This window comes from Shewanella gaetbuli (assembly GCF_023284065.1).
GTDB classification, from domain to species: Bacteria; Pseudomonadota; Gammaproteobacteria; order Enterobacterales; family Shewanellaceae; genus Shewanella; species Shewanella gaetbuli.
Map to the genome: position 1 here is coordinate 1 of NZ_JAKIKP010000005.1, position 57,671 is coordinate 57,671.

The following is a 57,671-nucleotide window of genomic DNA, read 5'->3' on the forward strand; positions in this document are numbered from 1 at the left end:
AGACCATAGAGCTGTGGTACCACCTGATCCCATTCCGAACTCAGAAGTGAAACACAGTATCGCCGATGGTAGTGTGGGGTCTCCCCATGTGAGAGTAGGTCATTTCCAGACACCAAATAAGATAAAAAGCCCACAGCTAACGCTGTGGGCTTTTTTGCGTTTGTGGGTTTAATGCTTTTAGTTTGTCATCTTCGAGATCTGTTATCGAGGCTCTGCTGTTGCTTAGTGCAGATTCCGGCCCAAAAGCATTGCCGGAATGACGTATGTTGAGTGTTCTCGCAATGACGTAGGTTGAGTACGTCAGAAAGACTTGGATTGTGCGTTGCTGTGATCATACGGCGGGGCTCTATGCTCCTAATCCGTCATCCTCGAGATCTGTTATCGAGGTTCTGCTGTTACTTAATGCAGATTCCGGCCCAAAAGCGTCGCCGGAATGACGCGCATTAAGTGTTGTCGGAAGGACGAGAGGTGGGCACTGTCGGAATGATGTAATTTGAACGTTGCCAGAATGGCGACGCATGCTCATGCCAGTCAAACTTACTAAATGACTTGGTTAGATAGTTATATTCCCCATTTATTGCATTTTTTAATGATTGCATCTCATCGCTATAACAAATATGTATTATACTGGTTTAAATTGTTTGATTGAGGTCATTATGGAATGCCGTTTGGGTTGTGGAGCTTGTTGTATTGCTCCTTCTATTACTAGCCCGATACCAGGGATGCCCGATGGGAAAGCTGCGGGAGTCCGGTGTGTTCAATTAAGTGATGATAATTTGTGTCTAATTTTTGGTTCAAAATTACGTCCCAAGGTTTGTTCTGAGTTTGAAGCGACGGTAGATGTTTGCGGCAACTCTAATGATGAAGCTTTATGGTTGATCACTGAATTAGAAAATTCTACATGTTAAAGTTTTAGTTCGTTCATATTGAGATGGTTTAGACATGCAATTAACTCGTTATACAGATTATGGCATTCGTATATTAATGTATTTGGCTGTCCAACCTGAGCGTGAATCTTTATTTCGGATAGCAGAAGTCACCGAAGTCTTTTCACTGTCTGCCAATCATGTGGCCAAGATTATTCATCAGATGGGAAAGTTGGGCTATATACAAACCATCAGAGGAAAAAGTGGTGGTTTTAAGCTCGCTAAAAAACCTTCTGAAATCAATGTCGGTTCGTTAGTTAGGCAGTTGGAGCATTCTTTATCCCCTGTTAATTGCGATCAACCTGCTTGTCGTTTTACTCCTGCGTGTAACTTAAAGGGGGTGTTGGCTAAAGCGGTGTCGGCTTATTTAGCGGTATTAGACGAATATACTCTTGCTGATATTGTCAGTAATAAAGCAGAGTTAGTGCGTACGTTGCCAGATTTATCTATCGCAGTGTTTGATGTAGGCTAGTCGGATAGGTCTTGGCTATTTCAACTGAAATCAGCGCTGATGTATGAACGAGATTGATGCCATTTTGTTTCAATCTCGCAAGGTTCTTTCTTAAAAATGATATTGTTTCAGGATAGGGGTGTGCTATAGCAACTAGCGTCCCTTTGCGTTTCGTTTGGTCAATTATCTGCTTAAATTGTTTTTCTAGCGCGTCATACTCCACATTGTTATCTAAGAAAACTTGCCTATATAGTATGGGTACACCAACAAATTTAGCCTGCTTACCTGCTTTGCTGTATTTTGTCGTATAACTGTCGACAAAATATGCTTGCTTGTTTTTCAACTCTTCCATAACCCATTTCATGGGTACATCTAGTTGGGTCAGCAAACTCCCCATGTGATTATTTGCTCCTTGAGCAAAGGGAATGTTGTTAAAGGCCGATTCTATTTCATTTTTTATTTGTTGCTCACTCATGTCATTGGTTAATCCACCAGGGCCTAGAGTATTCCCGCTGAGCGCTTGCATCGGTAGATGCAACATGATTTCGTGACCTTTATTGTAAGCTTCGAAAGCTAGCTTTTTCCCTAAGGGTGTATGAGGCAATACTGAAAGAGTGATGTCTTTGGGTAGCTGCAATACGGCCTCATCTGTTTGACGATATCCAATATCGTCAATAATGATAGCTAAATTAGCTGCAAAGCTAGTTGAACAAAATGTTAGTAGTAAAAGTAAACTGAATATAAAGCGCACAATATTATTTATCTTTAGTTATTATTAAGATTCTCTACCTTCAATCCATGCAATAGCAGAGTCTATATGGTTATCTTTCAATTTATGTGAATCGATTATAGACATATTAGTGTCATCTGTAATAGGAGAAATTGATATTTCTATATCAGGCACAATACCTTTTGTATGAATATTGTTACCTTTAGGTGTTCGATATTCTGCAATAGTAAGTTTTATTGCATTGCCATCATTGAGGATTGGAATAAGGCTTTGCACGGTTCCTTTGCCGAAACTGGTTTCGCCAATAATGGTTGCGCGATTATTTTCTTTTAAGGCCGCAGCTAGTACTTCAGAAGCTGATGCTGACCCCTTGTTGATTAATATCACTAGGGGGAGTTCGTTAAAAATCGCGCTGCTCGATGCATAATAATCTTCATTGGCATCGAAAAAACGACCTGTCGTTGACACTATTTTTCCTTGAGATAAAAACAGGTCGGCAATATTAATGGCTTGCTCAAGTAGCCCTCCTGGATTATTTCTTAAATCCAATATTAATCCTGTTAGGGGCGCTTGCTGCCATTTGTGGGCTTGTCTTAAAATCGCTTCTGTGGCGTTATCTTGAAAATTAGTTAACTTTATATAACCAATACTTTGCTGAATTATCTTGCTGTTGATTGACTCTATGTGGATGACATCTGGTGATAAGGTTAATTCAAATTGCTTGGTATCACCTGCATGTTGTAGCGTTAATTCTATGGGCAAGTTGTTCAGGCTGTGTTTACGAATATCCGTTAATATGGTTTGCAAATTGGTTTCGTCGACTTTGATATTATTAAACTTAACAATTTTGTCGCTTGCGACAATACCTGCCTTTTCTGCGGGGGAGTTTTTAAAGGGGGTGATAATCGTTATTTGGCCATCATCTGTTGCGATTTCAAATCCAAAGCCAAAATACTCACCGCGATTTGAGTTATTAATTGCTTGAAAGTCTTCATGAGTTAAAAAACCAGAGTAGGGGTCAAGCTTTTTAAATATGCCGTCAATGGCTGCTTGAACAAGCTGGTCACGGTCGATCTCGTCGACATAGTAGGTTTCGATAGTATCAATAACATCGGCTAGCAAAGGGTAATCTGCATTGCGATAATGTGAAGCGTTAAAGCTGTTTTCTGTACTGGAAATACTGACAGATAAGGCGACCGTAGCCCCTAAAATAAAACAGCCTAAATACCGTAAAAAGTTAATCATAACAGCCCCTTTGATGCGGGCAGTATGAGTCTATTTTAGCGACAGTATCTCGCTGGATCGACGGCTTGCCCTTTGTGTCTTATCTCAAAGTATAGGCTAGGTTCGCTCTGTCCACCTGAACGTCCGACAAGTGCAATGGACTCACCGTCTTTTACTGTGTCTCCAGCTCGTTTAAATAGCGTCTGTGCATGACCATATAGGCTCATATAACCTTTTCCGTGATCAACCACCATTACCATGCCAAACCCGCGAAGCCAGTCTGCATAAATCACTTTTCCCGCGGCTACCGCTTTAATATTTTGGCCTTCAGGGGCATTGAGTACGGTGCCTTTCCATTTGATCTGGCCTGACCGACTGCTGCCAAACCGTTCGCTGACTCGACCTTTGGTTGGCCATGACAGTTTGCCTTTTTTGTTTGCTAAACCGGTCATACTTGGATTGGATTTTGCCGCAATAACAGCTTGTTCAACAATCCGCTTTAAACTGGCCTCTTCAATTTGTAATTGCTCTAACTGGGCACCTTTATCTGACAATGTGCGTTGAATTTGAGTAAGGGTCATTTGACGCTGTTTTTGTTCATCAGCTAATTGTTTGGCTTGTTGTTGCTGATCAATCACAACGGCATTAAGTTGCTGCTGTTTTTTTAATTGCTCTTGTTGCAGCTGTTCCAGTTTTTCACTGGTTTGTTTGAGCTCGTTAATAGCCTTGATTCTGGCATTATTTAAGTATTGATAATAAACCAGCATTCGCTCAATTGTGGCAGGACTTTGCTGATTCAGCATCATTTTACTGTAATCATGATTACCCGCTAAATAGGCGCTTGATAACTGTTTAGAAAGGGTTTCTTGTTGGCTAGATTGGCGTGAAATTAAGCTGGCATGCTCGGTTTCAAGCTTGGCAAGTTGAGCACTGATATTGCTTAAAGCTATTTTTGAATCATTAACGCGTTGCGCGGCTTTTGCAATGGCTTGCTCATCTTTTTTAAGCAAGGCCATTAGCTTTTCTCGTTGCTTAGACGTGTTTTTTAAATCATTTTGCTGAGCAGTAATTTGCGACTGAATAGACTTCAGCTCAGACTGACGTTTATTGAGATCAACGCTGCTTGCTGCAAAGGAAGTTAATATAAAGCCAGCAATGATGCTGGCTTTCAAAAATACACGAGTTAGCACCGGTAATTAGTTACTCTTTTAAGTCAATGATACTGCGGCCAGTCATTTCAGCTGGAACAGACTCACCCATTAACGTTAACATCGTAGGGGCAATGTCACATAAACGGCCGTTATCTTTGATAGTAGCATCACGACCGACAAAGATGAAAGGAACTAATTCACTTGTGTGTGCTGTATGTGCCTGGCCTGTAGTTGGGTCAGTCATTTGCTCAGCATTACCATGGTCGGCAGTAATAATACATTCACCGCCAACTTTCGCTAAAGCATCAACAACTCGTCCAATACATGCATCAACGGCTTCACACGCTTTCACAGCGGCATCAAATTTACCTGTGTGACCAACCATATCGCCATTAGGGTAATTACAAATAATTACGTCATAATCAGCAGATTCAATTGCACCCACTAATTTGTCAGTTAGTTCCGTTGAGTTCATTTCTGGTTGTAAGTCATAAGTGGCGACTTTAGGCGACTCAATTAAGATGCGTTCTTCACCTTCAAACGGCTCTTCTTTACCACCGTTGAAGAAGAAGGTGACATGAGCGTATTTTTCGGTTTCAGAGATACGTAATTGCTTTTTACCGCTCTTTTGTAGTGTTTCACCTAAGGTGTTAACTAAGTTGTCAGAGGGGAACGCGACGGGTGCGTTAATGTCAGCAGCATATTCAGTTAACTGTACAAAGTTGATTTTTGGTGTTTTATTACGAACAAAACCGTCAAAATCAGCATTAACGAAACTACGAGTAATTTGACGAGCGCGGTCAGCACGGAAATTCATGAAAATTAACGCGTCATTGTCGTTTAAGGTGGCAACCTCGTTTGAAGCATCAGTTACAGCCGATGCCGCTACAAACTCGTCGTTTTCATCACGGCCATATGCCGCTTCTAATGCTTCAACAGCATTGGCATATTTAAACTGGCTTTTACCTTCAGTAATCAGTTCATAAGCTTGTGATACACGATCCCAACGATTATCGCGGTCTAGTGCATAATAACGGCCAATTAATGAGGCAATACGCCCTGTGCCAAGCTCTGCGAATAGGTCGTTGAAGTGCTCTATGCTACCTTTGGCGCTACGAGGAGGTGTATCTCGGCCGTCTAAAAAGGCATGTAAATAAACAGCTTTAGCGCCTTTTTTCACTGCCATACGGCACATAGCTTCTATATGCTCTTCATGACTATGAACGCCACCCGGAGACAATAAGCCCATAATATGAACAGCACCATCAGCTGCAATCGCTTGGTCTACTGCTGCTGAAATTGCTGGGTTTTGGTCAAATTCATTGTCGGCAATGGACTTGCTGATACGAGTGAGTTCTTGGTAAACAATGCGGCCTGAGCCAATATTGATATGGCCTACTTCTGAATTACCCATTTGGCCGTCAGGTAAACCTACGTCTAATCCTGAACCAGATATTAACCCATTTGCATGCGTGGCAGTTAGCTTATCAAGTACCGGGGTGTTGGCATGAAAAATCGCATTGTCTTGTGTATTTTCACGATAACCCCAACCATCAAGGATAAGTAAAGCCAAAGGACGTTTTGCTGTCGTCATGGAAGTACCTTTAAAAGTTGAAAGATGAATTAAAAACTGAAATTGTATGAATATTACTACTTATCGGCGGTTGGAAACAGACCTAGTCGTGATATCTAAGGCTGTGGTGATTAAATTTCATTTATATCACGGTAAATATCGCGTTAAGCGTGATAGACAGGTGAAAACTATCCGCTAAATGGCTATACTCTTGGCCAAATTAATCTTAGCTAAATCCTTTATAGGCAGTAAACATGCAAGAATATATGGAATTTTTTCAAGCTAACCCAATGTTATCGTTAGCATGGGTTGGTTTATTTGTTGCTTTGATTGTGACCATGATTAAAAGCAGCACATCAAAAGTAACCAATGTAAATAATCAACAACTCACCTTTATGATGAATAAAGAAGGCGCCAAAGTCGTTGACGTGCGAGGAAAAGAAGAGTTTAAAAAAGGCCATATTGTAGACGCGATTAATGTGCCATTGTCTGAAATAAAAAATAATCAGAACACAAGTCTTGAAAAGTATAAAAGCAGCCCCATTATATTAGTATGTAATACTGGCATGACATCGGGTCAAGCAGCGCAATTGTTATCTAAACAAGGCTTTGAAAATCTGCACAACCTAACGGGTGGTATGGGTGAATGGAAGTCAGCTAACTTGCCGGTGGTTAAAAGCAAACGATAACCCAATTGGCTTATCAAGCGGTTATGTTGTGTTGTAATATCTTGCAGCACAACCCAAGTTTTGATCCTACTAGCGAAGGGCTTATTCAGTTTAAGCAGTGTGGTCGACAAAAGGGGAAAGCGAAATAAGTTCGTTGCCGCCCAACACAATATTCGCTCCAATTAGAAAGCGAAATACATCATTTTAAAGGTAGGAAATTATGGCTGAAGAAGTAGCAAACAACGAAGCAGGTGCACCTCAATTTAACATTCAACGTGTTTACACAAAAGACGTGTCTTTTGAAACGCCAAACAGCCCAGCTGTTTTCCAAAAAGAATGGAATCCAGAAGTTAAATTAGACTTAGATACCCGTAGCGCTAAGTTATCAGACGACACCTATGAAGTTGTTTTGTCTTTAACCGTAACCGCTAAAAACGGCGAAGAAACTGCATTTTTATGTGAAGTTCAACAAGCGGGTATTTTCTCTATCGCGGGTTTAACTGAGCAGCAATTAGCTCACTCTTTAGGTGCATACTGTCCTAACGTACTATTCCCATATGCGCGTGAAACCGTTTCTAGCTTAGTGTCTCGTGGTACTTTCCCACAACTAAACTTAGCACCAGTAAACTTTGACGCATTGTTTGCTCAATACGTTCAGCAACGCCAAGCTGCAGCAGCAGAAGCGCCAGCTGAAGCAAACGCATAAATTATGAATAACGCAGCCGAAATAACGGTTTTAGGGGCGGGGTCTTATGGCACCGCCCTTGCTATTTCTTTAGCTAGCAATGGCCATAAAACCTTAATTTGGGGCCATGAAGCCGAGCATATGCAAGCGTTAAGTGAGTCTCGTTCAAACGAAGCTTACTTACCCGGTATTGGTTTTCCTGACTGCTTACACATTGAACCTGATTTGGCTAAAGCATTAGCCGCCAGCAAAAATGTATTAGTGGTTGTGCCTAGCCATGTATTTGGTGAAGTATTAAAACAAGCAAAACCTTTATTGCGTGCTGATGCGCGTATTGTGTGGGCAACCAAAGGCTTAGAGCCCGAAACTGGTCGATTATTGCAAGATGTTGCCCGTGAGCAACTAGGCGAACAATATCCGCTTGCAGTATTGTCTGGGCCTACCTTTGCTAAGGAATTAGCAGCAGGGTTACCAACCGCTATTTCGGTAGCCGGCACTTGCCCGCAATTTACTCATGACTTGGTTGAGCTATTGCATAGCCCTAAACGTTTAAGAGTTTATGCTAATGACGACTTTACAGGGCTTCAACTAGGCGGCGCAGTTAAAAACGTTATTGCCATTGGTGCAGGTATGTCTGATGGTATCGGCTTTGGTGCCAATGCCAGAACGGCATTAATTACTCGTGGTTTAGTGGAGTTAACACGGCTAGGTGTTGCGTTAGGCGCAGATGCCAATACCTTTATGGGAATGGCTGGCTTGGGCGATCTTGTTTTAACCTGTACCGACAATCAGTCGCGTAATCGTCGCTTTGGTCTTGCGTTAGGCAAAGGCAGTGATGTTGATACCGCACAAACTGAAATTGGTCAGGTGGTTGAAGGGTATCGCAACACTAAAGAGGTCTATACTCTAGCCCATCGATTAGGTGTTGAAATGCCCATTACCGAGCAAATTTACCAAGTGCTTTATCAAGGTAAGTCCCCCCGCGAGGCTGCTAAAGAATTATTGGGTAGAGACAGAAAGTCAGAAACTATCTAAGGTATTGATGGTTAATTTATTCAGTTAACCATAATTCAACTTCCAAAAGGATGCTAAAATAGCATCCTTTTTTGTATGTTAAAGTTAATCAGCTTTGTGGAGTAAAAAGTGAAACATCATGACGTTATAATTATTGGTGCTGGCGCAGCTGGGTTAATGTGTGCCGCGACCGCAGGCTATAGAGGTCGTGATGTATTAGTGCTCGATAACGCCAAGCAAGCGGGACGAAAAATCCTCATCAGTGGCGGCGGGCGTTGTAACTTTACCAATCAAAAAGTCGAACCCCATCAGTTTATTTGTGGTAATCCGCACTTTGTAAAATCAGCATTAGCCCGTTATCGCTCATCTGATTTTATTGAACTAGTTGAGCGTCATGGCATTGAATACCACGAGCGTGATCATGGCCAGCTATTCTGCAACGACTCAGCCAAAGAGATTGTCACTATGCTGCTGACCGAATGTGAATGGGCAGGGGTAAATATCAAGTTACGCACCGACATTATTAGTGTGACGAAAACCGATAATGGCTTTGTACTAACTACCTCCGCAGGTGAATACAGTTGCGAGTCGTTGGTGGTTGCCACCGGTGGTTTGTCTATGCCTAAACTAGGCGCGACACCTTATGGTTATAAACTGGCGCAACAATTTGGCCTAAACGTATTGCCAACAACCGCAGGATTAGTGCCGTTTACTTGGCATGCCGACCAAAAAGCCCGCTTTGAACCATTATCCGGTATTGCCGTGCCATCAACCATAACTGCCCAAGATGGCACGCAGTTTAGTGAAGCACTTCTATTTACTCACCGAGGCCTATCAGGCCCAGCAGTATTACAAATTTCCAATTATTGGCAACCCGGTCAAGCTATTAATATTAACCTGCTTCCCAATGAAAATGCCTTAGAAAAGTTACAACAAGCATTAGAAAAAAGCCCCAAACAAAGCTTACGAAACACCTTGAGCCAATGGCTACCTAAGCGATTAGTTGAAGCCTTATTTGAAGCCGCTCAACTGGACAAAGCATTGAACCAACTTGGACATGGTGAGCGAGAAACCATTGCCAGTAACCTAAATGCTTGGTCAATAGTGATGAATGGTACTGAAGGTTATCGAACCGCCGAGGTTACATTAGGCGGGATAGATACCAATGAGCTGTCATCAAAAACCATGCAAGCCAATAAAGTAGCAGGGTTGTATTTTATTGGTGAAGTCATGGATGTCAGCGGCTGGCTCGGTGGGTTTAACTTCCAGTGGGCGTGGTCATCGGGTGTTGCCGCAGGCATGGCGGTTTAAGTGCGTGTAATGAATTATGGCGCAACCATACTAGGGCAAGACTCTCAATTTTACCGCTTATTGCAGAATGACGGATTTGGTCTTTTTCCAAAACTTGCTTTGGAAGAGGGTTACTTAAAGCTTTCTAGCTATCTACGCGGAAGACAGGAAGGTGTTACTTGGTAAGTCATCTCGAAAGCTACTAGATAAGTTTTTTGGTAAGTGATATTAATTTTGTCGGGCAGTAAATATTAATAGCAAACAGGATTGAAAGGATTCAATGTGTTAGAAGTTAAAATTGCGTGGGGTTTAAGCGCCGATGGCGTGATGCGCCATATTTCTGAGGTAAAAAATGGAAAAGCCTGTGGGTGTGTATGCCCATCACCAAACTGCTCTAGTCCGCTGATTGCCAATCAAGGGGCAATTAAGACACATTATTTTTCTCATCAAACAAATACAAGTTGCAGTGGTGAATCTGCGCTGCATCTTGCGGCAAAACAGCTTTTAGAAAACCTAGCTTCTGAAAAGGCCGTTCTTCTTTTACCAAAGGTGCATGCTGAGTACTCCAAAGTGGATATGCTTGGAGAAATTGTTGAAGGTTCAAGCGTCGAACATATTCGTTTTGAGCTTAAAGATGCAAAGCAAGAGGTAAGACTGAGTGATTCGTTGATTGCTGATGTGTTGAGCAAATCATCCACAAATGAAGAGCTGGCTATAGAGATTTTTGTTACAAACTCGAAGGATGAGCTTGGTGAAGGTAAGTATCGATATATTCAAGTTAACGCGATAGAAATTGATTTGAGTGGGTTGTCTTGGAATATTAATCGGGATGATTTGAAAGATGCTGTTTTAAAAACTGCTCCTCGCAGATGGCTATATTGTAATAAGATTGCTGAATTATATATCAAATTAAAGCAGGACATCGATAATGAAGTCGATAGGATTAATCAAAGTTACCTAGCTAATTTATATGATATCGCTCAGTTATTTAGCTCAAATACAAACTTACCATCTTTGACTTGGCCTTCATTAGTGGCAAGGCGTCTTCAGATTAATTCAAGTGACTTCATTGAAAGTCGTTCACCAAAAGTAAAATGTTTTAATAAGGTATGGGTTCCATTTGATTATGGCTTCAGTGGGACAGCTATCGTTGGGGATAAAAAGATCGTAAATGTAGATGTTGTACTTTTTGTAAAAGGGAATAATAAAAAAACCATCCCAAAAGGAAAGCCTACTCTGTTCATCGGTTATGATGAACGGAAGACAGCCGATTATAACAAGTTTGATTTGAGGTGGGAAAATGTGGAATTGTGGCAACAAAAGCTTGAGAGAATAGCTGATAATAAAATGGTACAAATGCAAAATGTAGCGTTTGAAAAGGATCAAATGATAGCTACATTTGTACAGCGATTTAGAGCGGCAAATGATAATGTAAAAATGCAAATGATTTGTCAAAAACTAGGACTGAGCCCCCCAAAACAAGAGTCAAAACACAATTATTATTGGAATACTTCTTGGGATGTTTGGAAATCTACTGTTTGGTTCTATAAGATTCATAATAATGAAGGCTATACGATAAGCTCTTGGGGAATCGCTGATGATAGCTGGCTTGAGTCCTTATTCGGTTTTCCGATTGACAATAAGGCAAGTGAGGCGCGAAGAAAAATGGCAGGTTCCTGGCTAAAAAAATTATACCATTTAGGCATTTTAAGAAGAATCAGTTGGAGTGAATACGAAGTAGAAAATAGCAAACTGGAGAATTTCGTTCCTTGGCAATATATAAGAAAGTTGTAGGTTTTAACTCGAACGACATTGTTTAATTGGTTGATTTTAAATCTTTTGTTTGATTTTTGGGCTTGCGTGATGGAGGTGTAATGTATAAAGGAGTGTTAACTAAGTGGGATGACACCAAAGGGTATGGTTTTATTCAGTCAGCTGAGCTTCAAAAAGATACCTTTATCCATATTTCCACACTTAAACACATGAGTCGGCCACCTAAGCAGGGGGATTTCATATATTTTGATGTTGAGTCTCAAGCTGGAAAGATGCGAGCTACCAATGCCAGAATTGAAGGCGTCAGGAGTAAATCAGTTCGAAAATCCTCAAAAAAGTCTCACTCCAACGGTTTCAGTAAGTTGATAAGAATTGCTGCTGTGGTGACTGTTATTATGCTTGCAGCGAGGCATTTCTACTTACAACAAAATCAGATTAATTATGAAGACGCTCCAGTTTCTGATGCATATTCCCCTGCGGCTCAAGATTTTACCTGTGATGGTCGCCAACATTGCAGTCAAATGACTTCCCGTGAAGAGGCTGAATTCTTCATTAGACATTGCCCTAATACCAAAATGGACGGTGATAATGATGGCATTCCTTGTGAGAATGACTCTAGGTTTTAAGTAATGACACTGGCTTACTATTTAGACACATTTCAAAGTTTAAGGCCTGATAGGTCAACGGGCCGCGCACGACCACATAAAGTATGCATGATGTTTGCTGTCATGGATTTAATCGAACAAGGGCATATATCGGATAATAAGATTTTTTATGATGATGTCCTTTGTAGCCGTTTCAGTTGGCATTTCTTAAGGCTTAAACAAGATAATGATGCAGATAGTCCCTTCTTACCGTTTTATCATTTGTGCTCATCTAGTGTCTGGCATTTGCAGATATCGCCTCACAATCAAGTGGCCTTTAAGCAGATAAAGTCTGCTTCCGATGCCAATATTCGTAAGCTGGTGGATTATGCTTACTTAGATGAAGAGTTATTTACGTTATTAAAAAGCCCTTACACCTCATCTATCTTAAGAAATGCTTTATCAGCCAACTTGGACTCACTTGAAGATCAATATGCCCGTTGGGCGAAGTCTTTAGGTAAATCAGATAAAACCATTAAAAACTATGTGGGTGCTCTTAAAAACTCGATTACAAATTGGCTTGATGATGTTGGAGTAAGTAAGCAAAGCTTACTTTCAATAGGGTCCTATATTGAGTACGAGAATATTGTCAGCAAAGCCTATGAGGTAAGGGAGTTTGTTGACAAGGATAAACGAGGTAACGGTATGTATAGCGCTGCTATCAAAAGTTATCGAGCATTCTTGTCGGATATCACTCAGGCTGAGGTTCAGCATGATATAGAAGAAATTATCTTAGATAAGTCTATCTCTGAAACGCAAAAGACCACGATGGTTAATACGCGTCTAGGCCAAGGTAAATTCAGAGAAGAGCTCATTAACTATTGGCGTGGTTGTGCAATTACTGGGTTTCAAAATTACTCATTTTTAATTGCGTCACACATTAAGCCTTGGTCTAAGTCTGAAAACAATGAGCGACTCGATCCATTTAATGGCTTACTACTGCTGGCAAATATAGATAAGGCGTTCGACTTGGGTTACGTCAGTTTTGATGATAAGGGCCGTATTTTGATTTCTGAGCACCTAGAAGAATACGGTGCTTTAGGGCTTAATGCTGATATGAAGATTAACCTAGTATCACAACATCAAGATTACCTAGCTTTTCATCGAGAAATGCAATTTAAACAGTAAATTTGTTAACTTAAAGGGTAGCATTCTGTGTCTGATGAAAAAATAGAGCTTCCAACAGAGGAGCTCAGAACGCCTTTAAATATGGCTGTTGGTGATAGCCGAAACTATCTATTTAACATTACATCTCCCGAGCAGCTATATGATGACATTGCTAGATTCACACTTAATAAAAATGTACCTGAACATATTGTGATTCAATATGATACTGCTCGAAATCTGTACCTATATTCATTTCATGTGTACCGCTTTTATAACGTAGCTCAACAACATCTATTTTCAGCTTTAGAGTTGGCGATTAAAGATGGGATTGGTGAAGATAAACTAAAAAAGTTCGCCAAATCTCGGGGAGCACGATTAGGCTTAAGCATTTGTATGCAGTACCTCAGAGATAAAAAGATCATTTCTAATTCAGATTTTCCTCGATGGCATAATAGAAATCGTGCCGAGGCCGAGGCTGCTTATAGTCATAAAGTTATAGAGCAGATGGTTGAAAAAGGGTTGGATGAGTATATTTGGAATGAGAGCGAAATTGAGCAGTCCACCATTGAATCTCAATGGGATTTGGTAGACGTGATGTGTAGAACTATGCCAAAAATTCGTAATGAATTTGCTCATGGTTCGACGACCTTATTTAAAGATGTCTTGGTCTATTTTGATGACATTTCAATCATCATTAATAAAGTCTATGCCCATCTTAATTAGGTATAGAATACCTTGTTTCATATTTTGCATTTTGACACTTAAACAATTGTTAACTTTAGCGATCAGTATGATTATTCCACCCATTGAGATGACATCTTTTGAGATGCAAATTGTCACACAAATTTTGTGGTTATAGTCTGGGTGTATAAGTCTTTGCACTATTGAGCTTCTAGAGTGGTCAGATAAAGTTTTTTTATGGAGCCAATGCATTTTGAGCGAATAGCTCGATATGCAGGTGAACAATACCTAGAAAAAGTGGAGGTGTTGGACATTGAAGATGTTTATCAATATATGCAGCCAGAATTAATTTCTATGTTAACTTGATGAGCGAGTTAAAAGCAATGAGCTCTAAGGGATGTGTGATTCATATATGGTATATCGATGTGGACGAGGCTACTACCATCCCAACAGCTCAAGTTTACCTCCCAATAAAAGAGCCTAAACAGTTTAAAGAATGTGCTGATAGATATGAGATGCGTTATCGAATTACTGCACTATGAATGGTTAAGGTTTTTTATTAAGGGTTTTCATGAGGAGTTGTCGCTGATATCGGCCACAGAGCACCAACTAGGCTACTTTGGGTTTGATTTAAGCCGCTATTGAAATATAATCATGTTAAAGGGTGAGTTTTATTTTAAATCAAAGGCTTGAGCTTTTTTCTTTAATTTAGTGGGTACACAATAATTTTCATCAAGCTCTAAATATCAGTGGCCAGCATTAACTGGCCACATTGGTTTTAACGCTAAACCCTGTTGTTAAGGCTAAGCTAGCGATTGTCGAATCGCTTTAAATGTCCCTACGATAATAAATATCCCCATGGCGAGTAAGCCGATGAAAATAAATAAAAAACCTAAAGGCATAAACCAGCTTTCGTGTAATTGGCCTTGGGCATCTACATATTGGTAATAAGTACTCTCAATGAATAAAAACAATAAGCCCGTTACCGCAATTAAAAAGCTGAATCCCATTTTTCGATTGAACAATATTGACATACCTACCTCCTCTGTATGTATCCCGAACGCAGCAGACGCTGCAGTTGATATTTGAGCATCCATACTATCCTTGTCTATACCAACAAACACATTAATTGTTGATTAAATGTTCGATAGCCGTTTTTGTAACAATGAGTTCCTTTCTGTCGGTATGAAATTTTTGCAATGTAATCGGTAACTATTGCGGTTTTAAAGTTAATGATAAAACGTCGAGACGGCATCGTTTATGTATTTTGTTAATAAAAACAATGTCTTGAGATTATCCTTCAAAGTTGGCATGTGATTAGCTTATCTGTAAGTGTCTTATAAGGTAGGCGTTTTAGCTGTGGTGTTAATAACGCATTGCCGCGCTTATTTATATGTAAGTCATAACAGGAGGTTAGGATGTTATTTTGGACGTTAATGTTTTTGTGTATTGCTATCGTTGCGGGTTTATTAGGATTTAGTGGTATTGCAGGGGCGGCAGCGGGTATCGCAAAAGTGATCTTTTTTATCTTCGTAGTGCTATTAGTTATATCACTTATTTCAGGTGCCCTAAGAGGCCGAGCGCCTAAAGCATAACGTTATTTAATTGCCAAAGTTAATACTAAGGATAATCAAGGAGAATAGGATGAGAACATTAAAATTATTATTGTCGACAGGTTTTATTATTGCATTAGGTTTGTTTATTACCGGTTGTACGGACGATACAGCGGAAGATGCTGGTGAGAAAATAGATGAAATAGTTACTGATGCGGGTAACGCGGTAGAAGATGCTTGTGAAGAGGTGAAAGAAGGCTTAAATTCTGAAGATCCTGATTGTTAATCGATGACGTTAAATGGCTATTACGAATTGGCGCTATAGCTTTTATTTTGCATCATTTTGACAGGAGAGACTCATGCTGAAGAATATTAATATTAAGTATTATTACACGTTCGCGGCGTTGACAACTGCGGTATTAGCTGCAGTGGTTCACCCTTGGTGGTTAACATTGCTTTTAGCTTGGGTTTCTTTGTCATTAACGTTAGTCAGTGTTGCGTATTGGTTTAATGCGGCGGGTATTTTTCGTAAAAAAACAAATGGCACTATTCCGTGGTATATCAGTTGGAGCTTTGTGCCCTTTTTGTTGGGTTGCCAACTTTACAATGCCTGGGCAAGAAAGCATGACAAAGTACCGGCTATTCAACAAATTGATAATCAGCTTTATTTAGCTTGTCGGTTGTTTCCTCAGGATGTGGATTATTTAAAAGAGCAAAATGTCACTGCTGTGCTAGATGTTACCGCTGAATTTGATGCACTGGACTTAACCCTACTTGATGAAAACATCGATTATTTAAATATTCCTGTGTTAGATCACAGTGTGCCAACGGTTGCTCAGCTTAACCAAGCGGTGAACTGGCTTTATCGCCAACAACGTGAGGGCAAAAGTGTTGTGGTGCATTGCGCTTTAGGGCGTGGACGGTCTGTATTAGTGCTAGCCAGTTATTTAGCCTGTCGTCGACCATCACTGAGCTTAGAAACGATTTTAAAATCCATTAATGATATTAGAAGCACTGCGGGGTTAAATCGCTGGCAGCTGGCTAAATTAGCGAAGTTACATGCTGAAAACAAAGTGCAAATTCATCAAAATGCCTACTTAGTTGCCAACCCTGTATCGGGAGGCGGTAAATGGCAGTGTTGTGAAGAAGAAGTACTTGAAAATTTGTCGCAATATTATGACGTTACTTTGCTGAAAACCACTGAAAAACTCACAGCAACCGAGCTGGCCACTCGTGCAGTTAATCAGGGTGCTGATATGGTGATTGCTTGTGGTGGTGACGGTACGGTAAATGAAGTGGCCTCAGTGCTCACAAATACTCAGGCTGCATTAGGTATTATTCCTATGGGCACCACCAATGCGTTAGCGCATACGTTATTTGGTATTGGCAGCAAGCTAGTGCCGGTATCAACGGCCCTTGATATTTTAACTCGAGGCCAAGTTGTGCCTATTGATACCGCTAAATGCAACGATAATATTGTGTTACTGATGGTTGGTGTAGGGTTTGGGCATAAAATGATAGAGTCTGCCAACCGTGAGCGAAAAAATGAGTCTGGGCAATTCGCTTATTTAAACGGTTTATGGCAAGCCGTTAGTGAGAACAAGCCGCTTAAGTTAAGTTTGCAGGTTAATGGCGAACAAGCGCAAACCATTGAAACAACCAGTGTGGTGATTGCAAATTCAGCACCCTTTACCAGTTTATTAGCCCAAGGTAATGGCGAGCCAGACATTACCGATGGCCAATTAGATATCACTTGGATTGCGGCATCTGAATCGTCACCTGAGCAGTTTTTAAGTCTGGCTGAATTAATGTTTAATGGCATTTTGGGCAAGGAAGAAAATCAAACTCCTTCAGCTGGGGCCATTAATCACTTACAAGCGACTAAGGTGAAGGTGTCGGCACAACAACCATTAAGTTATGTGATTGATGGCGAGCTATTTGAGGCCGATGAGATTAGCGTTGAAGTGTTACCTAAATCTTTGAATGTGCTTGTGCCTGAAGATAGCCCTATATTCGCACAATAATACTGTTAAGTGGTTTTGGGTGGTGAGCAAGCCCTATTGGCCTGCTCACCCCAATTAAGCATCTTACTCACTTTCTCCCGCTTGGTCGTCATACTTACTCAGTTTGTTATATAGTGTTTTTACGCTTATTCCGAGTTGTTTGGCGGTGTCGTTTTTATTACCTTCAAAGTTTTCTAATGCTTGATAAATGGCAATTTTCTCTAATTCATCTAAACGCATACCCTCAGGAATTTGTACATAATCCTCTTGGCTTGGTGTTGAGTCTAGGGTGAAGTGGCTAAAGTGACTGGGCTGAATCACATTGTCTGCCAGAATATATGCGCGTTCAATGGCATGTTTTAGCTCTCTAACATTACCTTGCCAAGGTTGCTGCTGAATAAATTCAATTGCTTCATCGGACAAAGACTTATTCAGCTTTTCTTCTACATTTCGATAAGCTAAAAAGTGCTGTGCTAACCCGCTTATGTCTTTACCTCGGTTGCGTAAAGGGGGCACACCAATGGGGAAATGGGCTAGTCTGAAGTATAAATCTTCTCGTAGTTCGCCGTCTTCAATGGCTTGTGCGGGGTCTCGGTTAGTGGCGGCAATAATTCTAACATCTGCTTTTTTTAATTGATTGCTACCCACTGGGCGATATTCATTATTTTCTAATACCCGCAATAATTTCACCTGATGCTCAATGGGCATTTCTGTCACTTCATCTAAAAACAAGCTGCCGCCTTTAGCTTGCTCAAATACACCGCTGTGATCACGGTGCGCGCCAGTAAAAGCCCCTTTTGTGTGGCCAAATAATTCACTATCAACTAGCTCTGGGCTTAATGCCCCACAGTTAATGGCAATAAAAGGTTCGCTAGCTCTATCACCAGCAAGGTGGATGGTGTTGGCTATCAGCTCTTTGCCGGTGCCGCTTTCACCAATAATTAATACATTGCTTTCAGTGGCAGCGACTTTACGAATGGTGCGATAAAGCTTATGCATGGCGCGAGATGACCCCACAAGCAGGCCATATTGATCTAGGTCGCTTGAGAAGGCTTGCTGTCGTTGTGATGTTTTGTGTTTTAGCTCATTGGCAAAGTCAGCCAAAGTGTCATCAATTAAGGCCATATCAAACGGCTGTCTGAAGTGGTAACCGGCACCAAATGACATCAATTTATCTAAATTGGGGGCAGGTTGACCTTCACTTAAGAAAATAAACTCTATGTCAGACATCAACTCACTTTCGGTTACTGTGGCTAAGTCTGCGGGTGATAAATGGCTCAGCTCGATAATGGCGACATCTACATTGGCGTTTTCAAGTTGAGGTAACCAGTCAAGCTCGATAGAGCTTTCTATTTTATCGAATAGTTTGGCGCTAGGTAGGTTGATGATCTGTTGAGCGGTTTGAAAATGCTGTACATGATAAAACAGTACTGGACGGCCCATGTTGTTGTGCTCCCTACGGATTAGCCAAAAAAGAGTGTACGTGTAACTTTAACATTTTTTAGCGGTAAATTTTCCATTTATTCAATAAAAGTCACTATCACATATTCAGTATTCTATTGAAATATATAAAGTTAAAACTTAATTTAACATGTGTACGAATTATGCATGCCTTTGTTATCTATTTGAAATTTTAGCCAAAGGAGATCTTATGCATAAGTACGAAAATGATATAAAGCAACCCCAAAAATCAGATGTGTGGCTATTACATGAGGCCATTAATGTGTGTGAGGTGGGTAAGCGCTTTTATCAGCAATGTATTACAAAAGTAGAAGATTACCATGTGAAACGAGCTTTTATTCATATGGAAGAAGTACGAACCACTATGTTAAAGCGGTTAGCATTTTTATTTAAACAATATCGCCCCCAAGCGCAAGCTATTGCTGGGCGCGATAACAAGCCGGTGTTGCAGCAACATTATCAACAAGCCGCCAGCGAAATAACTCAAAACCATATGACTACCGCGTTATCTGTACTGGTAAAAACAGAGCAGCAAGCTTTATTTCGCCTAAAGCAAGCCGCTAAAAGCACCAATAATAAGCAACTTGCTGCGCAATTGGCCGAGGGGATTGCTTGGTTACAAATAGGTTGTGACTACCTAAAGCGCCTTAATATGCAATATGCCTCTGCTGGAACACGTTAATGGCTAAACCCTAGTATGAAAAAATTACAACTCGACGGTAAAAACTACTTTATCGACTGTACTCACTTGGGGGGTATTTAAAGCTAAAAACAAACAATTTTCATTTAAAATAATGGCTTATGTTTTTTGGCACGATACCCGCATTAGATAAAGTGAACGTTAATTGAAATAAGATAAATTATGGAGGGTTTTTATGATGAATAAGACAATCTTATCGTTAACTATTGGTACATTACTGACTTCAGCAACGATGACTGTAAACGCCGCTCAAGATTGGAAAGATGATGCAAAAGATGCATGGATTGACGGCAAAGCTGAAACCACTTTATTACTTAATACCAATTTAAACTCGTTTGATATTAATACCGACGTTAAACAAGGAAAGGTTATGTTAACCGGCTCAGTAGAAAGCAGTGTCGATAAAGCCTTGGCCGAAGAATTAGTCGCCAGTTTAGACGGTGTTGTTGAGGTTGATAATAATTTAACCATTATGGAAGTAGCAGAAAAACAAGACAGTGAGATAACCGAAATGTTAGTAGATTCGAAAGTGGCCACTGTCGTTAAAACGCGCTTATTATTCTCAGATGACGTAAGTGGTTCAGACATTAATGTTGATGTTGAATCTGGTGTTGTAACCTTAGAAGGTGAGGTCGCCAGTGACGCTGAGCGTGACTTAGCTATCTTGCTGGCTGAAAAAACCGAAGACGCAGATAAAGTAATTGATAAATTACACATTGCTGAATAATGTTTAGCTTGCTGTTTTAGCTTTTAAGCAAACTAGCTGATGGAAATAGGGTTTTACTTGCCCTGAACACCATTTTCCATTGGTATAAAAAATCCCCCAAACCACTTTGGTTTGGGGGGTTTTTGTTTAAATGTCCTATTCCCTGCTTTCTTCTTTCTACCTCTTACTGCCTACAATTTGGTTAAGCAATCAACAGAGATTTTAACTAAAAATATTGAATATATGAAAAATCGTATATACAATATTTTGTATGTTTTTGGTGGTGTGGTTTTTATGAATAAGAAAAGCGTATTATTTTTGTGTACTGGTAACTCTGCTAGGTCACAAATGGCTGAAGCATTATTAACAAGTAAGGCTGCTGAAAGTTTTAATGTATACAGTGCAGGAACAAACCCTGAAGCTATCGATAAGCGTGCTGTTGAGGCCATTAAACGTTTTGGCATTGATGCTGAGGGTTTAGTGTCTAAAGATGTGAAAACCTTTCAAGGGCAAGCATTTGATTATGTCATCACCCTTTGCGATAAAGCCAATACAGAGTGCCGAAGCTTTCCCGGCGCAGGCAAGCAATTGGCATGGGACTTTGCTGATCCTAAAACTCGTGCAGGACAACATCCATTTTCTGCGACGTTAACCGAGTTAAATAATCGTATTTCAATGTTTTTGCTGGTTGAAAACAAGCTTGCTTCAGTAGCGAGTAAAGATATGTCTGCTGACGCTTATCAAGTCGACTTGCAAGAACCTGTATCAGGGGCTATCGAAATTGACCCCATCGCGTTTTATAAATGTCTTACCGATGATATTCGCCTAAAAAGCTTAATGTTAACTCACTATCATGGCGAATTATGTGTGTGTGAGTTAATGGTTGCTTTAGATGAAGCAAGCCAGCCTAAGGTGTCACGTAATTTAGCCTTGTTAAAAAAGGCCTCCATCATCACCGACAGAAAACACGGCCAGTGGGTTTTTTATCGTATTAACCCAGCCTTACCTTTGTGGGCTAAATCGGTTATTGCTCAAACCACTGAAAACAATGTGTCACTTATTGCAGCTCCTTTAAATCGGTTGGATGAAATGAACAACCGCCCTAATAAAGAGAGTTTCTGTCGTTAATCGTCAGCTTAGTGCTGACGGCGGAGTAAAGAACATGGGTATTTTTGAACGTTACTTATCATTATGGGTTGGCTTAGGTATGTTGGCTGGCGTGTTGCTGGGGTTATGGCAGCCTGATGCGTTTCAAACTATTGCCCACCTTGAAGTTGCCCACGTTAATTTAGTGGTTGCGGTGTTTATTTGGGTCATGATTTACCCAATGATGGTACAAATTGATTTTTCATCAATTAAAGATGTGGGTAAAAACCCCAAGGGGCTAGTGCTTACCTTGGTGATTAATTGGTTAATTAAACCCTTTACTATGGCCGCGTTAGGTTGGTTGTTTTTCCAAGTGCTATTTGTTGATTTAGTCGACCCAGCATCGGCTCAAGAATATATCGCGGGGATGATTTTATTAGGTGTTGCTCCTTGTACCGCAATGGTTTTTGTGTGGTCGCAATTAACCAAAGGTGATCCTAACTACACCTTAGTGCAAGTGTCGGTAAACGACGTCATTATGATTTTTTCCTTTGCCCCTATTACGGCATTTTTATTGGGTGTTAGTGATATTACCGTACCTTGGGAAACCCTATTAATTTCAGTGGTGCTGTATGTATTGCTGCCGTTGGTTGCCGGGGTTATTACCCGCCATTTACTGAACCAGCGTGATGGCAATGAAGGGATAAGTCAGTTTTTGGCAACCTTAAAGCCTTGGTCAATTGTCGGCTTGCTGGCCACCGTGGTATTGCTGTTTGGTTTTCAGGCTGAAGTTATCGTGTCAGATCCTAAAACCATAGGCTTAATTGCCATACCGTTAATTATTCAAACCTACGGCATTTTCATTATTGCTTACCTTGGAGCTAAGTGGTTGAAGCTAGCCCACAATATTGCTGCACCAGCGTGTTTAATTGGGACATCAAACTTTTTTGAACTCGCAGTAGCAGTGGCTATTTCTTTATTTGGTCTTCATTCAGGTGCTGCACTTGCCACGGTAGTGGGAGTATTGGTTGAGGTGCCGGTGATGCTGTCGCTGGTGGCCATTGTTAACCGTACTCAGCATTGGTTTAATCGCTAATTTTTTATTTAATTTGGAGTTTTACATGTCATCACATCCTTATGGTGTATTAACCCTAGATAATGGTGCAGGGCTCATTTTTACCCCTTGTCCCGGCACAAAGTCTGCCGACTTACCTAGCTCTGTTGCCACCTTAAAAGCAGCCGGAACAGATATGCTGATCACCCTGATGTTTGAAGAAGAAATGCAGCGTAACCAAGCACAAACACTGCCTGAAACCTGCCAAGAAAATCAAGTTCAATGGTTACAAATGCCTATTGATGATGACGCAGCACCAGGGGCTGAGTTTGCCAAAGTGTGGGCAGCCAATAAAGCGCAAATTATTGAACTACTAGCCAACAAAGGCACTATTGCCGTGCACTGTAAAGGCGGCTCTGGTCGTACAGGATTAGTGATTGGCTTAATACTTAAAAGCTTAGGCTGGCCGACAGAAAAGGTCATTGAAACCGTACAGCAAATGCGCCCAAAAGCCTTAGTTAACCCAGTACAGCTTAATTATTTTATGGATTTTACAGTTTAATATTTTATAGGAATTAACAATGACGATTAAAATTGGCATTAACGGCTTTGGCCGTATGGGACGTTTATCAATGCGTGCGGCATTTGATTGGGAAGATGTTGAAATTGTTCATATTAACGACCCAGCAGGTGATGCAGCAACCCTAGCGCATTTAATGACTTTTGATTCTGTGCATGGCCGTTGGCATCATGAAGCCACCCATCAAGGTGATAACATGGTTATCAATGGCCAGCAGATCCCTTGCACGCGTAATATCGCTACCCAAGATACCGACTGGTCAAAATGTGATGTAGTTATTGAGGCGTCTGGCAAAATAAAAACCAAAGCATTGTTAAAAGCTTACCTTGATCAAGGGGTAAAAAGAGTGGTAGTGACAGCACCGGTTAAAGAAGACGGTGTGCTTAATATTGTGATGGGCGTAAATGACAATTTATATAATAAAGCCATTCATCCTATTGTTACCGCAGCCTCATGCACCACTAACTGCTTAGCGCCGGTTGTGAAAGTGATTCATGAAAAAATTGGTATTAAACATGGCTCAATGACCACGATTCATGACATTACTAATACTCAAACAATATTAGATGCGCCTCATCAAGATTTACGTCGTGCTAGGGCATGTGGTATCAGTCTTATTCCAACCACAACAGGCTCAGCAACCGCTATTACCCATATTTTCCCTGAATTGGCGGGACGTTTAAATGGTCATGCTATTCGTGTGCCGTTAGCCAATGCCTCTATTACTGACTGTGTTTTTGAGCTTAATCGTGACACCACAGTGGAAGAGGTTAATCAGTTGCTTAAGCAGGCTGCTGAAACTGAGTTAGCAGGTATTATGGGTTATGAAGAACGTCCATTAGTGTCGATTGACTATAAAACTGACCCGCGCTCAAGCGTTATTGATGCATTGTCCACCATGGTGGTTAACGGCACGCAAGTGAAATTGTATGTGTGGTATGACAATGAGTGGGGCTATGCTAATCGTACTGCAGAGCTAGCACGTAAAGTCGGCTTAGCTGATAAGGAATAGTCTTCAATGGGCCAGTTGTCGTTAGCTGCTTTACCAGATCAAGTGAAACAATACCTCATTATTACAGGTAACTATTGGGCGTTTACCTTAACCGATGGTGCGCTACGTATGCTGGTGGTGCTGTATTTTCATCAATTAGGTTACAGCCCGATTAGTATTGCGATGTTATTTTTGTTTTACGAAATTTTTGGGGTGATCACTAACCTTGTTGGAGGGTGGCTAGGGGCAAGGCTGGGGCTAAATAACACCATGAACATTGGCTTGGGGCTACAAATAGTCGCATTGGCCATGTTAACCGTGTCTAGTGAGATGTTGACAGTAGCTTACGTGATGGTGGCACAAGCGTTGTCAGGTATTGCCAAAGACCTCAATAAAATGAGCGCCAAAAGTGCCATAAAAATGCTGGTGCCAGATGACGCCCAAGGCAAGCTTTATCAATGGGTCGCTATTTTAACGGGGTCAAAAAATGCCTTAAAAGGTGTTGGTTTCTTTTTAGGTGGCGTGTTACTGACTTTAGCGGAATTTCGTGGCGCTATGATCATAATGGCTAGCGTGCTGGTACTGGTGTGGCTGGCGAGTATGCTCAATTTAAAAGCTGACTTAGGCAAAGCGAAAACCAAACCAAAATTTACCGATATATTTTCAAAAAGTCCTGCTATCAACATGTTGTCAGCCGCCAGAATGTTTTTATTTGGTGCCAGAGATGTGTGGTTTGTGGTGGCGTTACCAGTATTTTTAGCGGCAACCTTTGGCTGGAATCACTGGTGGGTAGGGGGCTTTATGGCTTGCTGGGTGATTGCATATGGCATTGTGCAATCGTTTGCCCCTTATTTAACAGGTAAGAAACAAGGCAAAGTGCCCACAGGCAAGGCTGCATTTATCTGGGCGGGTTATTTGTTACTTATTCCCGCCGCTATTGCGTTGGCGCTGCATTTTGACTGGCACGTTCAATACGCAATTATTATTGGCTTAATGGTATTTGGTGCGGTGTTTGCGGTTAACTCGTCACTGCACAGTTATCTTATTGTGAGTTATGCAGGTAATGATGGTGTGTCATTAGATGTGGGCTTTTACTACATGGCTAATGCAATGGGGCGCTTAATCGGCACAGTGTTATCTGGGGTTATTTATCAACAATATGGTCTTGAAGCCTGTTTGTGGTTGTCGAGTTTGTTTATTGTCGCAGCCGCAGGGTTGTCTGTTAAGTTACCGTAAATATTACAAATTATTATTTATTATTACTGCGTTAAAAGTTAACTAACTACTATTTTATTGGCTAATTTTAGTTAATATGTCGGCCAAATGTTCAATGTCGTCGATAATAAGCCATGCTTATGATGAGTTCGGTTAAAAACAAGGAATAAACCAGTGAAAATTAAAACAATGATTATGATGGTCGTGTTAACCGGCTTAAGTGGCTGTGCGCAACTGGCCTGTGATGCTAGAACGGATGGGTATACTAATGAGTTAGATAGAACATTAGATACTCAGTCTTGTGAAAAACAAGTCGATGCAAGCTTAAAAGAGCATGCAGATAAAAAAGCCCAAGCAGAGCGGGAAGCGTCAGACAAGTTGTTAAAAGAATCAATTGAGCAGGCCACCCAAAAATAAATAGCCTTAACTGTTATGCACCACTTTGTTGCGTCTAGGTTCACAGGGGCTCAAAGTCGTTCAAAAAAGGGATGATTGAATATTAATCACCCCTTTTTTAATGAGCGAGTTTAACGAACTAGATAGGTGAAGCAAAAACCAATTGGCTTAACTCGCTTTAGGGTTATATTCAGGCACAATCGCTTTATGAGAGATAATGTCATCGTATAGCTGACATAACTTTTGAATATCAGGCAAAATAAAACGGCTATATTCAATAATAATCAGTCCATTAGCCTGCATTTGTTTTAACTCTCGGCCAACACTTTGGCGAGTTGCGCCCACCATGCGGCCTAAGTTTTCTTGCGATAAATTACAGATCACCGTATTGCCTTGGCTATCAATGTCGCCTTTGCTTAACCCTAATCTTACCAACACTTTAATGATGCGGTCAGACAAGGGGAGTAAACAGGCTTCTTCAATAATGCTCAGCATCAACTCCATGCGATAGGAAAGGTGCTTATTCATGTGCCAAAGTATTTCAGGGTGTTTTTGGCACAATGATTTCAATTCTTGACGTTTAATAACATTTACGCGGGTTTCAGTGTCAGCAATGGCAAAGTTTATGCGAGGAGTGTCAGATAACAAACCCAAATCGCCCAAACAATCTTGCTCATAAAGATGGGCTAATATTACCTCTCGACCTTCTGAGTGATAATTACAAATACGAATGCTGCCTGATTCAATTTGATAACAGTAAGTTGAGATATCACCTGCTGCGTATAGCACTTCATCCGTTTTTAGGGTTTTAAAGGTAAGCTGTTTTTGAAGATCCTCAAGGGCTTGAGGGGAAAGGTTTGCGCGCCAATTATGCAGGTCAGGTATCTTCAACATAGTATTACCACATTTTTTATAGTGTTTATTATTTTGTCCATTTTACTGAAAAATGACCAATTAAAAAGCGATTTTTGATCAGAGTGACATTTATCATTACAGCATTAAAAAATAGTTATTGAAGTAAAGATAACCCTGCTTATTTTGACGGTTAAAACTGGCTTATTGACACAAATGTTGCAGATAACCCCTGCAATATTTGCCACCGTAAACTCAGATAATTCTAATAATATGAGAGTGTGGCAAATGACTGTAATGGATAATCGTCAGATTTCACTTGATGACAAATATGAACTCAAGCAGGGGCGAGTTTTTATTAATGGTACCCAAGCATTAGCCCGTATTGCTTTTCTACAAAAAGAACTCGACGAAAAGCACGGCATTAATACGCAGGGGTACATCAGCGGCTACAGAGGCTCACCGTTAGGCATGTTAGATATGACCTTGTGGCGCGAAAAAAGTCGCTTAGCTCAAGCAGGAGTGACCTTTCAACCGGGGCTTAATGAAGACTTAGCCGCAACGGCTGTTTGGGGAACACAGCAGTTATCATTTTTTCCAAAGCCTAAGGTCGATGGAGTGTTTGCCATGTGGTATGGCAAGGCGCCTGGGGTTGACCGTTCTGCCGATGCCATTCGTCATGCAAATTGTGCAGGTACTGATAAAAATGGCGGCGTATTACTGGTTTTTGGTGATGACCATCCGGGTAAGTCTTCCACCATCGTTAACCAAAGTGAGCCGTTATTATCGTCATTAAGTGTGCCGGTACTTTATCCAGCCAATGTACAAGAAATTATTCAGTTTGGTTTGCTGGGGTGGCAAATGTCACGCTATACCGGTTTATGGACTGGGCTAAAAACCGTCAATGAAACCGTAGAGCAAACCCAAACGGTTGACGTTGATATTGAAGGCTTTACTTGGCAGGCCCCTGAAAAGCCAGCTGACGCTAATGTGAATATCAACCGCGGTGCATTTATTCCTGCAGCCAATGAAATGGTGGTCAAACGTCAGCGCATTCCATTAGTGCATCAATTTGTAAAAGCGAATCAAATCGACCGTACCATCATGCCCGCTACTCAATTGGGTATTGTTACCGCAGGAAAGTCTTATGAAGACGTCTTACAGGCATTACAACTGTTAGACCTTACGATTGAGCAAGCTCAGCAGCTAGGCATAGGGATTTATAAAGTGGGCTGTGTTTGGCCGTTAGAGCCTAGTGGCATGACCGAATTTGCTTCATGGGCGCAGCGATTACTGTTTGTTGAAGAAAAAACCGCCATGATTGAGCCTCAAGCAAGAGGCTTGTTATACAACCTTGAGCACCGCCCTGCTATCTTGGGTAAGCAAGATCTCACTGGGCAGCCGTTGTTGCCTAGTGATGCGCAATTAACGCCAATGATGATAGCTGAAGTGTTAATGGCCACGCTGCAAGAGATGAATTTAGCGGATGAAACCTTAACGGCAAACTTTCAGCGTTTGGTGTCGAGTTCAGCATTAAATAGCCAAAATGCCACCGTGCAGCCTGCAGCCATGCGCGTGCCTTATTTCTGCTCTGGCTGCCCGCATAACACTTCAACCAAAGTGCCTGAAGGCAGTTTTTCAATGGCCGGTATTGGTTGTCACACCATGGCGATTTTGAATCGTAAAGATACCTTACTGCCCCTGCAAATGGGTGGCGAAGGTTTAAATTGGGTAGGTGCTGCGCCCTTTAGTGGCACTGAGCATATGTTCCAAAACTTAGGTGATGGCACTTATTATCATTCAGGTTTATTAGCCATACGCGCAGCGGTTGCCGCTAAAGTGAATATCACTTACAAAATATTATATAACGACGCGGTAGCGATGACCGGTGGTCAGCCCATTGATGGCATCATTACCGTGGGGCAAATGGCAAAACAAGTGCTAGCAGAAGGAATTACCCAGTGCGTTGTGGTAAGTGACAATCCTCAATGGCATATTGACTCCAAAGCATTGCCTAATGAGGTAAAGGTTTATCACCGCGACGAGTTAGAGTCAGTACAAAAGCAGTGTCGTGATATGGCCGGTACAACGGTGATTATTTACGAACAAACCTGTGCCGCTGAAAAGCGCCGTCGTCGTAAACGTGGCGAAATGGAAAACCCTGCCAAAAGAGTGATTATTAACGATGCCGTTTGTGAAAATTGTGGTGATTGCTCAGTACAGTCCACTTGTGTGTCTATTCAACCTAAAGCAACGGCATTAGGCACCAAACGCCAAATTGACCAATCAAGCTGTAATAAAGACTATTCATGCGCCAAAGGCTTTTGCCCGTCATTTGTGAGTGTGATAGGCGCTGAGCCGAAAAAGCCGCAAGGTATAGCTGGGTTAGATAAACACTTTACTACATTGCCAGCCCCACAACCATTGGTTTGTGATAATAGAGCGATGTCAGTCATGATTGCGGGCATTGGCGGTACAGGGGTGATTACAGTAGGTGCTGTACTTGGTATGGCGGCCCACTTAGAAAATAAACACTGCTCGATTTACGATATGACCGGCCTAAGCCAGAAAAACGGCGCGGTTTATTCTCATCTTAAAATTGCCAATAAATCGGAATACATTGCCGCCGCCAAAATTGGTGCAGGCGAAGCTGATTTAGTGCTTGGTTTTGACCTTGTGGCCTCATTAATGGGCGATGCAGGGGTTACTTTTGACAAGCACACTACTACCTTAGTGGGTAATGGAGATGTATCACCCACTTCTGCGTATCAATTTAACCGCGACTATCAAGTACAAGATAAGTTAATACGTGAACAGCTGATGCAGCGTGTTGCTACCGAGAAATCTCATTTACTCGATGCAACGTCACTGGCGTTAACCCTAACAGGTGACACCATTGCATCTAATATGTTAATGGTGGGTTTTGCCCTGCAAAAAGGCTTATTACCGTTAAGTGTTAGCTCGGTAGAACAAGCGATTACCTTGAATGGCACCGCCATTAAATTCAACTTAAATGCTTTTGCGTTAGGGCGTTTATATGCCTCGCAACCAGAAGTTATTCAGCAGTCGATTAAACCCGTAAACGCCGTTCAAGTTGAGCAACCAGAGTCTTTGGATAGTGTTATAAGCCAACGGACGTCATTATTAACAGAGTATCAAAATGAAACATATGCTCAGCAATATCAACAGCTGATAAGCCAGCTTAGAGATGCTGAAACACGTTATGGTAATAGCCAGCATTTAACGTTAATGGCGGCAAAAAATTTGGCTAAACTTATGGCTTACAAAGACGAATACGAAGTCGCACGTCTGCACAGTAGTGACAGCTTTAAACGCCAAATAGCCGAGCAGTTTGAGCCCGGTTACACCCTTAAATTTAATTTAGCGCCACCGTTACTCGCTAAAATTGACCCGAATACCGGTAAGCCACGGAAGAAAGAATATGGTGCGTGGTTAATGAGCGCCTTTAAACTGCTAAGTGGTTTTAAATCATTACGAGGCAGTGCGTTTGATGTATTTGGTTATACCGAAGAGCGTAAACTAGAGCGACAACTTATTAAGCAGTATCAAGATGATATTCAACAAGTTATGTTGTTAATGTCAAAAGGGACTGTTGATATGGACTCTGTACAAAAACTGTTGAGTCTCCCTAGTGAGATTCGAGGCTTTGGCCATGTTAAATTAGCCGCTATTGAGCAAGTGTCTCAGCAACGCCAACAGTTGTTAGACACGTTGAGTGCTTAGTCAGTTTTTATAACTAGTCATATTTTGTAAGCGGTTTAGGTGAATTCCTAAACCGCTTTTTTATGTGTTGATGCCCTTTACAGCGTAACTCCAGTGACGCTAGTTACATCATCATTCCAGCGATGCTGGTTACATAGTCGTTCCGGTGATGCTAGTTAAATCGTCATTCCGGTGATGCTGGTTACATCGTCATTCCGGTGATGCTTGTGGGCCGGAATCTGCTGTTTGTTTTAAAGCAGATCCTCGATAAAAGATCTCGAGGATGACGGCGTTGGGCGTTAGAGGATGATGGCGTTGGGTGTTAGAGGATGACGAGAGTCTGATTCTTTTGGCTGATGCCAATTAAACCGTCATTCCAACGATGCTGGTTACATCGTCGTTCCGGTGATGCTAATTAAATCGTCATTCCGGTGATGCTAATTAAATCGTCATTCCGGTGATGCTTGTGGGCCGGAATCTGCTGTTTGTTTAAAGCAGATCCTCGATAAAAGATCTCGAGGATGACGGCGTTGGGAGTTAGAGGATGATGGCGTTGGGCGTTAGAGGATGACGGAGTTGGGCGTTAGAGGATGATGGCGTTGGGCGGTCAGCGGCTGACGGTTTTGATAGGTTAAAGTATGACAACCTAAGGCGAGAAAATAACGGTGTAGAAGTATCGAAAAAGGCGTAAAAAAAAGCGAATGGTTGGGGACCATTCGCTGTCACTTGGGGGTGGAGATAAACGGAGTTAAGGTTGTGAGTTTGAAGTGATTGCATACTTCAAACTCACATTTAAAATGTTATAAGTCGCGGTAGCCTCCTTTGTCAGCGCTGGTGGCAAAGTGCGCGTAAGCTTGAAGTGCCTTAGTGACTACGCGAGTGCGTTCACCTTGTGGTTTCCATGCTTGGTCAGCAGGTTTGGCATCCATTATTTGGCGACGTTTGGCTAATGCTTCGTCGCTGATAGCTAAGTTGATTGTGCGTGCTGGAATATCAATTTCAATAGTGTCACCGTCTTCAACTAAGGCTAACGCCCCTTTGTTAGCCGCTTCAGGTGAGACATGTCCTATTGATAATCCGGCTGAGGCGCCTGAGTAGCGACCATCTGTCACTAATGCGCAACTACTGTCGAGTTTTTGGGCTTTTAGTGTCATGGTTGGTTTTAGCATTTCTTGCATGCCAGGGCCGCCTTTAGGGCCTTCGTAACGAATAATTACAACAGTATTGGGTTTAATTTCGCCATTTTCCATTGCGGTTAAGGCGGTTTCTTGTTGGTCAAACACTCTTGCTGTGCCGGTAAATTGCAGCATATGCTCAAACACGGCGGCGGTTTTTACGATACAGCCATTTTCTGAAATATTACCGTATAACACCGCTAAGCCACCTTCTTGGCTATAGGGGTGTTCAAAGCTACGAATACAGCCATTTTTGCGGTCGATATCCATTTCTTTCCAGCGTTGATCTTGGCTGTAAGCTCGAATAGTTTTTTTACCACCGGGGGCAGCACAGAAAAAGTGGTGTACATCAGGGTCGTGACTGCGTAAGTAGTCCCATTTTGCCAATTGCTGTTCTAATGAGGTACCACTAACGGTGCGAACTTGAGTATCAATTAATCCTGCACGGTCAAGTTCGCCCATAATGGCCATAATGCCGCCTGCACGGTGTACATCTTCCATATAATAATTACGGGTAGACGGAGACACCTTACACAAATGCGGAATTTGCTTTGAAAGCTCATTAATATCAGCAATTGAAAAGTCGACTTCACCCTCTTGTGCCATCGCAAGTAGATGTAAGATAGTATTAGTTGAGCCACCCATGGCTATATCCACTTTCATGGCATTCATAAATGCGGAGCGAGTGGCAATATTACGCGGTAATACACTGTCATTTTCGTTATGGTAATACTCTTTAGCTAGCCCAACAATACGTGCTGCCGCATCACTAAACATCGCTTTACGATCTAAATGTGTGGCCAGCATTGTGCCGTTCCCCGGTAACGCTAAGCCTAGAGCTTCAGCTAAACAATTCATTGAGTTAGCGGTAAACATACCCGAGCAAGACCCACAGGTTGGGCAGGCGTTGTCTTCAATCTTTTTGGTGTTTCCTGCCATGTGGTTTGAGTCAAATGCGGCAATATAAGTATCAATAGGGTCGAAGCGCTGAACTTGGTCTTTGTCGATAATTCGCCCGGCTTCCATTGGGCCACCCGAAATAAATATCACTGGAATATTCAGGCGTAAACCGGCCATTAACATGCCGGGGGTAATTTTGTCGCAATTTGAAATACAGATCATGGCGTCAACGCAATGGGCGTTGACCATATATTCAATGCTGTCGGCAATAATTTCACGGCTGGGTAAACTGTAAAGCATGCCATCATGTCCCATGGCAATGCCGTCATCAATGGCGATGGTATTGAATTCACGTGGAATCCCGCCTGCTTCCCAAATGGCATCACAAACTAATCGGCCAACTTCTTGTAGATGAACGTGACCCGGAACAAATTCGGTAAATGAGTTAGCCACCGCAATAACAGGCTTGCCAAAGTCTTGGTCTTTTACGCCACCGGCTTTCCATAATGAACGAGCCGCAGAGGCTGTTTTTCCTTCGGTTACTTTTGATGAACGTAATTTGCGCATGAAATACCTTTTGATTCTTATTATGTTGTAGTTAATCTTTCATGCTGGCCTAAACTTATCTGCAACAAAAGTGACACTTGGCAAGCTTAAATGTATTTTGCTGATTATTGGCTGTAATGGCCTATATTTCGTGGTATTGATTGTAATAAATGTTGCAGTTATTTAGCGGTAAATTGTCTAGGTTGAAGTGGGCTAACACGGGTGACGTTATCAGTATTAGCCATAAAAAATGAATAAAAATAATCAGCTAAAAATAACTTATTTTGGGGTGTTGTATGAGTAAACCTGTGTTGTTGTTAATGTCACCGTTTCCTGCGAATTTTATTGCTGCATTAAAACAAGTTGGCGAGGTTATATCGATTGCTGAACATCCAAGCGGATACTTAGATGCTGACATTGTTGTCACCACGCCCATGGGGAAAATCTCGGCTGAGTTTATTGCTAATTTACCTGATAAAGTGGGGTTAATTGCTTCTGTTGGTGTGGGGCTTGACCACATTGATGTTGAGGCGGCGCATACCCATAACATTCAAGTTTCTAATACCCCTGTGGTAACCGAAGATACCGCAGATTTAACCATGGCACTTTTATTGAGCACTTGCCGACAACTGTTTGTTAATCAGCAACTGTTACTTCAAGATAAATGGCAATCTTCAACTTTAAGCCATCGAGTGCATGGCAAAACCCTAGGCATTATTGGTTTTGGTGCCATTGGTCAAGCTGTGGCTAAACGTGCTGCAGGCTTTGGTATGGACATTTTTTACACCGGACCAAGGCAAAAGCCTGAAGCACAAGCGTTAAATGCCAGATTTGTTGAGTCGGTAGATGAGCTACTGCAACAAGCGGATATTGTTAGTTTGCATTGTGCCCTTAGCGAGCAAACTAAACATATTATTAATCAGCACAATTTAGCCAAAATGAAGCCGTCTGCGGTGTTAATTAATACAGGGCGTGGTGAGTTGGTGGATGAGCAGGCGTTAATTTCAGCCCTTGAAAATGGCACCATTGCCGCAGCGGGCTTAGATGTATATGAGCATGAGCCTACAGTACCGGAAGCATTGAAAGCGTTATCGAATGTTACCTTATTGCCTCATATAGGCAGTGCGACAACCGAGTGTCGTATGGAAATGGCTCACTGTGTTATTAGCAATATTGTTCAATATGTGAAAACTGGAAAGGCCACTAATCTCTGCTAATACAGTGTGTTATATTTTTTTGATATAAAAATAATAATAAGAGATTTAAATGAACTTATTTATGAAACCACTATTTAGTGAGCCTGCCACCGCCAGTGATTATCGCTATTTAGCGAAGCAAAAACTGCCTCGGTTTTTATTCGACTATATTGATGGTGGAGCGAATGCAGAGCTAACACTTGAACGAAACTGTAGTGACTTCAATAGCCTACAGCTTCGACAAAAAGTGATGCGAGATGTCAGTCATGTTGATGTGGCAACAACCTTGTTGGGCCATGATTGTGCATTGCCACTGGCCTTAGCGCCTGTTGGAATGTCGGGCATGATGCGCCAACGTGGCGAGGTTCAAGCAGCCAAAGCCGCTAGCCAAGTTGGGGTGCCTTTTACGCTTTCCACTATGGGAGTTTGCCCTGTAGAAGAGGTTAATCAAGCCGCTTCTCGTCCCTGTTGGTTTCAATTATATATGCTTAAAGATCGTGATGCGGTGCTGTCTATTTTGTCTCGGGTTAAAAAGGCCGGTTGCGACACGTTAGTTTTCACCGTTGACCTTGCCATGCCGGGGCTGCGTCATCGAGACACGCGTAATAGCCTCAGTAGCACTACTGCTCGTGGAAAAATGAGCCGAGCTTGGCAAATTGCTCAGCGGCCTTCATGGGTCATGGATGTGGGGGTAAAAGGTAAACCGCACATTTTGGGTAATTTGAGTGAGATTTTACAAAACACATCAGACTTTTCTGACTATGCCAAATTTGCCGCTGCACAATTTGACCCTAGCGTGACTTGGGACGATTTAGTGTGGTTACGCCAGCAATGGTCTGGCAAATTGATCATCAAAGGCGTACTTGATATCGACGATGCTAAGCGCAGCGTGGATATTGGCGCTGATGCTATTGTGGTTTCTAATCATGGTGCTCGCCAGCTTGATTCTGCGCCTTCAAGTATTTCAGTGCTGCCCAGTATTGCTAAAGCCATTAATGGTGACGTTGAAATACTCATGGATGGCGGTGTACGTAATGGAGTTGATTTAGTTAAAGCCCTTATCTTAGGAGCAAATGGCGCGATGATTGGACGTCCTTGGATATGGGCTGTTGCAGCAAAAGGTGAACAAGGTTTAGTGGATTATTTAAGTCTGTTTAAGCAAGAAGTGCAATACACTATGGCCTTGCTTGGGGTGAATCAATTAGCTGAATTATCGCCAGACTTACTGTACCAATAACGCCCGTGCCATGTTTTGGGGACATGCACAGTAGCGTCTTCGCAATGATGCGAAAAATATAATAAAAATAGAGGTATATAATGGAATATGTTGGTTTGGTGGGCAGTGTCATACTGTTAATGTGGCTTGCACTAAAAGGCGTGGATATCATTTTCGCCTCGTTATTATGTTCATTAATTGTTGTTGTCACTAATGGGCTGCCACTGGCTTCAGGAGTGGGCGAATATTATGCCTTTGGCTCATTAGGGGCGTTTAGTTTTGCCGGTAAGTTTTTCTTATTATTTATTAGTGGCGCAATGTTTGGGCGGATGATGTCAGAAAGCCATGCCGCCGCCAGTATCGGCGTGGCGTTGTCGCGTAAATTGGGGCCGCAACGGGCATTACTGATCACCGTTTTATGCTGTTCTATTCTAACCTATAGTGGAGTGGTGGTATTTGTGGTGATATTTGCCATGTACCCACTAGGGCTGATTTTATTTAGCCAAGCTAATATTCCAAAACGTTTATTTTGTGCATCATTAGCCCTGGGCGTAGGTACTTATACCCTCACAGCGTTACCGGGTACGCCTTCAATTCAAAATGTTATTGCCTCTTCCGCTTTAGGCACAGACTTATTTGCAGGCGCCGCAATTGGTATTTGGGCGAGTGTGGTGATGTTTGGTTTAGGGATGTGGTATTTAGAGCGCCAAAGAAAAATTGCCCTACAAAATAATGAAGGTTTCGAATTAGGCCCTAAAGATAGCATTCCTGACTTATCTAAACAGCAGTTTCCACATTGGGCATTGGCTATTATTCCAATGGTAGTGGTGTTGTTTACTATTTTATTACCGCGTATTTTAATGAAGCTGTTATCTGCCGAAACCCTTGAACAGTCAATTGTGTTTAATGAGCTGTTAACCTTTGCCACCTCACAGCCTATTTTGTGGCCTAGTTTATCGCTGCTATTAGGTTCGATTGTAGTGGCTTTACTGTTTAAAAAAGTACGTGCGAATTGCTTTTTAGTGATGGGTCGAGGGACTCAAGATTCCATTATGCCATTATTAAGCACCGCTGCGGTCGTTGGCTTTGGTGGTGTGGTGACACATACTGTCGGGTTTCAAAATTTTGTGGGCTTGATGAGCTCTGTTGAACTTCCGCCAATCCTGTCGATGTTCAGCTCAATTAGCGTAGTGTCGGCAATTACGGGCTCTTCTGCAGGGGGACTGCAAATTTTCTTACAAACCATGTCAGAAACTTATTTAAATGCAGGTATTCCGGCTGAGGTGTTACATCGTATTTCTGTTATGGCCAGCGGTGGGTTTGACTCTTTACCTCACTGCGGCGCGATTATTGCGTTATTAACCATCACTCAAATGACCCATAAGCAAGCCTATAAAGATATTGGTGTGCTAACGGTGGTATTTCCTGTGATAGCAACGGTGTCGTCTATGGTGCTGGCGACTATTCTCTATTAATTTTGCACTATCAACAAAAATGCCTAAAGCAATCGCTTTAGGCATTTTTGTATTCAGTGTGGATGATTTTTATTTAATGTTCTTTGAGCTAAATGCGCACTTTGCCGTGTATTGATTAAACTGTGGAAGAAAATCAGGGTATTGTGCTAAAAAAGATTTACCGAAATACACCCCAAGAGGAATATCCATATGTGGCACAACATGGAACTTATTCTTCGATATGCCTAAGGTTTCCAACGCGGTGTTGAATAACAGCTCATTCTCCATGAGTGCGTCAATTCGCCCAAGTTTGAGTAAAGGCAATAACTCATCTAAATGGTTAGCTTGGTAAACAACCTTGTAATTATGTTTCTTGAGCCAATATGTGGTATTTGAGTGGTTGCGGCCACCAAAAATTGCCTTGGCTTTTATGGCTGACTTGCTCAGACCTATGTTGGTGTCTTTGGGAAGGTAAAAGTTCCACTTTTGTTCAATGAATGGCTGGCTCATTTCACTGTAGTCGTCACGCTGTTCATTTTGAGCCGCTGAAAAAAATCCATCATTAAGCCCATTCATGACACTTAATTGCGCACGCCCCCATGGTAAAAACACCACTTCATAAGGCTGATTAAGATGTTTCATCACACACGCTAAAGCGCTAAGGGCATAATTAGGTTGTGAGGCATCTTGTGATTGGTAAGGCGCCCACTCTTGAGTCGCGATAGTGATCGTTTTGTCTATCGGCGTGGCAACCGCGTTAAAGCAGGCTACGCTTAAAAAAACGCTTGCGGTTAACAGTTTTAAATGATGGTGAGTGTTAGACTTTTTATTATTTCCATCCATAAGGCCACAACTTATTATTGTTTGTATTCATCACAAATCATAGTAAAGAATATCGCTCTGAGCAAAGCATTGGTCAAAAAAATGGCACAAAAAATTTATGGCTGGTAATTTTTGATTTTGATGGTAACTATGTTCGCTGGTCATCGCGTTCGACAATTAAATAAAGGTGGTAAGTTTGCTTGTTCGAAATCAGTTTATGAAATATTTAACCTGTTTAATTATCATGCTAGGGCTTTCAGCCTGTTCCAGTGTGCCTGATGACAATACAAGTAAACAGCCTTCATCGACTTCAGCTTCAACTACACCCTCAAATAACGCTACAGTTCATCACCCCCAATGGAATGAGAAAAGTTTGTCGGCGTTCTATCAACAATGGAAAGGTACACCTTACCGTTTTGGTGGGTTGTCAAAGCGAGGGCTAGATTGTTCTGGTTTAGTCTATTTAGCTTATCAAGATATTTTGGGTGAACGTGTTGGCCGCACCGTAAAAAGCCAACAGTCTTTGGGCAAAGAAGTAGCCAGAGCAAATTTGCAAATTGGAGATTTAGTATTTTTTAGAGTCAATAGGAACACTCGTCATGTAGGGGTATATATGGGAAATAACCAGTTTTTACATGTCTCAACTAAAAAAGGCGTGATAATTTCGGCGTTAGATAACCCCTATTGGGCGCCTAAGTATAAATTTAGCAAACGCTTTTATTGATTGAGGCGTATAGTTTTATCAAACAGCAATTTCAGTAACTCACTTTAAAGTAAAGGAATAGTATTGTGAAAAAAATAATTTTATTTGTAGTCGTGGCGATTATTTTCGCTGTTGGAGCGGGTGTATATTGGCTGTTTGCCAATTTAAATGACATTGTGAAAACCCAGGTTGAAAAGCAAGGCAGCCATTATTTACAAACCACCGTTTCACTGGCCAATGTAGACTTACAACCGTTAAAAGGCTATGGCGACCTAAAAGGCTTTACGGTACAAAACCCGACAGGTTATAGCGACGAAAATGCATTTTCTTTTGATGAAATCAAACTTGATATTGATATTAAAACGGCCAGTCAGCAACCTTTTGTGATCAACGAGCTTTTAGTCTCAGGCCCCAGTGTCTTATTTGAAGTTACCGCTGATGGTAAAAATAATTTAACCGTACTAAAAGATAACCTAAGCGCTCAACTACCCAGTTCTTCTGATTCATCAAGCTCAGAACCGAAACCTGAACAGCCAAAGGACACGCCTGCAGAATCTTCAGAGCCATTCTTAGTTGCTGTTAATAAGGTTACTATTGAAGGGGTAAAGCTTACGGTTGATATGACCGCAGTAGGGCAAGAGAAGTACCAATTAACCTTACCCGCCTTTAATGCAAGCCCTGTTGGTGTGCCTAATGGTTTACCCGCAGATCAAGTGGGTGGCGCGATTGTGAAATCAATGCTAGATAACATTATTAAACAAGCGAAAAAAGCCGTTGAAGATAAAGTTAAGCAACGCGCTAAGGAAGAACTTAAAAAGCGTGCAGATGAAAAAATTGGTGGTTTTTTGGATAAGTTAGGCGGCAATTAACCGCAAGCTAACAGCAGATTAAGCCTCTAAAGCACTTACACTGGAGCCCGTTCATGGCAAATAACATGGCACGTTTTGCTCGAGTGTTATCACATTTAAAGTCCAGATTAATTGCTTTTATTATGTTATTTTAACGGCCATTAATGTTTGCTGTTTAAGGTGTAGTAACACGAAAAATAGCCAGCAAGTTTCATTCATCTAGTCTGTAAAGTTGATTATAAAAGAGTTGAATATGAGCAAAGCAAAAATTGGTATTGTCACCGTAAGTGATCGTGCAAGTGCGGGTGTATATGAAGATATTTCGGGTAAGGCGATTATTGATACCTTAAACGATTACCTGACATCTGAGTGGGAACCTGTATACGAGGTCATTCCTGACGAAACAGATGTTATTGAAGCAACCCTCATAAAAATGGCAGACGAGCAAGACTGTTGTTTAATTGTCACCACCGGCGGAACAGGCCCTGCCAAACGAGATGTCACCCCAGAAGCAACCGAAGCGGTATGTGATCGTATGATGCCAGGTTTTGGCGAACTGATGCGCGCCGAGTCGTTAAAGTTTGTTCCTACTGCCATTCTATCTCGCCAAACAGCTGGCTTACGCGGTGACTCACTTATTGTAAACCTACCAGGTAAGCCTAAGTCTATTCGTGAGTGTTTAGATGCCGTATTCCCTGCTATTCCATACTGCATAGATCTAATGGAAGGGCCATTTTTAGAGTGTAACGAAGCAGTAATTAAACCGTTTAGACCTAAAGCGAAGTAAACTTAAAGCGAAGTAAACCAATTGGATGGGTTACTATGAGTTAGAATGCTGAATTCTATTCAAAAAAATAAGGCTGGTTTACCCAGCCTTATTTTATATTGGTGACTCACTCATCAAAAAATACTATTTCAATCAATGTGGCTTATAAGCCAAACACCACCTTTTCACTTTTAAGCATTTTTTCTAGTCCTAACATCAGCGCAATTGAAATGATGATTGTTGCTGCTGAGGATACCGCTAACTGCATCATGGGAATGTCTTTCCCTTTAATGAAGTCCATTAATGCCTGTTGTTGGCCTGAAACCGGTAGCCATTGCAGTGCATCAGGGGCGATGTTGTAACTGGCGGCCATGGATAATGCTAAGGGTACAAATAACACCATGGTTAAGTATGACTGTGCTTCTTTAAAGGTTTTTGCCATAAATGACACAAACAATTGTAATGTTGAAGCTAGCAGCGCTACAGGAATACCAATGGCAAACATAAGTGCCATAAAGTCGGTGGAAATATTAATGCTAAAGCCCAGTTCTTGCCACGGCACAAAGGCGTAGGCTACTTTCGAAATAAGCAATATGAGTATTAACCCCAACAAGGCAAAGGTGGTTACTGCTATCACTTTACCTAGTACTAGTTGGCGGGTACTTATTGGGTGGCTGAGCATCAGTGCTAAAGAGTTGCGTTCACGTTCACCTGCACTGGTGTCAATAGCAAGGTTCATACCTGAAATAAACACCGAATAAATCATGGTGAAAATAGCAATCCCTAAGATCATACCGCCTCTAGAATCTGGCGTGGCTTGGTCTTGTACGTTTACCTTAATGGATTGCATAACTTGAGGATTAACCCCGCGCGCGATTAGGCGCAAACTGCCCATTTCAGCGTTGTATGCTTGTAATTCACGCTTTAAGCGTTGAATGGATTTTTGCAATTTTTCATTAGAATTATCCGCTTGTAAAATCACTTCTGCTGGTTTGGCTTTGGCCATGTTTTCAGCATAATCGTCGCTAATTATTAAGGTAATATCTTTTATATCAATATCTTTGATATCAGGGCCTTTTTCTGCGGAGTCTGGGTCAACAGCGTTAATGCCTTTGTTGCCAAGGTAACGCACTAAGTCAGGTGCATTTTGGGCTTTTTGAATAGTAATGTTTAAATCTTCAGGACTGGTTAATTGGCCTATTAATACCATAAACATGCCACACATAAGCAGTGGCGTACCAATGGCGTAATATAAGCCTGCCATAACAGAACGTTTGTCTCGGGCGGCATCAATTAACTCTTTGCGCACCATTGCGATAAGTTTATTCATTATGCTGCAATCCCTTCGTCGGTGCCGATAAGCTTAATAAAGGCTTCTTCTAATGAGGTTTCGCCGGTTTGTTGGCAAAGCTCTTCTGGGCTGCCGGTGGCGACCACTTGTCCGTTTGCCATAACAATAACGTGATCGCACAGTGCGGCCACTTCTTGCATAACATGGCTTGAGAATAATACGCAGTGGCCACGGGCTTTTAGGTCTAACAATATGTCACGTAATAAGCGGGTGCTCATAACGTCTAGGCCGCGGGTGGGCTCGTCTAGAATAATATTGGTAGGCTGGTGGACAATGGCTTGTGCCAGTGCGGTTTTCATCCGCTGACCTTGAGAAAACCCTTTACAGCGGCGTTCGCTAATGTCATTTAAATGCAGCTGCTCAATAACATCTTGTGTCGCTTTTTTAGCATCTTTACGAGACATGCCGCTAAGCTCTGCAAAGTATTGAATATATTCCCGTGGTGTTAAACGTTCATACAGTCCAAAGGGATCTGGAAATAACCCTAATTGCTGTTTAGCGGCTACGGGCTGCTCGGCAACATTAATGCCGTCAACTTCGGTATGGCCTTCGTCGGGGGTTAATAAACCAAATAGTGTACGCAAACAGGTGGTTTTACCGGCACCATTAGGGCCTAACAAGCCGGTGATTTTACCGTCTTGAGCACTAAAGCTCAGTTGATTTAGCGCTTGCACGTCGCCAATTTTTTTCGATAAATTTGTCACTGAAATCATGATTATTCCTTATCTGTGCCAGTGGCATTTTGGGAAGCTGCGTCATCATCAGTTGATGGCGCGGCCTGCGCTAATTGGGGCTCAACTGTGTTGGCATTTAGATAAAAACTTCTGCGAATATCTTTTTCTAAACAGCTGGCATCAATGTCTTTTACGCTGTTGCTATTAACTAAATCGGCAATGAGGTCGTTGGCACAGGTTTGTGCAGCTACACCGTGGGTAGCAAAGGGTGAGATTAAATGCTTGGCATTGGTCATCTGCTTTTTAGCAAGCGCTGCCCAATTAGGTGGGGTGGCAGGGTCTAACTCGCCTGACAAAAGTAAGGTGGGTAAGTCGCTGTTAATGGGTTGACTAAAGTCATCATCAACAGGGGGCATTTTCCACACTTCACAGGTTTGCTCTAGGCCGTCAATCATGTTGGCGCTCACATAAGATTCTTTGGCATCTTTGCGCATTTGCTCAGTTATGCGGTGAATATCTTCGCCGCACACGACTGAAGCATGCATACCCATTGCTAAGCCTACTCCGTCAGCTGACAGCGCGTATATGCCTAGAATGGCTTGATAATCTTCATTGGCAGCTTGATGAATGGCATGAGGTAGCAGGGCACGAACTGCTGGAGTGTATAACGCCATGCGTACAGCGCCGACAAATTTACTGCGGGTGAGTAAAAAAGTGCTGGGTTCGTTAGTGAGTGGGTCTTTTACTTTTTCTGTTACCGGTGATTTAGCTAGGCGCTCATTAACCTTGGTAAAGTCAGCAAGCAGCTCAGGAAATTGCTGTTGGCATGCGGTATTGTTTTCACAATCACGAATGAGTAATTGAAAACCTCGTTCAATGGCGCTGCCAATGGCTAAGACACTTTGCTGCATTGGTACCACACCATCTATGGTTACAGTGGCAAGAGCTTCAGGGTAATGACGCATATAAAGCTGCGCCATTCTGGTGCCATAAGAGACACCGTAAAGGTGAAGTTTGTTATAGCCAAGGTAAGTTCTTACCGCTTCAAAATCAGTGAGTGCGGTTTCGCTGCCGTATTGGGTAATGTCGGCGGTAGTTTGGTCTAGGCATTTTTGGGTTTCAGCTATCATGTCGATGCTTTCATCGTCAAATGCCAGTGTTGAAGTGACACTACTATCTTCACAATTCAATATATTCGATTGGCCTGTACCGCGTTGGTCAATCAGTAATATATCGCGCTGTTGGCGTACTTTACTTAATAGGCGATCAAACCCTGCTGCATGCTCAACCGCCGATTGTCCGGGGCCTCCTGCAATGGCCAATAATGCTTCATTGGGGTGAGTATTTTTGATGGCAGGCAAAATAGCAAAATGAATATCAATTTGGGTGCCGTCTGGTTTTGCAGGGTTTTCTGCAACGGTGATTTGTCCGCACTGTAATTGCTCGGCCATACCGTCTAAATAGCACGGGCTGGTTTTTGCTTGAGAATTAATTACGGTGGTTTTTTCAGCGCTAATCGTATTCGTGTCACTGGCTAAACTGGCATTGATGTTCCCAAACGGGGAAAGCAATACGCATAAAATCATAGCCCATCGCGTTGAATACACCGTTGGTTTGCGTCGTTGCATGGTTAGCGCTTTGCTGACTAACTTCCTGTTGACCATCAGAACGTTTCCTTTTTGCATTTTTAAATGATTGTGTTTGATGTTTAACTATTTTTATCTTGTCATCACTGTAGTCAAACTTGTGCTTGGGAGTTTAAGTCAATCTTAGTGAATTCGGCAAACTAACTCGCTGATTAATGATGATTATGCCTTTATATGATAATGGCATTTGAGAATAGATTGAGCACCAGCGGGCAATTATAACGTGAATAACAATACTGCTCTAGCGTGTTATTTAGCCCCTATAATAGGGAAGTGGGCTGGTCATTTTATGGCTGACCCCCTAGGTTTGTTGCTAAAAAGTAAACGCCAAGTGTGGAATAATGGGTTATCGATCAATAAATGTAAGTTTTGACAGTTTAAAAGTGATCCAGCCCCCATGATTAACTTAAAAATACTTATGGTTTTGTGTGGCTTCGGGTAGAATGCCCACAAAAAGATGTACAGGTGTAAGCTAAAATGGGTGGTAGTACAATGTCTCTAGAAAAATATCATTTAGTTAAGTTGCTGCAGCAGCAAGGTCAAAGCTTGGGTGACGCAGTCGCGCTAGAAGGGTTTGAAACAGCAGCGCCATGGGATATGGTTTCATGGAAGCAGTTTGACACTATCACCAATAAAGTCGCACAGCTGTTAATTGATTTTGGTTTACACAGCCAAGATAAAGTTGCAATTATTGCTAACAACTGTCCTCAGTGGACTTGTGCTGATGTTGGCGCACTTAAAGCCCGCAACATAGTGGTACCTGTTTATCCAACAAATACCATTGAACAAGCAGTGTTTATTGTTAATGATGCACGTGCAAAAGTGGTTTTTGTTGATAATGAAGCGCAATACCATACCGCGTGTAAAATTCAAACTCAGTGCCCAAGCGTGCAGCATATTGTGGTATTTGATTCATCTGTAACGCTAGCCTCTAGTGAGCATTTTCATTTTGATGCATTACTTGCTTCAACACATTCAGCAGCTAGTGAAACTGAATTAACCAGCCGTTTAACCGCCGCCAATTTAGATGACCTACTGACGCTTATTTATACCTCAGGTACAACAGGCGACCCTAAAGGGGTGATGCTGGATTATCGCAATATTGCCTCAATGATTGAGCAGCATGATGATGAAATTGCCTTTAAACCCGGTGATGTGTCATTAGCATTTTTACCATTAAGCCACGTGTTTGAGCGCGGTTGGAGTATGTATGTACTCTGCCGTGGTGGTCATAACGTGTATTTAAGTGACACTAACCGCGTAAAAGAAGCCATTGCCGCAGTGCGTCCACATACTTTATGTGTTGTGCCACGCTTTTTAGAAAAAGTGTATAGCGCTGTACATGACAAAGTGAATACCGCTCCAGCCTTACGTCAGAAATTATTCAACTGGGCAATAGGGGTAGGTGCGCGTCAATTTGAAGTTACCCAAGGCCGTAAAAAACCAAGCACAGGGTTAGCCATTCAATGGAAGTTAGCCAACAAACTGGTGTTTAGTAAGTTACAAAACGTACTAGGTGGTCGCTTGAAGTTTATGCCTGTTGGCGGCGCGGCACTAGATGTCAATGTGGGCGGCTTTTTCCACAGCATTGGCGTGCCGATTTTATGTGGTTATGGCATGACAGAAACCTGTGCCACGGTTACCTGTAACACGTTAAGTAATCGTGTACCGGGCTCAAACGGTAAACCATTACATGCCATGGAAGTGAAAATTGGCGCCAATAATGAAATTTTAGTGCGCGGCGAAACCGTGATGCGTGGTTACTATAACCGCCCTGAAGATACCGCAGAAGCCTTTGAAGATGGCTGGTTAAAAACCGGTGATGCAGGTGTACTAGATGCTGAAGGTAACTTATACATTACAGACCGCATTAAAGAGCTGATGAAAACATCTAATGGTAAATACATTGCGCCACAACGTGTAGAAGGCAAAGTGGGTTGTTGTCCTTTTGTTGAACAGGTTGCCATTATTGCTGATGCTAGAAATTATGTCTCTGCGTTAATTGTACCGGCATTTGATGCGCTTGAAGCTTGGGCGACAGAAAAAGGCATTAAGGTTGAAAGCCCTATTGAGTTATTACGCAATAGCCAAGTAATTGAACACTTTGAGCATCGTTTGAAAGAGTTACAGCATGAGCTAGCAGGGTTTGAAAAAATTAAAAAGTTCACCTTATTGCCAGAAGCATTTTCAATGGAAGCGGGATTAATTACCCCAACATTAAAACTGCGTCGTAAAAATATTTACAGTAAATACAACGAAGAAATTAACGCAATGTATTAAGGTGTTAGCTTGAGTTGATAACTTATTAAGGGCGCTTCGGTGCCCTTGTTAGTGTTTGATTATGGTTATTTGTTTATTGACTCATCGTAAGAGTTGCATACACGCTTCTGAATTCCTCGCTTGTAATCTGGCGGCTAAATGTGTTTTATGACAGTAGAACATGATTGAGCAATAGGCTTAGCCATTTATCGTATTGAATATGGAGGCGGTATGAATTATTTAGTTATTGCTTTTATGATTGTTATTCTGATTTTGAGTTATTTAAATATTATTGCCAGCGTAATAGTGGTTAAAGATATGGCAACTAAGCCAGCGATAAAAGCGGCAAGACTGGCTTTTATCTGGTTAATTCCTGTTGTGGGATGCATTTTAACTCTTCGATTCACCTTTCAAGAACATGAGACCGCTATTCACAAAAAATGCCTGCCAAGGTTTATGACTTACTGGGTGTATGACGAGTCTACAACCAAAGCAAACCCTCTAAAAGATGATAATGACTTGAAATGCCAAACAGGATTTAGGTCTTTTCATTAGTATCTTTTTGTTGATTTACTCTTATATTAATCAACTGGTTATTATTGCTGTTCGTTTATCATTACATCAATAAGTCTATTGGTGATAAAGACTTTTTTGATGATATGGAATAAACCTCATACAATGCTGCCACGCAAAAAATAACAATAATTAGGATGCTTTGTGACAGATAAACATTTTTCGATGGAATTAATGCCACGTTTTTGTGAAACCGACGCCCTTGGTCATATTAACAATACCGTGATTCCGGTGTGGTTTGAGGCGGCTCGTGATCCGGTTTTTGAAATTGTTAACCCAGGTCAAGACTTATCAAAATGGAACATGATTATTGCCGGTTTTACCATTGCCTTTAATGCGCCCACTTTTTACGGCAAGGCGGTGGTGGTGAAAACTCATATTAGCCGTATTGGTAATAGTAGCTTTGAAATCACTCAAAGCTGTTGGCAACAAGGTAGGCAAACCGCTGAAGCAAAAACCACCATGGTGCATTACGATTATCAAACTGAAAAAAGCCAGCCACTTTCAGATGAAGTAAAACAGCAGTTATCCGCCTATACAGGCTAAGCGCGTTTGCGCAATATTGTTGTATTAAGCGTCAACGAGCATTACAACCGTTGACGCGATTAATGTAAGCCATGTTAACCCTCCACAAGACTCTTTTTCGTCGCTTACTTTTGGTGACTTTTTAGTGCCGCGAGTAAGGTGTCGTTGAGTTCAGCTTTTTTACCGGTTTTAAAGTTAAACATAACGATATTGGCCCAGCCGAGGGTAGTGATGGCTTGCTGCTGTTGACTGTAAGCGGTGTAGTGCATGGTAAAACGGTCTGATTTTATATCACTAATGCTTACCCCAATCGTTAAAGTGTCGGGAAATGTCACCGGACGTTTATAACGTGCATTGGTTTCGCTGACAACGGGGCCAACCCCTGTTTTTTGTAATTCACCCAGTAAGTTAATTTGATTAAAAAAATCAATTCTGGCGGTTTCAAAATATCTGAAATAAACCACATTATTCACATGCTGTAGCGCATCCATTTCTCCCCAAACTACATTGATATCAGTGCGAATTGGGTGAGAGGCGATAAAATCTTCCATAGTAAAGCATCCTAAATTAAGCCGTAATAAGACGTGAATTAAACGGGTGTTTTAATTGTGTGATTAATTTAGCAATCATTCAGGTTAACAACAAGGCTTAACCGGTAATCAGTGAATGTTTAACTAGCTAAACTGTTAAGCTAGGTTTTTATAATTGGCTGAGGTATTTATCAGAAATAGTTATCTATACTTTAGTGAAAGTAGCATCAAGCAGCTTGTTTTCCTCGCTTGGCAGTGACAGTAACAATGGAGGTCAATTTTTGAAGTATTCAGTGGGTTGTGCAGGGAGGGGATTACTTTGCTGTTTGGCCGTATTTTCTGTTAGTGGAGAAGAAAGTAACGTCGATCAATTTGCGGGTAATTTTGCCAAAAGTAATATTACCTCTGCCATGGTGCTCGCTGATGGCAACCTAGTGACTTTGGGGGTAGTGAATTTTAACCCTAATACCGTATTGGGTATCAATAGACCCGAATTTGGTGATTCGGTTTCTTTACAAAGACGTAAAAAACTCAGTGTGTATAGTTTGCCTTATACCACGGATTGGTCAAAAAAGTCTGACTGGCAAACCGCTATGTCGGCGCGAATATCTTACGTAGCTTCTCATGATGATCTTGCTTTGTCTGGTGATGGTTCTGCATTGAATGATTTTGACGAACAAAGTTACTTAGCGAAGTTTGAGTATTTATGGCGTTATTCAATCAATAACCAATGGACCTATAAAATGGGCGTTGGCGGTCAGTTTGTTGATTACCATAACCGGCTTGATTTTGATGCCCAAGAGTACCCTTTACTGAGTGATGAAGTTGATGGCATTGTGTTTAATACTGCCTATAGAGCATTAATGTTTGACCCGTCAGTCGAGTTACATTTTGTGGACATGTTTTGGGGGCATAAGTGGCAATTTGTCAGTCGTATCAATTACGGTACAGGTAAGATGATTGAATATGATAATGCCTTGCAAAATGTCTCGCCAGAAGTCTTACGCTTTAGTAATTCGGTTATTTTTCATTATGAGTTTCCGTCGGTTTGGCAACGATACAATGAATTAAGGTTGTTAATGAAGCGAGTCGATATTCACGGTGATGCTGTCGATGCTTTTGAAACGAATCATTATTATGAAGCGGGATTAGGCTGGCTGGTAGATACATCAAATGACTTGCCTATGTTAGATAATATAGGCTTGGGAGTGACAGTTAATTTTGGCAGTGCGCTGAGTGGCGGCAGTGTCGTTTTGTTATTTAATGAAGAAATTTAATTGAGCCTATCCATAAAAAAACGACCTATTTAAGGTCGTTTTTTTTGTTTATTTGAGCTGAACAATTAACACTCTAGCTCATCAAAGGTGGTGATGGTGTTAAATTTTCCAGTTTTAATGCTTGGGTCTCTGACCATTTGGCAAGTCATCATTCCTGCGGCGTCAGCGGCTTTTAACTCATCAACTAAATCAGAAATAAATAGCATTTGCTTAGGTTTCAAGCTGATGGTGTTGCAAATATTGCTATAGGCTTGCTTATCAAGCTTGTTGCCTGTTCGCGTATCAAAGTGGCCGCTGAATTTAGCAGTGATGTCGCCTGAATCAGTATGGCTAAATAATAATCTTTGCGCGTCAGCAGAGCCTGAAGAAAAGCTATAAATACGAATGTTAGCGGCTAAAATGCGTTCGATATTGTCAATGAAGTCAGGGTAAATATGGCCAGTAAATTCAGAGTTGGCATAGCCTTGTTTCCAAATTAACCCTTGTAATGTTTTTAACGGGGTGACTTTACGGTCTTCATCAATCCACTGACATAAAATTTCGGTCACACGGGCTAAATCAGCATCGGGTTCTAAGGCAATATCTTTTACATCGCTAATGCAGTAATCAACAAGGGCATTGTGCTGATTTTTATCAAGAAAGTCTGCCATGGTATTTTTGGAGTAAGGGAATAAGACATCCTGAATAAAATTTAAATCGGTAGTAGTACCGGCAGTATCAACGATGATGGCTCTTATGCTCATAATGCTTAACGCTCCAAATAACAAAAATTGCTGGTGTTAGATCCTATGCTTTATTGGCTCTTATGGCTAGTGTAAATATGCTAAGTAGGGGAGGATTTGTGAATCAATACCGGCCCACTTACCAGAAAGACATATAGATTAGGTTTTTTAACCATGGTGTTTGAAATTTGTACTATATAAAACATGCTGTTAAGTTATTTTAATTAAACTAAAACGATACAAAGATAAGTATGCTTTATAGGAGTAAACTCGCACTACTGACGCTGATTTTATTATCAGTGGTCGAAACTGTTAGCAGATGCAAAATAACATAGCTGTTTTTTTGTGGTTATCGGGTAAGATAAATATCAATAAGTTACCAAGCTTTAATGTCACTTTAAAAGGTATTAACGATGATTTCTAAATGGGCAAAGCGATTTTTTCAAATGGCGGAGTTAGTTGGGTCGTGGAGTAAAGATCCTTCAACTCAAGTTGGCGCGGTGATCACCAAGCATAATCGTATTGTATCAGTGGGCTTTAATGGTTATCCCCACGGTATTTCAGACAGTGCTGAAACCGATGATCGTGACATGAAGTTACTTAAAACCTTACATGCGGAAGAAAACGCCATTTTATTTGCTAAGCGAGATTTAGATGGTTGCGATATTTGGGTGACTCATTTTCCTTGTCCAAACTGCGCGGCTAAAATTATTCAAACTGGTATTACAGGCGTGTTCTGCCCAGAACAAAGCGAAGATTTTTTATCACGCTGGGGTGAGAAGATTAAAATCAGCCAAGATATGTTTTTACAGGCGGGTGTTAAAGTGAATTGGTTACCCATGGAAGAGTTGAACTCAAATTAATTATCTCTTTAATTAAAGGCTGCTTTTTCAGGCGGCCTTTTTTATTTGCAGTAACCTTTCAAGTATTATGTATATTTTTTGATGACTCACTACGCCCTTTCCTAGCAGAAGATTCTATTGTTTTCTAATAAGAATTTGTCCTAACAAACCTGACACTTATATCCTGTTCATTAGGTTTTTATCAATAATATTATTATCAATTAGATTTTTCTTATGAACATGATCAACATCAAATTATTATCCGTTACTTTTGAGTAACATTGTTAACAAGGTAGATAAATATTGATTTTCTCCCTTTACGATAAAAATAACTTGAGAGGTACTGATGATGAAATTATTCACTCAATTAGGCGTTGTAATCGCTGTAATACTGACCTTGGGAGCCAGCGCGATTGCTGCAGATGGTGGTAACCCTAAAAAAGGCAAACATTTGTATAAAAAGCAATGCAAAGCTTGCCATAGCGTAAATAGTGAGGGGCCAGAGTTAACCCCCATGGCAAAAACAATGGGTCAGTGGGATCGTTTTTTTGAGCGTGACCAACACAAATCAAAACCTGAAGTTTTTAAGGCACTATCTGAACAAGAGCTAAAAGATATACAGCAGTTTTTGTATGATCATGCGGCCGATTCAGAACAGCCCCAAACCTGCGGATAATAACGCAATTACCTAATTATTAAGTGGGTACTTTCCACTAAACCTTATCTAATTTGATTGAATGTAGAAAAAATGAGGCATTACCTCAGGGCTTTCTGCAGCCAAAATTTAGCTAACAAGGGTGATTTACCAATGTTAGCGTAATAAAAAGGAAGCACTATTATGCGTACCTTAATCTCGATTTTAATTGCCAATGTTTTAGCCTTAAGCAGCATAAACGTAATGGCCGACTCTTCACCTACAAACAATGACAGTCAAAAAATAGCCGAATTACAGCGTCAGCTTGATGCTATCACCGATGAACTTGAAGATATGAGTAGTCGCGTGGATAAAACAGAAAGGCATACGGCCCTTGATAGAATAAACATTACCGGTGATTTTAGAACCAAAGTGCACTCGTTGCATTATCAGAATGTGACTTGGAACCCTGCAATGAATGTTGATTTTTCTGACTTCGGCAATAAAGCAATGTCTGGTGCTTTTGGTTTGCCTACAGATGAAAACTCACCGCTTGGACAAATGATGGCAGCAAACCCCAATTTGGCTCAAGCTTTTCAAAGTGGTCAATTACAAGGTGTATTACCTTATGTATTAGCGCCTAAAACTATTCAAGATATTGATAATGATTTGTTTTATACCACCAGACTTCGTCTAGATATTAAAGCTAAGGTTTGGAGTAACGTTAGCTTTTCTGGTCGTTTATCAATGTATAAAAATTGGGGTGACTCTACGGGTACTCAAGTGTTTGATTCCTGGCGCTCTTTCACTATGGATGGCACCAATAGCGGTAATACTAGTGGAGACTGGCTAAGGGTTGAACGAGCCTATTTTGATTGGCGTAATATTGGTGGTAGCCAAACTTATTTATCCATTGGACGTCGCCCATCAACTTATGGCCCACCTAGCCATTACCGAGAAAATGAAAAGCGTGGTGGTACACCTTCTGGACATCTAGTTAATTTTAATTTTGATGGGGCAACTTTAGGTTACAACCTTGGTGAAATTACCGGTATCGAAGGGCAAGTTGTACGCTTTTGTTATGGTCAGGGGTTTGAATCGCAGTGGGGAAATGGCGAAATGTTCGGCGATATTGTTACCAAAGATACCCACTTAGGTGGCTTTAATATTGATGCTATTAATGATGGTAACCATTTCTTACAACTGACTATTTTTGGCGCTAAAGACGTTAATGATGGGTTTAAAGGCACAATGGCATTTCCAACTCAGTTAGCAGGAATTTTTGCGCCTACTATGTATCAAGATATGCAAAAGTTCGACAACTTCAACTTTGTCACTCGTGTTCAGCCAAGCGGTGTAATTGGTGACATGTATTTAGGTGGTGTTGGCTATGCCTTTGAAAGTGATGAAGACTTCAAAGTTTTTGGCTCATTAGGTTGGACTCGTGCTGAACCTAATGGTAACAGCGGCTTATTTGGTGGCATGTTAAGTGATGGGGTGTTTGAAGCAGAGCTTAATAATAATGGTACCGAGATCATTATGGTACCTAAATATGCGCAAGACCCTTCAGTTAAAGATGGTTATGGCATTTATGTGGGCATACAAATTCCCGCACCTCTAGGGAAGTTTGGCTTGGAATATAACTACGGTTCTGAATATTGGACACCTTTTACTCAAGCTCAAGACGATCCTATTGGTAGTAAATTAGCGACTCGTGGTCATGTGGGTGAAGCCTATTATATTTTTGATATCAACCCTCGTATGTTCATCAAGCTTGCAGGGCTTTATTACGATTATGAATACACCGGCAGCGGTACACCTGTTGGTGCACCACAAAAAATTGATGATGTTATCGCCGGCACCGCTTTTTCAATGCTGCCAGTAGTCGATACGGCTTACGATATTAACGCTTCACTTACGGTGAATTTCTAATCATGGTACCTCGAGCCAGAGGTTAAGGAGTCAATAATGAAAACCATGACACTATTAATATTTCTCGCGTTAAGTAGCCAGGCTGCTTATGGAGGTTTTACTCACAAAGAGGTGATAACGGGTCCTTTTACAAATGGCAGTGATGTGACATCTCAATGTATTGAGTGCCATCAAGATCATGCTAAAGCATTTATGAAATCCTCTCATTGGACGTGGGAGTTAAAGCAAGAGTTGCCCGGTCGAACGGTGATGCGAGGCAAAAAAAATAGTATTAATAACTTTTGTGTCGCTATAAGTGGTAATGAGCCTCGCTGTACGAGCTGTCATGCAGGTTATGGCTGGAAAGATAATAGCTTTGATTTTTTAGATATGACTAAAGTGGATTGCTTGGTGTGTCATGATACAACGGGTACGTATGTTAAAGAGCCTGCCGGAGCAGGAGAGCCTATGGCGAAGGTTAACTTAGTACGAGTTGCTCAGAATGTTGGCCAACCTGTTCGAGATAATTGCGGTACTTGCCATTTTTATGGGGGTGGCGGTGATGCGGTTAAGCATGGTGATTTAGATTCTTCTATGTCTTATCCCGATAAAAACACCGATGTGCATATGGACACGGATGGTAACGACTTTCAGTGCCAAACGTGCCACATAACTGATAACCATCAAATTACAGGTAATGCGATGGGGGTGTCTCCGAATGGGCAAGATCATATTGGTTGTGAAAATTGCCATGATAATGCACCGCATCAAAACAACAAGCTCAATACCCATACTGCATCGGTAGCGTGTCAAACGTGCCATATTCCTTATTTTGCGAAAAATGAACCGACTAAAATGCATTGGGATTGGTCTACTGCAGGCCAAAAATTGCCCGAAGTTAAAGATAAATATGGCAAAAAAACCTATATGAATAAGAAAGGTAGCTTTATATGGCAAAAAAATGTGCCGCCTCAGTATGCTTGGTTTAATGGTTCAGCAGATGCTTACATGGCTGGAGATAAAATTATCCCAGGTAAGGTAGTGAAATTAACGTATCCATTGGGCAGCATTAATGATGCTAACGCTAAAATTTATCCATTTAAAGTGCATACAGGTAAACAAATTTATGACACCAAACATAAAGTGATTATTACTCCGAAAACGTTTGGCAAGGATGGATTTTGGGATAAGTTTGATTGGGATCTTGCTGCTGAATTAGGCATGAAAGCCAATGAAACAATGACCGAAAAAGGCTTAAGTTATAGTGGTAATTATGATTTTGTTGAGACTGAAATGTGGTGGCGAATTAATCATATGGTGTCACCAAAAGATCAAGCCTTACAATGTAACGACTGTCATAACAAAGGGCAACGAATGGACTGGAAAGCCTTAGGGTATGACGGTGACCCGATGAAAAATAAACAAGGAATGCGTCATAGTATTGAGTAATTTATTGATAATAGTAGGAAAAGCTTAACACTTCAGCGGTGTTAAGCTCTTTAATGACTTGATTAATTTGTTATGGCTTTACTGCGCAATAATCTTGCCTGCTTTAATCACCTGCTCACAAGGGTTTACCCCATAGATGTAAGCTAACTCGGCGGGAGATGAAATATCCCACAAGCAAAAATCTGCCTGCATTCCCACAGTTAATTGACCTACTTGCTCTGCAAGCCCAAGGGCTTTTGCAGCATTTATGGTGACTCCTTTTAAGGCCTCTTCAGGGGTGAGCTTAAATAAGGTGCAGGCCATATTTAACATCAGTAGCGTTGAGCAAATAGGGGATGAACCGGGGTTAAAGTCGCTGGCAACGACCATAGGCACTTTATACTGACGTAATAGCTCAATTGGCGGGTGTTGAGTTTCACGTAAAAAGTAAAATGCCCCCGGCAGTAATACCGCACAGGTGCCATTTTGGCTTAAGGCTTTTACGCCGTTTTCATCTAAATACTCAATATGATCAACCGATAAGGCGCCCATTTTGGCTGCTAACTCACTGCCGCCAATATTGGATAGCTGTTCAGCATGAAGCTTAATCGCCAAGCCCGCATTCTTAGCGGCGGTTAATACCTGCTTGGTTTGTTGTAAATTAAACGCGATGCCTTCACAAAACACATCAACTGCATCGGCTAAATTATTTTCAATGACTTTGGGTAACATGTCGTTGATGACTAACTCAACATAATCATCCGTTTGGCCTTGGTATTCTGGTGGAATTGCGTGAGCACCTAAAAATGTGGTTTTAACGTCAACATGATGATGTTGGCCAAGAGTTTTTGCCACACGAAGTAGTTTAAGCTCTGTGTCAGTATCGAGCCCGTAACCGGATTTTATTTCTACAGTGGTTACCCCTTCTTTGGCGAGGGCATTTAAGCGTTTTCGACCAAGATCAAATAAGGTTTGTTCATCAGCTTCACGGCAGGCTTTTACGGTTGAAATAATTCCGCCACCGGCATTAGCGATATCTTGATAACTTGCTCCTTGTAGGCGCTGTTCAAACTCGTTAGCTCTACTCCCCGCAAACACTAAATGTGTGTGTGCATCAATGAGTCCTGGTGTTATCCATTTACCTTTACCGCGATAAACTGGGGTAGCTAAAACATCAAATTCGGGTAGATCAGCACGGGCACCTATCCAAGCAATTTTGTCATCTTTTACCGCGATAGCAGCATCATTAATAACCCCGTATGGCGAAGCTGACTGCTTGTCCATAGTGGCAATGTTGACATCAATCCAAATGTGATCCCAGTTCATAGTCCCGTTAACTCGATGTAAAAATTGATTGATAAACATTACTTGATCTAGGTTGTATATACAAGCTAGGATGTGAGTTATTATTTATTCACAATGGCGGTTTAATTGCATTATGGCCTTAGCTAAGTTTGCTGAAATTAAACAGTATATTCTTGCGCGTATTGAGTCAGGTGAGTGGCAAGAAAATGATCGTGTTCCTTCAGAAAATCAATTAACAGAGATGTTTAGTTGTAGTCGAATGACCGCACGACGAGCATTAACAGAGTTAGTTGAGTCTGGTGTGTTAACGCGTACGCAAGGTTTAGGCACCTTTGTGGCTGGGCTAAAATCACAGTCGTCGCTATTGAATATTCGCAATATAGCCGATGAGATAAAAGAGCGTGGCCATGGTTATAGTGTTAAGCAAATTGAGTTAAGAAAGGTTAACGCCACCGCAGCCATTGCCATTGCTTTGGGCTTGCAAGAAGGTAACGAGGTTTTTTATTCTGTTTTAGTACACTGCGAACAAGGTCAGCCGCTGCAATTAGAAGAGCGCTTTGTTAACCCTAGCCTTATTCCTTTATACCTTGAGCAAGATTTTAGCCAACAAACACCCCATGAATATTTATCACAAATAGCCCCATTAACAGAGGCACGCCATACCGTTGAAGCTGTAATGGCCAATAGCCAAATTCAGCAGTATTTACAGGTAGATGCCACCGAACCTTGTTTAAAAATCATTCGTAGAACCTGGTCTCGTAAAGGCGTTGTGAGTTTTGCGCGCTTAATACATCCCGGCAGTAAATTTAGGTTAGGGGGCCACCTGACTTTTAAACGCTAATTTCAATGAAAATAGCGCTGCAATCTGGTTACATCAATAGCGGCTTGCAGCGTTTGAGTATAAATAAACAACAAATAAAACAACAACTAAAACTAACAAAAGCCTCACTCTAGTTTGCTCGCTCACTTTAATCGGTTGGCAGTAAATCGAGTAAGAGGTATCAAAAATTGAAGAGGATAACATGGATAAACGACACGACCCGAGCCGCCGTATCATCGCACCCCATGGCACAACATTAAGCTGTAAAAGTTGGCTAACTGAAGCGCCGATGCGGATGTTAATGAACAACTTGCACCCAGATGTAGCCGAAAGACCAGAAGACTTAGTGGTATACGGCGGTATTGGCCGCGCGGCACGGGACTGGCAAAGCTACGACAAAATTATTGAAGTGTTACAACGTTTAGAGGATGACCAAACCTTATTAGTGCAGTCAGGTAAGCCAGTTGGGGTTTTTCGTACCCATGCAGATGCCCCTAGAGTATTGATTGCAAACTCGAACTTAGTACCGCATTGGGCCAACTGGGAGCACTTTAACGAGCTAGATAAACAAGGCTTAGCCATGTATGGCCAAATGACCGCAGGGTCGTGGATATATATTGGTACTCAAGGCATTGTACAAGGTACTTATGAAACCTTTGTGGCCGTTGCTAAACAGCACTTTGACGGTGAAGCACAAGGCAAATGGGTATTAACTGGTGGCCTAGGCGGAATGGGTGGCGCGCAGCCGTTAGCAGGCACAATGGCTGGTTTTTCAGTATTAGCGTGTGAGGTGGATGAAACACGTATTGATTTTCGCCTTCGCACTCGATATGTCGACAAAAAAGCCCATACCCTTGACGAAGCATTAGCCATGTTAGATGAGGCTAACAAAGCCGGAAAGCCGGTTTCAGTTGGCTTACTAGCGAATGCGGCAGATGTCTTTACTGAGTTAGTTGAGCGTGGCATTACACCTGATGTGGTAACCGACCAAACCTCTGCCCATGATCCATTGAACGGCTATTTACCCCAAGGATGGACGCTAGAGCAGGCCGCTGAAATGCGTACAACCGATGAAGCTGCCGTGGTTAAAGCGGCAAAAGCTTCAATGGCGGTACAGGTAAAAGCCATGTTGGCCTTACAAGATAAAGGCGCGGCAACCTTAGACTACGGTAATAATATCCGACAAATGGCCTTTGAAGTTGGGGTTGAAAATGCCTTTGATTTCCCCGGCTTTGTACCGGCATATATTCGCCCACTATTTTGTGAAGGCATTGGTCCATTCCGCTGGGTGGCCTTGTCGGGTGACCCTGA

The 57,671-nt window shown here is 41.6% G+C and carries 54 protein-coding genes and 1 rRNA gene (1 of these 55 running past the window's edge); 40 read left to right on the forward strand and 15 right to left on the reverse strand.

Annotation, left to right across the window (positions count from 1 at the left end; genetic code table 11):
* From rrf to L2672_RS08250, 3 genes are all read left to right on the forward strand, one after another.
* A 5S ribosomal RNA gene (rrf, locus tag L2672_RS08240) occupies nucleotides 1-111 on the forward strand; the annotation flags it as partial.
* A gap of 545 nt (nucleotides 112-656) precedes the next feature.
* Nucleotides 657-908 carry a YkgJ family cysteine cluster protein gene (locus L2672_RS08245; RefSeq protein WP_248995363.1) on the forward strand — a complete coding sequence of 84 codons (252 nt, stop codon included), beginning with the start codon at nucleotides 657-659 and terminating at the stop codon, nucleotides 906-908.
* A gap of 34 nt (nucleotides 909-942) precedes the next feature.
* Nucleotides 943-1,398: an Rrf2 family transcriptional regulator gene (locus L2672_RS08250; RefSeq protein ID WP_248995364.1), complete on the forward strand. Its 456-nt coding sequence runs from the start codon at nucleotides 943-945 to the stop codon at nucleotides 1,396-1,398.
* Here L2672_RS08250 and L2672_RS08255 read toward each other — a convergent pair.
* Genes L2672_RS08255 through gpmM form a run of 4 tightly spaced genes read right to left on the reverse strand, consistent with a single transcriptional unit; the run spans nucleotide 1,373 to nucleotide 6,076 of the window.
* A complete protein-coding gene (locus L2672_RS08255) occupies nucleotides 1,373-2,128 on the reverse strand; it encodes a divergent polysaccharide deacetylase family protein (protein WP_248995365.1) in 756 nt (251 codons plus the stop codon). The two genes, L2672_RS08250 and L2672_RS08255, sit on opposite strands and share 26 nt — an antisense overlap.
* 24 nt (nucleotides 2,129-2,152) lie before the next feature.
* Complete coding sequence (locus tag L2672_RS08260) at nucleotides 2,153-3,352, reverse strand: S41 family peptidase (protein ID WP_248995366.1); 1,200 nt, start codon at nucleotides 3,350-3,352, stop codon at nucleotides 2,153-2,155.
* Between the two features lie 35 nt (nucleotides 3,353-3,387).
* Complete coding sequence (locus tag L2672_RS08265) at nucleotides 3,388-4,521, reverse strand: murein hydrolase activator EnvC family protein (RefSeq protein ID WP_248995367.1); 1,134 nt, start codon at nucleotides 4,519-4,521, stop codon at nucleotides 3,388-3,390.
* Between the two features lie 10 nt (nucleotides 4,522-4,531).
* Nucleotides 4,532-6,076: a 2,3-bisphosphoglycerate-independent phosphoglycerate mutase gene (gpmM, locus tag L2672_RS08270; protein ID WP_248995368.1), complete on the reverse strand. Its 1,545-nt coding sequence runs from the start codon at nucleotides 6,074-6,076 to the stop codon at nucleotides 4,532-4,534.
* A gap of 233 nt (nucleotides 6,077-6,309) precedes the next feature.
* Between gpmM and L2672_RS08275 the strand changes: the two genes are divergently transcribed.
* The 9 genes from L2672_RS08275 to L2672_RS17305 all read left to right on the forward strand — a co-directional run bounded on the left by L2672_RS08275 (nucleotide 6,310) and on the right by L2672_RS17305 (nucleotide 14,283).
* Nucleotides 6,310-6,744, forward strand: a complete 435-nt coding sequence (locus L2672_RS08275; protein ID WP_248995369.1) for a rhodanese-like domain-containing protein — start codon at nucleotides 6,310-6,312, stop codon at nucleotides 6,742-6,744.
* A gap of 199 nt (nucleotides 6,745-6,943) precedes the next feature.
* Complete coding sequence (gene secB / locus L2672_RS08280; RefSeq protein WP_248995370.1) at nucleotides 6,944-7,429, forward strand: protein-export chaperone SecB; 486 nt, start codon at nucleotides 6,944-6,946, stop codon at nucleotides 7,427-7,429.
* A gap of 3 nt (nucleotides 7,430-7,432) precedes the next feature.
* Nucleotides 7,433-8,443, forward strand: a complete 1,011-nt coding sequence (gpsA, locus tag L2672_RS08285) for an NAD(P)H-dependent glycerol-3-phosphate dehydrogenase (RefSeq protein WP_248995371.1) — start codon at nucleotides 7,433-7,435, stop codon at nucleotides 8,441-8,443.
* Nucleotides 8,444-8,551: 108 nt separating this feature from the next.
* Nucleotides 8,552-9,733, forward strand: a complete 1,182-nt coding sequence (locus L2672_RS08290) for a BaiN/RdsA family NAD(P)/FAD-dependent oxidoreductase (protein ID WP_248995372.1) — start codon at nucleotides 8,552-8,554, stop codon at nucleotides 9,731-9,733.
* 261 nt (nucleotides 9,734-9,994) lie between these two features.
* A complete protein-coding gene (locus L2672_RS08295; RefSeq protein WP_248995373.1) occupies nucleotides 9,995-11,506 on the forward strand; it encodes a competence protein CoiA family protein in 1,512 nt (503 codons plus the stop codon).
* 80 nt (nucleotides 11,507-11,586) lie between these two features.
* The gene (locus L2672_RS08300; protein WP_248995374.1) at nucleotides 11,587-12,111 is read left to right on the forward strand and encodes an excalibur calcium-binding domain-containing protein; all 525 of its coding nucleotides are present in this window, start codon (nucleotides 11,587-11,589) and stop codon (nucleotides 12,109-12,111) included.
* A 3-nt stretch (nucleotides 12,112-12,114) separates the two neighbouring features.
* Entirely contained in the window at nucleotides 12,115-13,257 is a 1,143-nt protein-coding gene (locus L2672_RS08305) for an HNH endonuclease (protein ID WP_248995375.1), read from the forward strand.
* A gap of 27 nt (nucleotides 13,258-13,284) precedes the next feature.
* Nucleotides 13,285-13,959: a hypothetical protein gene (locus tag L2672_RS08310; RefSeq protein ID WP_248995376.1), complete on the forward strand. Its 675-nt coding sequence runs from the start codon at nucleotides 13,285-13,287 to the stop codon at nucleotides 13,957-13,959.
* 195 nt (nucleotides 13,960-14,154) lie between these two features.
* Complete coding sequence (locus tag L2672_RS17305; RefSeq protein WP_275974998.1) at nucleotides 14,155-14,283, forward strand: hypothetical protein; 129 nt, start codon at nucleotides 14,155-14,157, stop codon at nucleotides 14,281-14,283.
* 437 nt (nucleotides 14,284-14,720) lie between these two features.
* Here L2672_RS17305 and L2672_RS08315 read toward each other — a convergent pair whose 3' ends face one another.
* Complete coding sequence (locus L2672_RS08315; RefSeq protein WP_248995377.1) at nucleotides 14,721-14,951, reverse strand: DUF3955 domain-containing protein; 231 nt, start codon at nucleotides 14,949-14,951, stop codon at nucleotides 14,721-14,723.
* Between the two features lie 384 nt (nucleotides 14,952-15,335).
* Between L2672_RS08315 and L2672_RS08320 the strand changes: the two genes are divergently transcribed.
* From L2672_RS08320 to L2672_RS08330, 3 genes are all read left to right on the forward strand, one after another.
* Entirely contained in the window at nucleotides 15,336-15,512 is a 177-nt protein-coding gene (locus tag L2672_RS08320) for a DUF1328 domain-containing protein (protein ID WP_248995378.1), read from the forward strand.
* A gap of 49 nt (nucleotides 15,513-15,561) precedes the next feature.
* The gene (locus L2672_RS08325; protein WP_248995379.1) at nucleotides 15,562-15,756 is read left to right on the forward strand and encodes a hypothetical protein; all 195 of its coding nucleotides are present in this window, start codon (nucleotides 15,562-15,564) and stop codon (nucleotides 15,754-15,756) included.
* 73 nt (nucleotides 15,757-15,829) lie between these two features.
* Nucleotides 15,830-17,494 (forward strand): diacylglycerol kinase family protein, encoded by a 1,665-nt coding sequence (locus L2672_RS08330; RefSeq protein ID WP_248995380.1) that lies wholly within the window; start codon nucleotides 15,830-15,832, stop codon nucleotides 17,492-17,494.
* Between the two features lie 63 nt (nucleotides 17,495-17,557).
* On the opposite strand, the gene L2672_RS08335 is transcribed toward L2672_RS08330, so the two are convergent.
* A complete protein-coding gene (locus tag L2672_RS08335; protein ID WP_248995381.1) occupies nucleotides 17,558-18,916 on the reverse strand; it encodes a sigma-54 interaction domain-containing protein in 1,359 nt (452 codons plus the stop codon).
* A gap of 208 nt (nucleotides 18,917-19,124) precedes the next feature.
* Between L2672_RS08335 and L2672_RS08340 the strand changes: the two genes are divergently transcribed.
* The 8 genes from L2672_RS08340 to L2672_RS08375 all read left to right on the forward strand — a co-directional run bounded on the left by L2672_RS08340 (nucleotide 19,125) and on the right by L2672_RS08375 (nucleotide 25,683).
* Entirely contained in the window at nucleotides 19,125-19,616 is a 492-nt protein-coding gene (locus L2672_RS08340; RefSeq protein WP_248995382.1) for a hypothetical protein, read from the forward strand.
* A gap of 193 nt (nucleotides 19,617-19,809) precedes the next feature.
* Entirely contained in the window at nucleotides 19,810-20,361 is a 552-nt protein-coding gene (locus L2672_RS08345) for a BON domain-containing protein (RefSeq protein ID WP_420833143.1), read from the forward strand.
* Between the two features lie 273 nt (nucleotides 20,362-20,634).
* On the forward strand, nucleotides 20,635-21,468 hold the full coding sequence (locus L2672_RS08350; RefSeq protein ID WP_248995383.1) for a metalloregulator ArsR/SmtB family transcription factor: 834 nt from the start codon (nucleotides 20,635-20,637) through the stop codon (nucleotides 21,466-21,468).
* Nucleotides 21,469-21,502: 34 nt separating this feature from the next.
* Complete coding sequence (arsB, locus tag L2672_RS08355; protein ID WP_248995384.1) at nucleotides 21,503-22,522, forward strand: ACR3 family arsenite efflux transporter; 1,020 nt, start codon at nucleotides 21,503-21,505, stop codon at nucleotides 22,520-22,522.
* 25 nt (nucleotides 22,523-22,547) lie between these two features.
* Nucleotides 22,548-23,042, forward strand: a complete 495-nt coding sequence (locus L2672_RS08360; protein ID WP_248995385.1) for a phosphatase domain-containing protein — start codon at nucleotides 22,548-22,550, stop codon at nucleotides 23,040-23,042.
* A 19-nt stretch (nucleotides 23,043-23,061) separates the two neighbouring features.
* Nucleotides 23,062-24,072 (forward strand): ArsJ-associated glyceraldehyde-3-phosphate dehydrogenase, encoded by a 1,011-nt coding sequence (locus L2672_RS08365; RefSeq protein ID WP_248995386.1) that lies wholly within the window; start codon nucleotides 23,062-23,064, stop codon nucleotides 24,070-24,072.
* 6 nt (nucleotides 24,073-24,078) lie between these two features.
* The gene (gene arsJ / locus L2672_RS08370; RefSeq protein ID WP_248995387.1) at nucleotides 24,079-25,287 is read left to right on the forward strand and encodes an organoarsenical effux MFS transporter ArsJ; all 1,209 of its coding nucleotides are present in this window, start codon (nucleotides 24,079-24,081) and stop codon (nucleotides 25,285-25,287) included.
* Between the two features lie 153 nt (nucleotides 25,288-25,440).
* The gene (locus L2672_RS08375) at nucleotides 25,441-25,683 is read left to right on the forward strand and encodes a hypothetical protein (protein WP_248995388.1); all 243 of its coding nucleotides are present in this window, start codon (nucleotides 25,441-25,443) and stop codon (nucleotides 25,681-25,683) included.
* A 147-nt stretch (nucleotides 25,684-25,830) separates the two neighbouring features.
* Here the strand turns inward: L2672_RS08375 and L2672_RS08380 are convergent, their stop codons facing one another.
* Entirely contained in the window at nucleotides 25,831-26,556 is a 726-nt protein-coding gene (locus tag L2672_RS08380; RefSeq protein WP_248995389.1) for a Crp/Fnr family transcriptional regulator, read from the reverse strand.
* A gap of 174 nt (nucleotides 26,557-26,730) precedes the next feature.
* On the opposite strand from L2672_RS08380, the gene L2672_RS08385 reads away from it, so the two are divergent.
* Entirely contained in the window at nucleotides 26,731-30,258 is a 3,528-nt protein-coding gene (locus L2672_RS08385; RefSeq protein ID WP_248995390.1) for an indolepyruvate ferredoxin oxidoreductase family protein, read from the forward strand.
* A gap of 779 nt (nucleotides 30,259-31,037) precedes the next feature.
* On the opposite strand, the gene ilvD is transcribed toward L2672_RS08385, so the two are convergent.
* Nucleotides 31,038-32,879: a dihydroxy-acid dehydratase gene (gene ilvD, locus L2672_RS08390; RefSeq protein ID WP_248995391.1), complete on the reverse strand. Its 1,842-nt coding sequence runs from the start codon at nucleotides 32,877-32,879 to the stop codon at nucleotides 31,038-31,040.
* Nucleotides 32,880-33,154: 275 nt separating this feature from the next.
* Between ilvD and L2672_RS08395 the strand changes: the two genes are divergently transcribed.
* The 3 genes from L2672_RS08395 (at nucleotide 33,155) to L2672_RS08405 (ending at nucleotide 36,745) form a co-directional block, all read left to right on the forward strand.
* On the forward strand, nucleotides 33,155-34,075 hold the full coding sequence (locus L2672_RS08395; RefSeq protein ID WP_248995392.1) for a 2-hydroxyacid dehydrogenase: 921 nt from the start codon (nucleotides 33,155-33,157) through the stop codon (nucleotides 34,073-34,075).
* A gap of 49 nt (nucleotides 34,076-34,124) precedes the next feature.
* Nucleotides 34,125-35,291 (forward strand): L-lactate dehydrogenase, encoded by a 1,167-nt coding sequence (locus L2672_RS08400; RefSeq protein ID WP_248995393.1) that lies wholly within the window; start codon nucleotides 34,125-34,127, stop codon nucleotides 35,289-35,291.
* Nucleotides 35,292-35,371: 80 nt separating this feature from the next.
* Nucleotides 35,372-36,745: a GntP family permease gene (locus tag L2672_RS08405; RefSeq protein ID WP_248995394.1), complete on the forward strand. Its 1,374-nt coding sequence runs from the start codon at nucleotides 35,372-35,374 to the stop codon at nucleotides 36,743-36,745.
* Nucleotides 36,746-36,814: 69 nt separating this feature from the next.
* On the opposite strand, the gene L2672_RS08410 is transcribed toward L2672_RS08405, so the two are convergent.
* Complete coding sequence (locus L2672_RS08410) at nucleotides 36,815-37,567, reverse strand: transporter substrate-binding domain-containing protein (RefSeq protein ID WP_248995395.1); 753 nt, start codon at nucleotides 37,565-37,567, stop codon at nucleotides 36,815-36,817.
* A gap of 175 nt (nucleotides 37,568-37,742) precedes the next feature.
* On the opposite strand from L2672_RS08410, the gene L2672_RS08415 reads away from it, so the two are divergent.
* From L2672_RS08415 to mog, 3 genes are all read left to right on the forward strand, one after another.
* Complete coding sequence (locus L2672_RS08415) at nucleotides 37,743-38,270, forward strand: C40 family peptidase (protein WP_248995396.1); 528 nt, start codon at nucleotides 37,743-37,745, stop codon at nucleotides 38,268-38,270.
* 65 nt (nucleotides 38,271-38,335) lie between these two features.
* Nucleotides 38,336-39,118 carry a DUF748 domain-containing protein gene (locus L2672_RS08420; RefSeq protein ID WP_248995397.1) on the forward strand — a complete coding sequence of 261 codons (783 nt, stop codon included), beginning with the start codon at nucleotides 38,336-38,338 and terminating at the stop codon, nucleotides 39,116-39,118.
* Nucleotides 39,119-39,350: 232 nt separating this feature from the next.
* Nucleotides 39,351-39,884: a molybdopterin adenylyltransferase gene (gene mog / locus L2672_RS08425; RefSeq protein WP_248995398.1), complete on the forward strand. Its 534-nt coding sequence runs from the start codon at nucleotides 39,351-39,353 to the stop codon at nucleotides 39,882-39,884.
* A 142-nt stretch (nucleotides 39,885-40,026) separates the two neighbouring features.
* Here the strand turns inward: mog and L2672_RS08430 are convergent, their stop codons facing one another.
* The 3 genes from L2672_RS08430 to L2672_RS08440 are packed head-to-tail and all read right to left on the reverse strand — an operon-like array spanning nucleotide 40,027 to nucleotide 43,552.
* Nucleotides 40,027-41,193, reverse strand: a complete 1,167-nt coding sequence (locus L2672_RS08430; protein ID WP_248995399.1) for an ABC transporter permease — start codon at nucleotides 41,191-41,193, stop codon at nucleotides 40,027-40,029.
* Nucleotides 41,193-41,927 (reverse strand): ABC transporter ATP-binding protein, encoded by a 735-nt coding sequence (locus L2672_RS08435; protein WP_248995400.1) that lies wholly within the window; start codon nucleotides 41,925-41,927, stop codon nucleotides 41,193-41,195. Before L2672_RS08435 ends, L2672_RS08430 begins: the two co-directional genes overlap by 1 nt.
* Nucleotides 41,928-41,929: 2 nt before the next feature.
* On the reverse strand, nucleotides 41,930-43,552 hold the full coding sequence (locus L2672_RS08440; protein ID WP_248995401.1) for an alpha/beta hydrolase: 1,623 nt from the start codon (nucleotides 43,550-43,552) through the stop codon (nucleotides 41,930-41,932).
* Nucleotides 43,553-44,026: 474 nt separating this feature from the next.
* Here L2672_RS08440 and L2672_RS08445 point away from each other — a divergent pair, with 474 nt between their 5' ends.
* The 3 genes from L2672_RS08445 to L2672_RS08455 all read left to right on the forward strand — a co-directional run bounded on the left by L2672_RS08445 (nucleotide 44,027) and on the right by L2672_RS08455 (nucleotide 46,912).
* Nucleotides 44,027-45,814 (forward strand): AMP-dependent synthetase/ligase, encoded by a 1,788-nt coding sequence (locus tag L2672_RS08445; protein ID WP_248995402.1) that lies wholly within the window; start codon nucleotides 44,027-44,029, stop codon nucleotides 45,812-45,814.
* A gap of 210 nt (nucleotides 45,815-46,024) precedes the next feature.
* Nucleotides 46,025-46,348: a hypothetical protein gene (locus L2672_RS08450; RefSeq protein ID WP_248995403.1), complete on the forward strand. Its 324-nt coding sequence runs from the start codon at nucleotides 46,025-46,027 to the stop codon at nucleotides 46,346-46,348.
* Nucleotides 46,349-46,531: 183 nt separating this feature from the next.
* Complete coding sequence (locus L2672_RS08455) at nucleotides 46,532-46,912, forward strand: acyl-CoA thioesterase (protein ID WP_275975005.1); 381 nt, start codon at nucleotides 46,532-46,534, stop codon at nucleotides 46,910-46,912.
* Between the two features lie 104 nt (nucleotides 46,913-47,016).
* On the opposite strand, the gene L2672_RS08460 is transcribed toward L2672_RS08455, so the two are convergent.
* Nucleotides 47,017-47,442: an acyl-CoA thioesterase gene (locus tag L2672_RS08460; RefSeq protein ID WP_248995405.1), complete on the reverse strand. Its 426-nt coding sequence runs from the start codon at nucleotides 47,440-47,442 to the stop codon at nucleotides 47,017-47,019.
* A 260-nt stretch (nucleotides 47,443-47,702) separates the two neighbouring features.
* On the opposite strand from L2672_RS08460, the gene L2672_RS08465 reads away from it, so the two are divergent.
* Nucleotides 47,703-48,698: a Solitary outer membrane autotransporter beta-barrel domain gene (locus tag L2672_RS08465; protein ID WP_248995406.1), complete on the forward strand. Its 996-nt coding sequence runs from the start codon at nucleotides 47,703-47,705 to the stop codon at nucleotides 48,696-48,698.
* A gap of 65 nt (nucleotides 48,699-48,763) precedes the next feature.
* On the opposite strand, the gene mtnC is transcribed toward L2672_RS08465, so the two are convergent.
* On the reverse strand, nucleotides 48,764-49,441 hold the full coding sequence (gene mtnC / locus L2672_RS08470) for an acireductone synthase (RefSeq protein ID WP_248995407.1): 678 nt from the start codon (nucleotides 49,439-49,441) through the stop codon (nucleotides 48,764-48,766).
* A gap of 392 nt (nucleotides 49,442-49,833) precedes the next feature.
* Here mtnC and L2672_RS08475 point away from each other — a divergent pair, with 392 nt between their 5' ends.
* From L2672_RS08475 to L2672_RS08490, 4 genes are all read left to right on the forward strand, one after another.
* Complete coding sequence (locus L2672_RS08475; protein ID WP_248995408.1) at nucleotides 49,834-50,283, forward strand: dCMP deaminase family protein; 450 nt, start codon at nucleotides 49,834-49,836, stop codon at nucleotides 50,281-50,283.
* Between the two features lie 325 nt (nucleotides 50,284-50,608).
* Nucleotides 50,609-50,938, forward strand: a complete 330-nt coding sequence (locus L2672_RS08480) for a c-type cytochrome (protein WP_248995409.1) — start codon at nucleotides 50,609-50,611, stop codon at nucleotides 50,936-50,938.
* 162 nt (nucleotides 50,939-51,100) lie between these two features.
* On the forward strand, nucleotides 51,101-52,828 hold the full coding sequence (locus L2672_RS08485) for a DUF3373 domain-containing protein (protein ID WP_248995410.1): 1,728 nt from the start codon (nucleotides 51,101-51,103) through the stop codon (nucleotides 52,826-52,828).
* 45 nt (nucleotides 52,829-52,873) lie between these two features.
* Nucleotides 52,874-54,256, forward strand: a complete 1,383-nt coding sequence (locus L2672_RS08490; protein ID WP_420833146.1) for a tetrathionate reductase family octaheme c-type cytochrome — start codon at nucleotides 52,874-52,876, stop codon at nucleotides 54,254-54,256.
* 78 nt (nucleotides 54,257-54,334) lie between these two features.
* Here the strand turns inward: L2672_RS08490 and hutI are convergent, their stop codons facing one another.
* Nucleotides 54,335-55,561, reverse strand: coding sequence for an imidazolonepropionase (gene hutI / locus L2672_RS08495; protein WP_248995593.1), 1,227 nt, complete (start codon nucleotides 55,559-55,561; stop codon nucleotides 54,335-54,337).
* Between the two features lie 112 nt (nucleotides 55,562-55,673).
* Here hutI and hutC point away from each other — a divergent pair, with 112 nt between their 5' ends.
* Entirely contained in the window at nucleotides 55,674-56,381 is a 708-nt protein-coding gene (gene hutC, locus L2672_RS08500; RefSeq protein WP_248995412.1) for a histidine utilization repressor, read from the forward strand.
* Nucleotides 56,382-56,562: 181 nt separating this feature from the next.
* Nucleotides 56,563-57,671: the 5' portion of a urocanate hydratase gene (gene hutU / locus L2672_RS08505; RefSeq protein ID WP_248995413.1), read on the forward strand. The gene runs 562 nt beyond the window's last position; the window shows 1,109 of its 1,671 coding nt (coding positions 1-1,109); it begins with the start codon at nucleotides 56,563-56,565; its stop codon lies off the right edge, out of view.

What these genes read in the sequence shown, in the direction of transcription:
- L2672_RS08245 (WP_248995363.1), top strand. Translation starts at nt 657, where the DNA reads ATGGAATGCCGTTTGGGTTGTGGAGCTTGTTGTATTGCTCCTTCTATT.
- L2672_RS08250 (WP_248995364.1), top strand. Translation starts at nt 943, where the DNA reads ATGCAATTAACTCGTTATACAGATTATGGCATTCGTATATTAATGTAT.
- L2672_RS08260 (WP_248995366.1), bottom strand. Translation starts at nt 3,352, where the DNA reads ATGATTAACTTTTTACGGTATTTAGGCTGTTTTATTTTAGGGGCTACG.
- gpmM (WP_248995368.1), bottom strand. Translation starts at nt 6,076, where the DNA reads ATGACGACAGCAAAACGTCCTTTGGCTTTACTTATCCTTGATGGTTGG.
- L2672_RS08275 (WP_248995369.1), top strand. Translation starts at nt 6,310, where the DNA reads ATGCAAGAATATATGGAATTTTTTCAAGCTAACCCAATGTTATCGTTA.
- secB (WP_248995370.1), top strand. Translation starts at nt 6,944, where the DNA reads ATGGCTGAAGAAGTAGCAAACAACGAAGCAGGTGCACCTCAATTTAAC.
- gpsA (WP_248995371.1), top strand. Translation starts at nt 7,433, where the DNA reads ATGAATAACGCAGCCGAAATAACGGTTTTAGGGGCGGGGTCTTATGGC.
- L2672_RS08300 (WP_248995374.1), top strand. Translation starts at nt 11,587, where the DNA reads ATGTATAAAGGAGTGTTAACTAAGTGGGATGACACCAAAGGGTATGGT.
- L2672_RS08305 (WP_248995375.1), top strand. Translation starts at nt 12,115, where the DNA reads ATGACACTGGCTTACTATTTAGACACATTTCAAAGTTTAAGGCCTGAT.
- L2672_RS17305 (WP_275974998.1), top strand. Translation starts at nt 14,155, where the DNA reads ATGGAGCCAATGCATTTTGAGCGAATAGCTCGATATGCAGGTGAACAA.
- L2672_RS08315 (WP_248995377.1), bottom strand. Translation starts at nt 14,951, where the DNA reads ATGTCAATATTGTTCAATCGAAAAATGGGATTCAGCTTTTTAATTGCG.
- L2672_RS08320 (WP_248995378.1), top strand. Translation starts at nt 15,336, where the DNA reads ATGTTATTTTGGACGTTAATGTTTTTGTGTATTGCTATCGTTGCGGGT.
- L2672_RS08325 (WP_248995379.1), top strand. Translation starts at nt 15,562, where the DNA reads ATGAGAACATTAAAATTATTATTGTCGACAGGTTTTATTATTGCATTA.
- L2672_RS08330 (WP_248995380.1), top strand. Translation starts at nt 15,830, where the DNA reads ATGCTGAAGAATATTAATATTAAGTATTATTACACGTTCGCGGCGTTG.
- L2672_RS08335 (WP_248995381.1), bottom strand. Translation starts at nt 18,916, where the DNA reads ATGGGCCGTCCAGTACTGTTTTATCATGTACAGCATTTTCAAACCGCT.
- L2672_RS08340 (WP_248995382.1), top strand. Translation starts at nt 19,125, where the DNA reads ATGCATAAGTACGAAAATGATATAAAGCAACCCCAAAAATCAGATGTG.
- L2672_RS08345 (WP_420833143.1), top strand. Translation starts at nt 19,810, where the DNA reads ATGATGAATAAGACAATCTTATCGTTAACTATTGGTACATTACTGACT.
- L2672_RS08350 (WP_248995383.1), top strand. Translation starts at nt 20,635, where the DNA reads ATGAATAAGAAAAGCGTATTATTTTTGTGTACTGGTAACTCTGCTAGG.
- arsB (WP_248995384.1), top strand. Translation starts at nt 21,503, where the DNA reads ATGGGTATTTTTGAACGTTACTTATCATTATGGGTTGGCTTAGGTATG.
- L2672_RS08360 (WP_248995385.1), top strand. Translation starts at nt 22,548, where the DNA reads ATGTCATCACATCCTTATGGTGTATTAACCCTAGATAATGGTGCAGGG.
- L2672_RS08365 (WP_248995386.1), top strand. Translation starts at nt 23,062, where the DNA reads ATGACGATTAAAATTGGCATTAACGGCTTTGGCCGTATGGGACGTTTA.
- arsJ (WP_248995387.1), top strand. Translation starts at nt 24,079, where the DNA reads ATGGGCCAGTTGTCGTTAGCTGCTTTACCAGATCAAGTGAAACAATAC.
- L2672_RS08380 (WP_248995389.1), bottom strand. Translation starts at nt 26,556, where the DNA reads ATGTTGAAGATACCTGACCTGCATAATTGGCGCGCAAACCTTTCCCCT.
- L2672_RS08385 (WP_248995390.1), top strand. Translation starts at nt 26,731, where the DNA reads ATGTTGCAGATAACCCCTGCAATATTTGCCACCGTAAACTCAGATAAT.
- ilvD (WP_248995391.1), bottom strand. Translation starts at nt 32,879, where the DNA reads ATGCGCAAATTACGTTCATCAAAAGTAACCGAAGGAAAAACAGCCTCT.
- L2672_RS08395 (WP_248995392.1), top strand. Translation starts at nt 33,155, where the DNA reads ATGAGTAAACCTGTGTTGTTGTTAATGTCACCGTTTCCTGCGAATTTT.
- L2672_RS08400 (WP_248995393.1), top strand. Translation starts at nt 34,125, where the DNA reads ATGAACTTATTTATGAAACCACTATTTAGTGAGCCTGCCACCGCCAGT.
- L2672_RS08405 (WP_248995394.1), top strand. Translation starts at nt 35,372, where the DNA reads ATGGAATATGTTGGTTTGGTGGGCAGTGTCATACTGTTAATGTGGCTT.
- L2672_RS08410 (WP_248995395.1), bottom strand. Translation starts at nt 37,567, where the DNA reads ATGGATGGAAATAATAAAAAGTCTAACACTCACCATCATTTAAAACTG.
- mog (WP_248995398.1), top strand. Translation starts at nt 39,351, where the DNA reads ATGAGCAAAGCAAAAATTGGTATTGTCACCGTAAGTGATCGTGCAAGT.
- L2672_RS08430 (WP_248995399.1), bottom strand. Translation starts at nt 41,193, where the DNA reads ATGAATAAACTTATCGCAATGGTGCGCAAAGAGTTAATTGATGCCGCC.
- L2672_RS08435 (WP_248995400.1), bottom strand. Translation starts at nt 41,927, where the DNA reads ATGATTTCAGTGACAAATTTATCGAAAAAAATTGGCGACGTGCAAGCG.
- L2672_RS08440 (WP_248995401.1), bottom strand. Translation starts at nt 43,552, where the DNA reads ATGGTCAACAGGAAGTTAGTCAGCAAAGCGCTAACCATGCAACGACGC.
- L2672_RS08445 (WP_248995402.1), top strand. Translation starts at nt 44,027, where the DNA reads ATGTCTCTAGAAAAATATCATTTAGTTAAGTTGCTGCAGCAGCAAGGT.
- L2672_RS08450 (WP_248995403.1), top strand. Translation starts at nt 46,025, where the DNA reads ATGAATTATTTAGTTATTGCTTTTATGATTGTTATTCTGATTTTGAGT.
- L2672_RS08455 (WP_275975005.1), top strand. Translation starts at nt 46,532, where the DNA reads ATGGAATTAATGCCACGTTTTTGTGAAACCGACGCCCTTGGTCATATT.
- L2672_RS08460 (WP_248995405.1), bottom strand. Translation starts at nt 47,442, where the DNA reads ATGGAAGATTTTATCGCCTCTCACCCAATTCGCACTGATATCAATGTA.
- mtnC (WP_248995407.1), bottom strand. Translation starts at nt 49,441, where the DNA reads ATGAGCATAAGAGCCATCATCGTTGATACTGCCGGTACTACTACCGAT.
- L2672_RS08475 (WP_248995408.1), top strand. Translation starts at nt 49,834, where the DNA reads ATGATTTCTAAATGGGCAAAGCGATTTTTTCAAATGGCGGAGTTAGTT.
- L2672_RS08480 (WP_248995409.1), top strand. Translation starts at nt 50,609, where the DNA reads ATGATGAAATTATTCACTCAATTAGGCGTTGTAATCGCTGTAATACTG.
- L2672_RS08485 (WP_248995410.1), top strand. Translation starts at nt 51,101, where the DNA reads ATGCGTACCTTAATCTCGATTTTAATTGCCAATGTTTTAGCCTTAAGC.
- L2672_RS08490 (WP_420833146.1), top strand. Translation starts at nt 52,874, where the DNA reads ATGACACTATTAATATTTCTCGCGTTAAGTAGCCAGGCTGCTTATGGA.
- hutI (WP_248995593.1), bottom strand. Translation starts at nt 55,561, where the DNA reads ATGAACTGGGATCACATTTGGATTGATGTCAACATTGCCACTATGGAC.
- hutC (WP_248995412.1), top strand. Translation starts at nt 55,674, where the DNA reads ATGGCCTTAGCTAAGTTTGCTGAAATTAAACAGTATATTCTTGCGCGT.